54 protein-coding genes, 2 tRNA genes and 1 pseudogene are annotated in these 55,860 nt (G+C 68.6%); 23 read left to right on the plus strand and 34 right to left on the minus strand.

Annotated features, from left to right (window positions below; translation table 11 throughout):
- Positions 1–543: 543 nt before the first annotated feature.
- On the minus strand, positions 544–1,194 hold the full coding sequence (locus EIZ44_RS32995; RefSeq protein WP_037816361.1) for a hypothetical protein: 651 nt from the start codon (positions 1,192–1,194) through the stop codon (positions 544–546).
- Between the two features lie 260 nt (positions 1,195–1,454).
- On the opposite strand from EIZ44_RS32995, the gene EIZ44_RS33000 reads away from it, so the two are divergent.
- Positions 1,455–2,492, plus strand: coding sequence for a polyprenyl synthetase family protein (locus tag EIZ44_RS33000; protein WP_037816359.1), 1,038 nt, complete (start codon positions 1,455–1,457; stop codon positions 2,490–2,492).
- 12 nt (positions 2,493–2,504) lie between these two features.
- Positions 2,505–3,935 (plus strand): sunset domain-containing protein, encoded by a 1,431-nt coding sequence (locus EIZ44_RS33005; RefSeq protein WP_134733055.1) that lies wholly within the window; start codon positions 2,505–2,507, stop codon positions 3,933–3,935.
- A gap of 63 nt (positions 3,936–3,998) precedes the next feature.
- Here EIZ44_RS33005 and EIZ44_RS33010 read toward each other — a convergent pair whose 3' ends face one another.
- The 4 genes from EIZ44_RS33010 to EIZ44_RS33025 form a co-directional block, all read right to left on the minus strand.
- On the minus strand, positions 3,999–5,063 hold the full coding sequence (locus EIZ44_RS33010; protein ID WP_037816355.1) for a 2-oxoacid:ferredoxin oxidoreductase subunit beta: 1,065 nt from the start codon (positions 5,061–5,063) through the stop codon (positions 3,999–4,001).
- Positions 5,060–6,988 (minus strand): 2-oxoacid:acceptor oxidoreductase subunit alpha, encoded by a 1,929-nt coding sequence (locus tag EIZ44_RS33015; protein WP_037816353.1) that lies wholly within the window; start codon positions 6,986–6,988, stop codon positions 5,060–5,062. Before EIZ44_RS33015 ends, EIZ44_RS33010 begins: the two co-directional genes overlap by 4 nt.
- A gap of 286 nt (positions 6,989–7,274) precedes the next feature.
- Positions 7,275–8,036, minus strand: coding sequence for an enoyl-CoA hydratase (locus EIZ44_RS33020; RefSeq protein WP_043827733.1), 762 nt, complete (start codon positions 8,034–8,036; stop codon positions 7,275–7,277).
- A gap of 51 nt (positions 8,037–8,087) precedes the next feature.
- Positions 8,088–8,531, minus strand: coding sequence for an Lrp/AsnC family transcriptional regulator (locus tag EIZ44_RS33025; protein ID WP_037712217.1), 444 nt, complete (start codon positions 8,529–8,531; stop codon positions 8,088–8,090).
- A 74-nt stretch (positions 8,532–8,605) separates the two neighbouring features.
- Here EIZ44_RS33025 and ddaH point away from each other — a divergent pair, with 74 nt between their 5' ends.
- Entirely contained in the window at positions 8,606–9,451 is an 846-nt protein-coding gene (ddaH, locus tag EIZ44_RS33030; protein WP_107051121.1) for a dimethylargininase, read from the plus strand.
- Positions 9,452–9,474: 23 nt separating this feature from the next.
- On the opposite strand, the gene EIZ44_RS33035 is transcribed toward ddaH, so the two are convergent.
- The gene (locus tag EIZ44_RS33035; protein ID WP_205673385.1) at positions 9,475–10,335 is read right to left on the minus strand and encodes an alpha/beta fold hydrolase; all 861 of its coding nucleotides are present in this window, start codon (positions 10,333–10,335) and stop codon (positions 9,475–9,477) included.
- Between the two features lie 96 nt (positions 10,336–10,431).
- Between EIZ44_RS33035 and EIZ44_RS33040 the strand changes: the two genes are divergently transcribed.
- From EIZ44_RS33040 to EIZ44_RS33065, 6 genes are all read left to right on the plus strand, one after another.
- A complete protein-coding gene (locus tag EIZ44_RS33040; protein WP_134733059.1) occupies positions 10,432–10,893 on the plus strand; it encodes a CGNR zinc finger domain-containing protein in 462 nt (153 codons plus the stop codon).
- A 177-nt stretch (positions 10,894–11,070) separates the two neighbouring features.
- A complete protein-coding gene (locus tag EIZ44_RS33045) occupies positions 11,071–11,703 on the plus strand; it encodes a polysaccharide deacetylase family protein (protein ID WP_037816349.1) in 633 nt (210 codons plus the stop codon).
- A gap of 149 nt (positions 11,704–11,852) precedes the next feature.
- Positions 11,853–12,539 carry a glycoside hydrolase family 75 protein gene (locus tag EIZ44_RS33050; protein WP_134733061.1) on the plus strand — a complete coding sequence of 229 codons (687 nt, stop codon included), beginning with the start codon at positions 11,853–11,855 and terminating at the stop codon, positions 12,537–12,539.
- 94 nt (positions 12,540–12,633) lie between these two features.
- Positions 12,634–13,302: a polysaccharide deacetylase family protein gene (locus tag EIZ44_RS33055; protein WP_134733063.1), complete on the plus strand. Its 669-nt coding sequence runs from the start codon at positions 12,634–12,636 to the stop codon at positions 13,300–13,302.
- 69 nt (positions 13,303–13,371) lie between these two features.
- Positions 13,372–14,295 carry a glycosyltransferase family 2 protein gene (locus EIZ44_RS33060; protein WP_134733065.1) on the plus strand — a complete coding sequence of 308 codons (924 nt, stop codon included), beginning with the start codon at positions 13,372–13,374 and terminating at the stop codon, positions 14,293–14,295.
- Between the two features lie 2 nt (positions 14,296–14,297).
- On the plus strand, positions 14,298–15,338 hold the full coding sequence (locus EIZ44_RS33065) for a GNAT family N-acetyltransferase (RefSeq protein WP_240691480.1): 1,041 nt from the start codon (positions 14,298–14,300) through the stop codon (positions 15,336–15,338).
- Positions 15,339–15,341: 3 nt separating this feature from the next.
- On the opposite strand, the gene EIZ44_RS33070 is transcribed toward EIZ44_RS33065, so the two are convergent.
- The 3 genes from EIZ44_RS33070 to EIZ44_RS45760 form a co-directional block, all read right to left on the minus strand.
- On the minus strand, positions 15,342–16,652 hold the full coding sequence (locus tag EIZ44_RS33070) for a UDP-glucose dehydrogenase family protein (protein WP_037816346.1): 1,311 nt from the start codon (positions 16,650–16,652) through the stop codon (positions 15,342–15,344).
- A 1-nt stretch (position 16,653) separates the two neighbouring features.
- Positions 16,654–17,862, minus strand: coding sequence for a glycosyltransferase family 4 protein (locus tag EIZ44_RS33075; RefSeq protein ID WP_240691481.1), 1,209 nt, complete (start codon positions 17,860–17,862; stop codon positions 16,654–16,656).
- A gap of 103 nt (positions 17,863–17,965) precedes the next feature.
- Positions 17,966–18,265: a hypothetical protein gene (locus tag EIZ44_RS45760; RefSeq protein WP_240691482.1), complete on the minus strand. Its 300-nt coding sequence runs from the start codon at positions 18,263–18,265 to the stop codon at positions 17,966–17,968.
- A 21-nt stretch (positions 18,266–18,286) separates the two neighbouring features.
- On the opposite strand from EIZ44_RS45760, the gene EIZ44_RS33080 reads away from it, so the two are divergent.
- Together EIZ44_RS33080 and EIZ44_RS33085 are read left to right on the plus strand one after the other, a co-directional pair.
- Entirely contained in the window at positions 18,287–18,964 is a 678-nt protein-coding gene (locus EIZ44_RS33080; RefSeq protein WP_240691483.1) for a hypothetical protein, read from the plus strand.
- A gap of 152 nt (positions 18,965–19,116) precedes the next feature.
- The gene (locus EIZ44_RS33085; protein WP_134733070.1) at positions 19,117–20,124 is read left to right on the plus strand and encodes a right-handed parallel beta-helix repeat-containing protein; all 1,008 of its coding nucleotides are present in this window, start codon (positions 19,117–19,119) and stop codon (positions 20,122–20,124) included.
- Here EIZ44_RS33085 and EIZ44_RS33090 read toward each other — a convergent pair.
- From EIZ44_RS33090 to EIZ44_RS33130, 9 genes are all read right to left on the minus strand, one after another.
- The gene (locus EIZ44_RS33090) at positions 20,034–20,483 is read right to left on the minus strand and encodes a DUF2784 domain-containing protein (protein ID WP_037816342.1); all 450 of its coding nucleotides are present in this window, start codon (positions 20,481–20,483) and stop codon (positions 20,034–20,036) included. The two genes, EIZ44_RS33085 and EIZ44_RS33090, sit on opposite strands and share 91 nt — an antisense overlap.
- Before the next feature lie 28 nt (positions 20,484–20,511).
- Positions 20,512–21,321 carry a 2OG-Fe(II) oxygenase gene (locus tag EIZ44_RS33095; RefSeq protein WP_051729186.1) on the minus strand — a complete coding sequence of 270 codons (810 nt, stop codon included), beginning with the start codon at positions 21,319–21,321 and terminating at the stop codon, positions 20,512–20,514.
- Positions 21,322–21,325: 4 nt separating this feature from the next.
- Complete coding sequence (locus tag EIZ44_RS33100; protein ID WP_051729183.1) at positions 21,326–22,228, minus strand: glycosyltransferase; 903 nt, start codon at positions 22,226–22,228, stop codon at positions 21,326–21,328.
- Between the two features lie 3 nt (positions 22,229–22,231).
- The gene (locus tag EIZ44_RS33105) at positions 22,232–23,770 is read right to left on the minus strand and encodes a lipopolysaccharide biosynthesis protein (RefSeq protein ID WP_037816341.1); all 1,539 of its coding nucleotides are present in this window, start codon (positions 23,768–23,770) and stop codon (positions 22,232–22,234) included.
- Between the two features lie 72 nt (positions 23,771–23,842).
- Entirely contained in the window at positions 23,843–24,496 is a 654-nt protein-coding gene (locus EIZ44_RS33110; protein ID WP_037816340.1) for a phosphatase PAP2 family protein, read from the minus strand.
- A 14-nt stretch (positions 24,497–24,510) separates the two neighbouring features.
- Positions 24,511–25,410, minus strand: a complete 900-nt coding sequence (locus EIZ44_RS33115; RefSeq protein WP_051729180.1) for a glycosyltransferase family 2 protein — start codon at positions 25,408–25,410, stop codon at positions 24,511–24,513.
- A gap of 44 nt (positions 25,411–25,454) precedes the next feature.
- Positions 25,455–26,300, minus strand: a complete 846-nt coding sequence (locus EIZ44_RS33120; RefSeq protein ID WP_037816338.1) for a right-handed parallel beta-helix repeat-containing protein — start codon at positions 26,298–26,300, stop codon at positions 25,455–25,457.
- Positions 26,297–27,781, minus strand: a complete 1,485-nt coding sequence (locus tag EIZ44_RS33125) for an O-antigen ligase family protein (protein WP_037816337.1) — start codon at positions 27,779–27,781, stop codon at positions 26,297–26,299. The genes EIZ44_RS33120 and EIZ44_RS33125 overlap by 4 nt, the downstream gene beginning before the upstream one ends.
- Complete coding sequence (locus EIZ44_RS33130; RefSeq protein WP_037816336.1) at positions 27,781–28,623, minus strand: YveK family protein; 843 nt, start codon at positions 28,621–28,623, stop codon at positions 27,781–27,783. The genes EIZ44_RS33125 and EIZ44_RS33130 overlap by 1 nt, the downstream gene beginning before the upstream one ends.
- Positions 28,624–28,757: 134 nt before the next feature.
- Here EIZ44_RS33130 and EIZ44_RS33135 point away from each other — a divergent pair, with 134 nt between their 5' ends.
- Positions 28,758–29,879, plus strand: a complete 1,122-nt coding sequence (locus EIZ44_RS33135; RefSeq protein ID WP_037816334.1) for a glycosyltransferase family 4 protein — start codon at positions 28,758–28,760, stop codon at positions 29,877–29,879.
- On the opposite strand, the gene EIZ44_RS33140 is transcribed toward EIZ44_RS33135, so the two are convergent.
- The gene (locus EIZ44_RS33140) at positions 29,876–30,970 is read right to left on the minus strand and encodes a class I SAM-dependent methyltransferase (RefSeq protein ID WP_037816333.1); all 1,095 of its coding nucleotides are present in this window, start codon (positions 30,968–30,970) and stop codon (positions 29,876–29,878) included. The two genes, EIZ44_RS33135 and EIZ44_RS33140, sit on opposite strands and share 4 nt — an antisense overlap.
- 32 nt (positions 30,971–31,002) lie before the next feature.
- On the opposite strand from EIZ44_RS33140, the gene EIZ44_RS33145 reads away from it, so the two are divergent.
- Complete coding sequence (locus EIZ44_RS33145; RefSeq protein ID WP_134733072.1) at positions 31,003–31,551, plus strand: dTDP-4-dehydrorhamnose 3,5-epimerase family protein; 549 nt, start codon at positions 31,003–31,005, stop codon at positions 31,549–31,551.
- A 45-nt stretch (positions 31,552–31,596) separates the two neighbouring features.
- A pseudogene (locus EIZ44_RS33150) lies at positions 31,597–31,794 on the plus strand (dTDP-4-dehydrorhamnose 3,5-epimerase family protein); the annotation flags it as partial.
- 66 nt (positions 31,795–31,860) lie between these two features.
- On the opposite strand, the gene EIZ44_RS33155 reads toward EIZ44_RS33150, so the two are convergent.
- From EIZ44_RS33155 to EIZ44_RS33185, 7 genes are all read right to left on the minus strand, one after another.
- Positions 31,861–32,889, minus strand: a complete 1,029-nt coding sequence (locus EIZ44_RS33155; protein ID WP_134733074.1) for an NAD-dependent epimerase/dehydratase family protein — start codon at positions 32,887–32,889, stop codon at positions 31,861–31,863.
- A 14-nt stretch (positions 32,890–32,903) separates the two neighbouring features.
- On the minus strand, positions 32,904–33,566 hold the full coding sequence (locus EIZ44_RS33160) for a PIG-L deacetylase family protein (RefSeq protein WP_134733076.1): 663 nt from the start codon (positions 33,564–33,566) through the stop codon (positions 32,904–32,906).
- Complete coding sequence (locus EIZ44_RS33165; RefSeq protein WP_037816329.1) at positions 33,566–34,354, minus strand: glycosyltransferase family protein; 789 nt, start codon at positions 34,352–34,354, stop codon at positions 33,566–33,568. Before EIZ44_RS33165 ends, EIZ44_RS33160 begins: the two co-directional genes overlap by 1 nt.
- Positions 34,351–35,589, minus strand: a complete 1,239-nt coding sequence (locus EIZ44_RS33170; protein WP_134733078.1) for a class I SAM-dependent methyltransferase — start codon at positions 35,587–35,589, stop codon at positions 34,351–34,353. The genes EIZ44_RS33165 and EIZ44_RS33170 overlap by 4 nt, the downstream gene beginning before the upstream one ends.
- A gap of 202 nt (positions 35,590–35,791) precedes the next feature.
- Positions 35,792–36,664 (minus strand): LLM class F420-dependent oxidoreductase, encoded by an 873-nt coding sequence (locus EIZ44_RS33175; protein ID WP_037816326.1) that lies wholly within the window; start codon positions 36,662–36,664, stop codon positions 35,792–35,794.
- Positions 36,661–37,530, minus strand: a complete 870-nt coding sequence (locus EIZ44_RS33180; protein ID WP_134733080.1) for an LLM class F420-dependent oxidoreductase — start codon at positions 37,528–37,530, stop codon at positions 36,661–36,663. The genes EIZ44_RS33175 and EIZ44_RS33180 overlap by 4 nt, the downstream gene beginning before the upstream one ends.
- Before the next feature lie 39 nt (positions 37,531–37,569).
- Positions 37,570–38,532, minus strand: coding sequence for a YncE family protein (locus EIZ44_RS33185; RefSeq protein WP_134733082.1), 963 nt, complete (start codon positions 38,530–38,532; stop codon positions 37,570–37,572).
- A gap of 147 nt (positions 38,533–38,679) precedes the next feature.
- Here EIZ44_RS33185 and htpX point away from each other — a divergent pair, with 147 nt between their 5' ends.
- Positions 38,680–39,528, plus strand: a complete 849-nt coding sequence (gene htpX / locus EIZ44_RS33190) for a zinc metalloprotease HtpX (RefSeq protein WP_037816322.1) — start codon at positions 38,680–38,682, stop codon at positions 39,526–39,528.
- Positions 39,529–39,534: 6 nt separating this feature from the next.
- On the opposite strand, the gene EIZ44_RS33195 is transcribed toward htpX, so the two are convergent.
- Positions 39,535–40,329: a MerR family transcriptional regulator gene (locus EIZ44_RS33195; RefSeq protein WP_037816472.1), complete on the minus strand. Its 795-nt coding sequence runs from the start codon at positions 40,327–40,329 to the stop codon at positions 39,535–39,537.
- A gap of 17 nt (positions 40,330–40,346) precedes the next feature.
- Entirely contained in the window at positions 40,347–40,835 is a 489-nt protein-coding gene (locus EIZ44_RS33200; RefSeq protein WP_134733084.1) for a VOC family protein, read from the minus strand.
- A 400-nt stretch (positions 40,836–41,235) separates the two neighbouring features.
- Here EIZ44_RS33200 and EIZ44_RS33205 point away from each other — a divergent pair, with 400 nt between their 5' ends.
- Positions 41,236–42,159: a DNA-processing protein DprA gene (locus EIZ44_RS33205; protein WP_037816320.1), complete on the plus strand. Its 924-nt coding sequence runs from the start codon at positions 41,236–41,238 to the stop codon at positions 42,157–42,159.
- A 302-nt stretch (positions 42,160–42,461) separates the two neighbouring features.
- A complete protein-coding gene (locus tag EIZ44_RS45235) occupies positions 42,462–42,968 on the plus strand; it encodes a ComF family protein (RefSeq protein WP_238608196.1) in 507 nt (168 codons plus the stop codon).
- Positions 42,969–43,152: 184 nt separating this feature from the next.
- On the opposite strand, the gene EIZ44_RS33215 is transcribed toward EIZ44_RS45235, so the two are convergent.
- Positions 43,153–43,234: transfer RNA gene (locus EIZ44_RS33215), tRNA-Tyr, on the minus strand.
- A 118-nt stretch (positions 43,235–43,352) separates the two neighbouring features.
- Between EIZ44_RS33215 and EIZ44_RS33220 the strand changes: the two genes are divergently transcribed.
- The gene (locus EIZ44_RS33220) at positions 43,353–43,844 is read left to right on the plus strand and encodes a YajQ family cyclic di-GMP-binding protein (RefSeq protein ID WP_009072171.1); all 492 of its coding nucleotides are present in this window, start codon (positions 43,353–43,355) and stop codon (positions 43,842–43,844) included.
- Positions 43,845–43,882: 38 nt separating this feature from the next.
- On the opposite strand, the gene EIZ44_RS33225 is transcribed toward EIZ44_RS33220, so the two are convergent.
- Positions 43,883–44,584, minus strand: coding sequence for a hypothetical protein (locus EIZ44_RS33225; protein ID WP_134663722.1), 702 nt, complete (start codon positions 44,582–44,584; stop codon positions 43,883–43,885).
- Positions 44,585–44,781: 197 nt separating this feature from the next.
- On the opposite strand from EIZ44_RS33225, the gene EIZ44_RS33230 reads away from it, so the two are divergent.
- The 3 genes from EIZ44_RS33230 to EIZ44_RS33240 all read left to right on the plus strand — a co-directional run bounded on the left by EIZ44_RS33230 (position 44,782) and on the right by EIZ44_RS33240 (position 47,543).
- Positions 44,782–45,930 carry an exo-alpha-sialidase gene (locus EIZ44_RS33230; protein ID WP_134733086.1) on the plus strand — a complete coding sequence of 383 codons (1,149 nt, stop codon included), beginning with the start codon at positions 44,782–44,784 and terminating at the stop codon, positions 45,928–45,930.
- Positions 45,931–46,003: 73 nt separating this feature from the next.
- Entirely contained in the window at positions 46,004–46,885 is an 882-nt protein-coding gene (gene rfbA, locus EIZ44_RS33235; protein WP_037816316.1) for a glucose-1-phosphate thymidylyltransferase RfbA, read from the plus strand.
- A 16-nt stretch (positions 46,886–46,901) separates the two neighbouring features.
- A complete protein-coding gene (locus tag EIZ44_RS33240) occupies positions 46,902–47,543 on the plus strand; it encodes a hypothetical protein (RefSeq protein ID WP_134733088.1) in 642 nt (213 codons plus the stop codon).
- A gap of 63 nt (positions 47,544–47,606) precedes the next feature.
- Here the strand turns inward: EIZ44_RS33240 and lon are convergent, their stop codons facing one another.
- The 4 genes from lon to EIZ44_RS33260 form a co-directional block, all read right to left on the minus strand.
- Positions 47,607–50,009 carry an endopeptidase La gene (gene lon, locus EIZ44_RS33245; protein WP_134733090.1) on the minus strand — a complete coding sequence of 801 codons (2,403 nt, stop codon included), beginning with the start codon at positions 50,007–50,009 and terminating at the stop codon, positions 47,607–47,609.
- Positions 50,010–50,096: 87 nt separating this feature from the next.
- Positions 50,097–50,921, minus strand: a complete 825-nt coding sequence (locus EIZ44_RS33250; protein ID WP_134733092.1) for an SAM-dependent methyltransferase — start codon at positions 50,919–50,921, stop codon at positions 50,097–50,099.
- Entirely contained in the window at positions 50,918–51,766 is an 849-nt protein-coding gene (locus EIZ44_RS33255) for an SAM-dependent methyltransferase (RefSeq protein ID WP_037816312.1), read from the minus strand. The genes EIZ44_RS33250 and EIZ44_RS33255 overlap by 4 nt, the downstream gene beginning before the upstream one ends.
- Before the next feature lie 35 nt (positions 51,767–51,801).
- Positions 51,802–52,743 (minus strand): GNAT family N-acetyltransferase, encoded by a 942-nt coding sequence (locus tag EIZ44_RS33260; RefSeq protein ID WP_037816311.1) that lies wholly within the window; start codon positions 52,741–52,743, stop codon positions 51,802–51,804.
- Positions 52,744–52,992: 249 nt separating this feature from the next.
- Here EIZ44_RS33260 and EIZ44_RS33265 point away from each other — a divergent pair, with 249 nt between their 5' ends.
- Together EIZ44_RS33265 and EIZ44_RS33270 are read left to right on the plus strand one after the other, a co-directional pair.
- On the plus strand, positions 52,993–55,614 hold the full coding sequence (locus EIZ44_RS33265; RefSeq protein ID WP_037816310.1) for a putative bifunctional diguanylate cyclase/phosphodiesterase: 2,622 nt from the start codon (positions 52,993–52,995) through the stop codon (positions 55,612–55,614).
- A 79-nt stretch (positions 55,615–55,693) separates the two neighbouring features.
- Positions 55,694–55,766, plus strand: a tRNA-Thr gene (locus EIZ44_RS33270).
- The last annotated feature ends 94 nt before the right edge of the window (positions 55,767–55,860 follow it).

A 55,860-nucleotide genomic window follows, 5' to 3' on the forward strand; every position in this document is an offset into this window, starting at 1 on the left:
GAAAGATGCCTTGACAAGCACCCCCGCGCCGTGTTTTTGGCGTCGTATCGGGGGTGGGGGAGGTGTGGGTGCCTTGCTTTGGGTGCATCTGCTGCGGTTTGTGGTGCGGCGGCTTGCGTCCCGGTGTGGGGTTGGGTGCGTTGGCTGCGGTTTGGGGTGGGGTGGCTTGCGTCCCGATGTGGCGTTGGCTGAGGTTTGGGGTGGGGCGGCTTGCGTCCCAATGCGGGGCTGGGTGCGTTGGCTGCGGTTTGTGGTGGCGCGCGGGGGTTCGCACGCGGAGCGTGCGTGGGTGCGGCGGCGGAGCCTCTTTCGCTCGCTGCGCCGTGGTGGGGTTAGCGCCCCAATGTGGCATTGGGTGCGTGTGACGCAACGAATGCCGCATTGGGTGCGTGGGATGCACCCAATGCCGCATTGGGTGCATCGCAGTGCGGGCCGTGCGGTGCGGGCCGTGCGGTGCGGGCCGTGCGGTGCGGGGGTCCGGGTTGTGGGGCGTGAGGGGAACCCTGGGGGAATCTGGTTCCGTGAGGGTTCCCCTCATTCGCTTCAGGGAGTGGGAGCGCAGGCGGTGTGGCCGACGGTGACCGATCCCGAGGCGCCCGAGGCGGGGGCGAAGTCGATGCGCAGCATGGTCAGGGTCATGCTTCCGTCGCCGGGCAGCGTTTGGATGTTGAAGACTGCGTTCGCCAGCAGCGTGCCGTCCGATTTCGTCAGCGGCTTCGTGTAGTTCGCGGGGAGTGGCGAGGGCAGGCCGCTGATTCCGGTCAGGCCGCTCAGGGTCCAGTTCGCGTTCGTGCCGCTTTGGGTTGCCTTGCAGGTCACCGTGTACGACGAGATGCGGATTCGTTTGCCGCCGGAGCTCACCAGGGCGGACAGTTCGAAGTTGTTTCCGGTCGCCGTCGACGTGGTGGTGGTGACGTCGTTCGCCGGGTCGGTGACCTCCGTTGTGCAGGAGGACGTGCCGCCGCCGAAGCGGACGCCTGGTTGCGACACCGCTGCTGCGGAGGCGCTTGTCGGGCCTTCTACAGCGCACGGGGCTTGCGTCGGGATGGAGATGGTGGTTCCGGACTTCGTGAAGTTCGCGTTGCCGATGTCGGCGATTCCGGCCGGGCTGTCCGCGACGGCGGTGCCGGCGGTGGCGAGCAAGCCGGCGGTGGCCAGGGCTGCTCCGGCCAGTGCGGTGCGCTTGATGATCATGTCGGGTCTCCTCGGCTGTGTTGCTCCCTCTCCCGACTATCCGCAGGTCCGAATCGCCCGTTGCGTCCTCGGGCGGCGATCACCCGTCCGGGATCGCGGATCAACCCGTTCGTGGCGTGGCGGGCATCAGGGGCGGCAGTGTCGCGTTCGTCACCGTTTCCGCAGGACAGCGGGTAAAGGCAGGCCGCGGGGCAACCACTACCCTGAAGGGGGTAACCGACTGGCGAAGAGCGCCATGAGAGAGCGGAGCCGACGTGTCTGTGTCTTCACCACCTCCGGGGGCGGCCCGGGATGGCGCTGTAGAGGACCTGCGCGCGACCGTCGGGCTGCAGATCCAGGACGAGCCGTTGCTGCGCGCCATCGCGGGCGGGCTGGCGGACGTCGAGACGATGCTGCGGGACGTCGTGAAGAGTGACGTGCCCGCTGTGCACGACGCGGCGTTGCACCTGGTCGAGGCGGGGGGCAAACGTTTTCGTCCGCTGTTCACGCTGCTGTCGGCGCAGTTCGGGCCGAAGCAGGGCGAGCAGGTGCTGATCGCTGCTGCCGCGGTCGAGTTGGTGCACCTCGCGACGTTGTATCACGACGACGTCATGGACGAGGCGACCATGCGGCGCGGCGCGGAGAGCGTCAACTCGCGCTGGGACAACACGGTCGCGATCCTCACCGGTGACTACCTCTTCGCGCACGCCTCCCGGCTCGTCGCCGACCTCGGCACGGACGCCGCGCGGATCATCGCCGAGACGTTCGGCGAGCTGGTCAGCGGGCAGATGCGGGAGACCGTCGGTCCCGGCCCTGGCGACGATCCGGTCGAGCACTACCTCACCGTCATCGCGCAGAAGACCGGGTCGCTGATCGCGACGTCCGGACGCTTCGGCGGCATGATGTCCGGTGCGGCCGAGGAGCACATCCAGGCGCTGCGCCGCTTCGGCGACATCATCGGCGCGGCCTTCCAGATCTCCGACGACGTCATCGACATCGCGTCGCCCTCGGTCGAGCTGGGCAAGGCGCAAGGCACTGACCTGCGGGAAGGCGTTCGCACGCTGCCGATGCTGTACGCGCTGGCCGATCCGGGCACCGACCCGCGGCTCGTCGAGCTGCTCGCCGGCCCCATCACCGACGACGACCTGGTGGCCGAGGCGCTCGAGCTGCTGCGCCGTTCCAGTGGCCTCGAACGCGCGCGTGAAACCCTTTCCGACTACGCTTCCCGAGCACGTGCCGAGCTCGCCTCGCTGCCCGCTTCCCCTGCGCGCGACGCTTGCGAGTCGGTCGCCGACTACCTGGTCGCGCGAACGTTCTAAAAGGGGCGAGAAATGTCCATTTTCGGGCAGGTGTGGCTCTGGAGCCTGCTGGCCTTCATTGTCGGCGCGGTCATCGCCTGGCTGGTGCTGGCGCGTCCGGCGCGCAAACGGGTGCGCGAACTGGAAACGGAACTGGCGAGCGCACACGCCGACACGGCCCGCGCTGCGGCCAGCACGCCCGCGCGCACCGCGGTGCCGCCGCCCGCGGAGGACTGGACCAGAGACCGCCGCGAGCACGCTCCGACGGAAGTCATCCAGGCGACGAGCGCCTTCGAGCCGGAAGCCGAGTACGACGCGGAATACCGCACGGCGCCGGAACCGGCCGCTGCTTCTGCCGCGGACACCGCGGAAGCGCCGGAGGACGACGTCGACGAGGCGTTCGCGCAGGCTGAGGCTCGCGAACACCAAGCGGCGAACGGGCTTTTCGACAGCGCCCCCGCCGAGAGCGCTCCGGAGGACTCCGGTTCGGCCTACCGCGCCGCCGCCACCGAGTACCTGCAGCCGGTCGACACCGGTTCGCACCGCATCGCGGAACCGGCCGAGGACCACGACAGCGGCTACCACCGTGTCGCAGAACCCGCCGACGAGCACGACAGCGGCTACCACCGCGTCGCGGAGTCGGCGGACGAGCACGACAGCGGTTACCACCGGATGCCGGAACCGGCCGATGTTCCCGCGGCGGATCACTCCGAGAGTCCCGTCGAAGAGGAGCCGAGCCGGCACCTCGCCGAACCGGCGGACGGTCTGTCCTCTTTGGAGCGACGACTCGACCCGACTCCGTTGGACAGCACGGCTTCGGAGTCCGAGCCGGTCTCGCTGTTCCGTCCGGGTCCGGGCCGCGCGCCCGAACCGGAACCGGACTGGTTCAACCAGCCGGAAACGGCGCAGCGGTCGCCGTTCGAGGAACCCGCCGAACCGGTGGAGTCAGCCGTCGGCCACCTCGAAGAGGATTCGTCGACCGATCACCTGATCCCGAGCGCCGAGCCAGTCGCCGCTGAGTCCACAGAGGACACCGCGGAAGGCAGCCAGGGCCTGCCGAAGCGACAGCGCCGCGAATCCCCGCGTGGCGGTTTCGACCCGCCGCGGCCGATCCAGCCGTCGATGCGCCCGGTGGAGCGCCGTGAACCGGATCTCGCCGGTGGGCACAGCGGTTCGCTGTTCGAGCCGTCCGTGCAACCGAATCAGGCCGCGATGGCCGCTCCGGAACCGCCGCCCGCACGGCAGACCGCGGACGACGCGGTGCCGCCGGGACCGTTCGGACCTGGTTCGGCGATGCCGCGTCCGGGCGGCGGTCGTCCGGCGGAGGGTTTCACCGTGAAGGCGAGCGTGACGGCGTTGCGGTATTGCGGGGAGGATTCGCCGCAGTTCCCGAAGATGGTGGCTGAGGTGTGGTTCCGCAGCGCCGCCGATGCTGAGCGGGTCGGGTTCCGTCCGCTGCACTGAGTCCACATAAGACAAAGGCCGCCATTCCCGAGATCGGGAGTGGCGGCCTCTGTCTTATGTGGACTATGCGACGGTCCAGGTGTCCTTGCCTCGCAACAATCCCTGCAGGTCCGGCTTGCGCGCCTCGCGCGCCTGCTCGACCTGGGCCCGTGCGGCGTCGTCGTACGTGGGGCGTTCGACCTGGCGCAGGATGCCCGTCGGGACGTGGTTCAGGTTCTGGTCGCCGAGGCGGGAAAGCGCGAAGGCGTACGACGTGTCCGCGATCGACGGGTCGTGCACCACCAGGTTTTCCTCGCCGATCTCGGCGACCTTGCCGACGTCCAGGCCGCCCCAGTCGCCGCGGCGGACGCCGAATTCGGCTTCCGGGCCGAAGCGGATCGGTTCGCCCGCGCGCAGCGGGATCAGCCGGGACGCGGCCTCGTCCTTGTCCTTCAGCACGTCGAACGCGCCGTCGTTGAAGATCGGGCAGTTCTGGTAGATCTCCACCAGCGCCGAACCGCGGTGTTTCGCCGCCGCTTCAAGGACTTCGGTGAGGCCCTTGCGGTCGGAGTCCATCGCGCGGCCCACGAACGACGCTTCCGCGCCGATCGCCAGCGACAGCGGGTTGAACGGCGTGTCCAGCGAACCCATCGGGGTCGACTTGGTGACCATGCCCTGGCCGGACGTCGGCGAGTACTGGCCCTTGGTCAGCCCGTAGATCCGGTTGTTGAACAGCAGGATCTTGATGTTCACGTTGCGCCGCAACGCGTGGATCAGGTGGTTGCCGCCGATGGACAGCGCGTCGCCGTCGCCGGTGACGACCCACACCGACAGGTCGGGACGCGTGGTGGCGAGCCCGGTCGCGATCGACGGCGCGCGGCCGTGGATCGAGTGCATGCCGTAGGTGTTGAGGTAGTACGGGAACCGCGACGAGCAGCCGATGCCGGAGATGAAGACGATGTTCTCGCGCTTCAGCCCGAGCGTCGGCAGGAACGACTGCACGGCGTTGAGCACCACGTAGTCGCCGCACCCGGGGCACCAGCGCACTTCCTGGTCGGACTTGTAGTCCTTGGCCTTCTGCGGTTCGTCGGTGGTCGGCACCAGGTCGATGCCGCCCAACTGCGGCAGCCCGAGATCGATGGCGGTCACTTGACGCCCTCCGGAACGAGGTTGGCGATGATGTCGGCGAACACGTTCTGCAGTTCCTCGGCCTTGAATGGCAGGCCGGCGACCTTGGTGTAGGAGTGCACGTCCACCAGGTACTTCGCCCGCAGCAGCAGGGCGAGCTGGCCAAGGTTCATCTCCGGGACGACGACCCGGTCGTAGCGGGCCAGCACCTCGCCGAGGTTGTGCGGCAACGGGTTGAGGTGCCGCAGGTGTGCCTGCGCGATGGGCATCCCGAGCTTGCGCACCCGGCGGCAGGCCGCGCCGATCGGGCCGTAGGACGAACCCCAGCCCAGCGCCAGCACGCGCGCCTCGCCGGACGGGTCGTCGACCTCGAGGTCCGGCACGTCGATGCCGTCGACCTTCGCCTGGCGCAGCCGCACCATCTTGTCGTGGTTGTCCGGGTCGTAGGAGATGTGCCCGGTGCCGTCGGCCTTCTCCAGCCCGCCGATGCGGTGCTGCAGCCCGGGAGTGCCCGGGATCGCCCACGCCCGCGCGAGCGTCTCCGGATCGCGCACGTACGGCCAGAACTCGCCGGATCCGTTGTCGGAGTTGGGTTCCGACGCGAATTCCACGCGCAGATCCGGCAGGTCCTCGACATTCGGGACCAGCCACGGTTCGGACCCGTTGGCGATCGCGCCGTCGGACAGCAGCAGCACCGGCGTGCGGTACTTCAGGGCGATCCGGGTGGCCTCGATCGCCGCGTCGAAACAGTCGGCGGGCGAGAGCGGCGCGACGATCGGCACCGGCGATTCGCCGTTGCGGCCGAACATCGCCTGCAGCAGGTCGGCCTGCTCGGTCTTGGTCGGCAGGCCGGTGGACGGCCCGCCGCGCTGCACGTCGATGATCACCAGCGGCAGTTCGGTCATCACGCCGAGGCCGATGGTCTCCGACTTGAGCGCGACGCCGGGGCCGGACGTGGACGTGATGCCCAGCGCCCCGCCGTAGGACGCGCCGAGCGCGGCCCCGATGCCCGCGATCTCGTCCTCGGCCTGGAAGGTGATGATGCCGTAGTTCTTGTGCTTGGACAGTTCGTGCAGCACGTCCGAGGCCGGCGTGATCGGGTACGTGCCGAGCAGGATCTGCAGCCCGGACTGCTGTCCGGCGGCCACGATCCCGTACGCCAGCGCGGTGTTCCCGGTGATCTGCCGGTAGGTTCCCTTGTCCAGCTTCGCGGGCGCGACCTCGAAGGTGGTCGCGAACGATTCGGTGGTCTCGCCGTAGTTCCAGCCCGCCCGGAAGGCGAGGATGTTCGCCTCGGCGATGTCCGGCTTCTTCGCGAACTTCTCGCGCAGGAACCGCTCGGTGCCCTCGGTCGGCCGGTGGTACATCCACGACAGCAGGCCGAGCGCGAACATGTTCTTGCAGCGTTCGGCGTCCTTCTTGCCGAGGCCGGTGTCGGCGAGCGCGCCCTGGGTCAGCGTCGACATGGCGACCCGGTGCACCTGGAACGGCGACAGCGAATCGTCGTCGAGCGGGTCGGTCTCGTAGCCGACCTTCACCAGGTTCCGCTTGGAGAACTCGTCGGTGTTGAGGATGATCGTCCCGCCGTGCGGGACGTCGCGCACGTTCGCCTTGAGCGCGGCGGGGTTCATCGCGACGAGCACGTCCGGCCGGTCGCCCGGCGTGAGGATGTCGTAGTCGGCGAAATGCACCTGGAAGGACGAGACGCCGGGGATGGTGCCCTGCGGCGCCCGGATCTCGGCGGGGAAGTTGGGCATGGTCGACAGGTCGTTCCCGAAGGCAGCCGCCTCCGAGGTGAACCGGTCGCCGGTCAGCTGCATCCCGTCGCCCGAGTCGCCGGCAAACCGGATGACCACCCGGTCCAGCTTGTTCACCTCGGTGGTCCGGGACGCGGCCAGCGCGCCGTGCCCGTTCCCGGCCGCGCTGCCGTTCGCACTGGTGCTCATGGGTCAGGGAATCCCTCTCTCCCGGCGTGCTGCGGGCCAGGGTCGGCTCCCCGGGGAGCCCGCCGAGGCCTGCTTCCGAGGTTACTCGCCACACCTGTGGCCGCGGTCGCAGAGCGGTCAAGTGTGGGGTCGCCAGGCCGAGTGCCCACCGGGGTGTCTTCGATCGTAGGGCGAATCGGCCCGGCGTCCGGAGTGACGCGCGTCTCTCGCCGCCGCTACGGCACTGACCAGCAGTTTGCTCCAGGTTGAGGGTTCTCGGAATGTGAGAATTTGTGCGCGGCGGTGCTCAGCGGCCGCTGATGCGTGCTTTCATCGCCGCCAATCGCTCCGCGAATGCCGGTGCGGCCAGCGATTCCAGCTGCGGAGCGAGTTCGGCGTCGACCGCGGCGGCGTGTTCGGTGAGGCCGCTCGTCTGCCGCATAGTCCGCTTGGTGGACAGCACCACCTCGCGCGGAGCGGCGACCGCCGGGGCGGCGAGGTCGCGGGCGGCCTGGACCAATGCGTCGTGGTCGCCGTCCACCAAGCGCAGGGCGAACCCCACCCTTACCGCGGATTCCGCGGTAAGGGTTTCGCCGAACAACGCCATCGCGGACGCCTGCTGCGGACCGAGGATTCGTTGCGACATCCAGGTCATGCCGCCGCCGGGGTGCAAGCCGAGTTCGAGGAACCGCGGGATGAACTTGGCGTGCGGACCCACGAGCCGGACGTCGGCGGCCAGTGCGAGGTTCAGACCAGCGCCGACAGCGGCCCCGCCGACCGCGGCGATCGTCGGCAGGCTGCATCCCGCGACAGCGAGGAAGCCCGCGTACACCGAACGCAATCCTTCGGCGTCTGCCTTGCCCAGCGCGGTGAGGTCCGCGCCCGCGCAGAACGCCGGCGGGGCGCCCGTGACGATCACGGCGTGCACGCTCTCGTCGGCCTCGGCGCGCGCGACCGCGGCGGCCAGTTCGGCGGAGAGGTCGAGGGTCAGCGCGTTGCGGCTTTTCGGGGCGTCGACGGTGAGCAGCGCGATGCCCTGGTCGTGCTCGCTGTGAATGCGGTCGGTCATGGCGCTCAGCATCGCAGGGTCGTGGGTGCCGCTGCCGGTTAGAACCGTCACTCAGGACGGCGTCGGCGGCCGCTCCAGCAGCCGGGACAGCACGACTGTCGACACTGTCCGGTCGATGATTTCCAACCCGCGCAGCCGTTCCAACGCGGTCTCGAGGTGGTGGATGTCGGCGGCGCGCAGGTGGACGATCGCGTCCGCCGCGCCGGACACCGTGTACGCGGCGACGACCTCGGTCAACGGTTCGAGCCGGGCCCGGATCCGGCCGGGCGTGACGTTGCCCTGGCAGTGCACCTCGACGAACGCCTCGGTGCCCCAGCCGAGCGCCTCCGGGTCGACGACCGCGGTGAAGCCGCGCAGCACGCCCGTTTCCAACAGCCGGTCCACGCGTCGTTTCACCGCCGGGGCGGACAGCCCGACCACCTTGCCGATCTCCGCGTAGCTGGAGCGGGCGTTGGCCACCAGGCAGGAAACGATTCGCTGGTCGATGGTGTTCACACGCAATGTTTAGCACGCAGGTGCGCAGTGAACAGCGATTGATTGCGAGATTAGGTCGACCTTAGCCTTGTTGCATGCAGGGAGAGGTTGTGCCGCCGCGGGTGCCCACGCCCCGCCGTTACCTGATGTGCCCGCCGCGTTATTTCGCCGTCGACTACGCGATCAACCCCTGGATGGACCCCTCGAAGCCGGTCAGCGCGGACGTCGCCGTCGCGCAGTGGACCGAGCTGCGCGACACCTACCGCCGCCTCGGCCACACGGTCGAGGAAATCGACCCGCAACCTGGCCTTCCGGACATGGTGTTCGCGGCCAACTCGGGCACCGTCGTGGACGGGCGCGTGCTCGGCTCGCGGTTCCGCGCCCCGCAGCGCGCCGCCGAGGCGGAGCACTTCCGCCGCTGGTTCCTCGAACACGGCTACCGCGACCTGACCATGCCGGAGAAGATCAACGAGGCCGAGGGCGATTTCGCCTGGACCGGCCGGGTGCTGCTGGCCGGCACCGGCTTCCGCACCGACCCGGCCGCGCACGCCGAGGCGCAGGAGGTCCTCGGCGTCCCGGTCGTGTCGCTGCAGCTGATCGACCCGCGCTACTACCACCTCGACACCGCGCTGTTCGTGCTGGCCGAGGCGACGGACACGACGACCGCGCAGGTCGTCTACTACCCGGACGCGTTCTCGCCGGGCTCGCAGCGGGTGCTGCGCCGGATGTTCCCGGACGCAGTGCTTGCCACCGCAGCCGACGCCGAATGCTTCGGGCTGAACGGGGTGTCCGACGGGCGCAACGTCGTGTTGCCGGTCGAGGCGACCGACCTTGGCGCGCGGCTCGCTGAGCGGGGTTACGAGCCGGTGTATGTGGACATTTCGGAGCTGCGGAAGGCTGGCGGCGGGCCGAAGTGCTGCACGCTGGAGATCCGCAAGTAGGACGCCGGTTTCGCCGAGCCCGGTTACCTGAGGACCCGGCCGAGGAAGCCGTGCAGGTAGCCCGCGACGACGTCGAGATGGCTTTCCAGCAGGAAGTGGCCGCCGTCGATCAGATGCACTTCGGCGTCTCGCGCGTCGCGGGCGAAGGCTTCGGCGCCGGCCGGGCCGAAGATCTCGTCGTTGCGGCCCCACACGGCGAGCACCGGGACGTCGTGCGTGCGCAGGAATTCGTGCAGCAGCGGGTAAAGCGGGCGGTTGTTCTGGTAGTCGCGGAACAGCGCGAGCTGGATTTCGTCGTTGCCGGGGCGGGACACCCGGGCGTGGTCGTGTTCCCAGGTGTCCGGGCTGACCAGGCTCGGGTCGGGGACGCCGTGCAGGTACTGCCAGCGGATGGCGTCGTAGCTCAGCGCGGCGCGGACAGCCGGTTCGGTATCCGGGCCGGGGTTCGCGCCGTAGGCCCAGAGGCCGGTCCAGAACGAGTCGACGAAGCCTTCCTCGTATCCGTTGCCGTTCTGCGTGACGATGGCGGAGATCCGGTCGGGGTGCTTGAGAGCGAGCCGCCAGGCGATCGGGGCACCGTAGTCCTGGACGTACACCGCATAGCGGTCCAGGCCGAGCTGGTCGAGCAGGCCGGACGTGAGGTCGGCGAGTGCGTCGAAGGTGTAGTCGAACTCGTCGGCTGAGGGAGCGGCGGAGTGCCCGAAGCCGAGGTGGTCCGGCGCGATCACGCGGTAGCGGCCGGCCAGCAGCGGGATGAGGTTCCGGAACATGAACGAGCTGGTCGGATACCCGTGCAGCAGGACGATCGCGGGCGCGTCGGCGGGACCGGCCTCGCGGTAAAAGAGCTCGTGGCCGTCGACGGTCGCCGTCCGGTGCTGGATCATGGCTAACCCCTTTGAGGTTTTAATCTGGTTAGGTGCTCGCCATGGAAGCATGGCCGGGCTAACCTGTCAAAGGGTTCAATCTGGTTAGGGGCTGCGATGGACGTGCTCGACCTGCTCAACAGCAGGCCGCTGGTCAACGGCGAGGAACAGGACGCGCTGGGGCAGCAGTGGGCGCGGGAGCACGGCGGAGACGGAAGCGCCGCGGAGCTGGAGCTGCTGCGTCAGGCGCGAGATCTCCTGCGCGACGTCGTGCGCGGGGACAGCTCGCCGACTGTGTTGCGTCCGCTTCTCGACAGGGTGCGGCAGGTTCCGGAGGTCTCCGCGGACGGGCTGCAGTGGTCAGTGGAAACGCCGCCGCATGCTCGGCTGGCCGTCGAAGCGATTCTGGATTGGGCGGCGCTCGAAAAGGATCTTCCTGGGCGGCTGCGGGCCTGCGCGAATGACGAGTGCCAGCTGTTCCTGCTCGATCGCAGCCGCGCCAATCGCGCCCGCTGGTGCTCGATGGCGGCCTGCGGCAACCGGGAGAAGGCGCGGCGGCACTATCAACGCAATCATTGAATCTTCACCCAAACGTGTGAAGATGGGGGCTGTCTACAAGTGTGGACATATTCCGATTTTCCTGCGGGAGTGTTTAGTCTGGGCTGGAAATGCACTGTTGACCATGGGATCGGCGTCGGTAACTACTCCGTTTGCTAATCCGATTAATCGGGTACGGTACGACGGACGGGAGGCGCGATGATCACCTTTGCGGTGCACGGCATCGGGAAGCCCCAGCGGGCCCTCGATCCCGGTGAGGACGAGCGGTGGATCACCGTGCAGCAGTTCGACGCGCTGCTGGACGTCGTCTCGGGGACGGGTGCGCAGCTCACCTTCGACGACGGGAACTCGTCGGATGTCGAGATCGCCTTGCCGCGGCTGGTCGAGCGCGGGCTTTACGCCGAGTTCTTCCCGTTGGCCGGCCGGGTCGGCGAGCGCGGGTACGTCGACCGCGCCGGGCTGCGGCAGCTGGTGGACGCGGGGATGCACGTCGGATCGCACGGCTGGGACCGGCTGGACTGGCGGCGGTTCGACGGTTCGTTCGCGGTGCGCCGGGAACTGGACGACGCGCCGAGGTTGCTGGAGCAGTTGAGCGGTACGCCGGTGCGGCGGTTTTCGCTGCCGGAGGGCCGGTTCGACCGTCGGGTGCTGACGCATCTGCGCGACGCCGGAGCGACGCGCGTGTACGCGAATGTCGGCGGAGTGCGCGGGGCGGCACTGGTGCGGTCGCGGACGGAGATCCGCTCGGACCTGAGCCCGCGGTGGGCCGAGGCAGTGAGCCGCCGTCCGCGCCGATTCACCGGCCGCTGGGCGTCGAGGCCCGGTCGGTAACCGGTCCTCCATTCGAGACGAGTCTTCACGGACTGCTCGCTTCGGCGGGAAAAAACACCCTCTTTTGGCGGGTTGTGACCGCATCCGTTCGGCGGCATCCTGAGCGCGCGCCGCCGTAAGGAAAGTTTCCTAATAAACAGGGAGCGTCGATGCGGAAACTCGTCCTGCTCGCGATTCTGGCGATAGCCGCCGCCGTCCTGCCCACCGCGCTCGCCTCCGCGGCGACCCCCGCTCCGGAAGCGGTCCAGGCGGGCCCGACCGCGGATCAGATCCTCGCCAAGGTGGCGTCCTGCAATCAGATCTCCAACGGCAAATACCAAACCGACGAAGACTCCGGCAGCGCGTCCGTCCCGGTCTGCGACGCGGGCAAAGCGGTCTTCTGGAAAGCCGACATGGACATCGACTGCGACGGCCAGCGCACCACCGAGTGCAACGAGAACACCGACTGCTGCTTCCTGCCCGACACCGCTTTCCCGCAATCCGACGGGAAACCGCTCAACGCCGCCAAGCTGCCGTACATCGTCGTCCCCAGTTCGAGCAGCATCTGGAACTACGAAAACTCCGGCCTCAACGGCGGCGGTTCCTGCGCGGTGATCTACAACGGCAAGGTCGAATACGCGGTCATCGGGGACACCGGGCCGAACAAGATCATCGGCGAAGCGTCGTACGCGACGGCCAAGGACCTCGGCATCAACCCGGACCCGAAGAACGGCGGCGTCGACTCCGGCGTGACGTACGTGTGCTTCAAGGACTCGGCGGTGAACCCGATCGAGGACCACGCCGCGGCGACGAGCACGGGCGAAAAGCTGGCGTCGGAGTTCGTGGGCGGAAACTGAGTTTTTCGCTCGCCCGGCCCGGACACCCGCCCCGGTCGCGTAACTTTCGCCCGGTTTTCCGCGATTGGCCCGTTAGCGCGGAGAAAGGCGGGCGATGACAGGCAGGCTGGTGAACCTCACGGTGCACGGCATCGGCGCACCCGGGCGCGCGCTGGATCCGGGCGAAGACAAAACGTGGGTACGGGTCGACCAGTTCGAACGGGTGCTGGACGCGGTGGCGGGCCGCCCCGAGGTCCGGCTGACGTTCGACGACGGGAACGCCTCGGACGTCGAGATCGCGTTGCCGAGGCTCGTCGAACGCGGACTGCACGCGGAATTCTTCTTGCTGGCGGGGCGAATCGGCCGTCCCGGATCCGTCGGCGAAAACGGAATCAAGCACCTTTTGGACGCCGGTATGGCCATCGGCTCGCACGGCTGGGCGCACCGCGACTGGCGGCGGCTCAGCGGCGGCGAGGTCGATCAGGAACTCGCGGAGGCTCCGGAAGCGCTCGCCCGGCAGACCGGCGCACCGGTCCGCCGGGTCGCGATTCCGTTCGGCTCCTACGACCGGACTGTCCTGCGCCGGCTGCGTGGCGCGGGCGTGACGCGGGTGTACACGAGCGACGGCGGCCCGGCGCGAGAGCAGGACTGGCTGCAAGCGCGGACAAGCCTCGCGCACGACCTCGATTCCGCCTGGATCGAGGATGTGCTCGGCGGGGCGCCCGGGCTTCGCCGCCGGGCTCGGCGGGGCGTCGCGAAGCTCGTTAAGCGGTGCCGCGGCTGACGGGTTTCTTCGTTGCCGCCCAACAAAGTCCGTCGTAACAGGCGGGGTGCCGGGCGCGACATTTCGTTCGTGAGTGAGCAACGGTTCCGAGTGGCGATCGTCATCGTGACGTACAACAGCGCCGACGTGCTGCCGGGATGCCTTGCCTCGCTGCGTGACGCGGCCAAGGACACGTGCCTGGTCGACGTCGTCGTGGCCGACAACAGGTCTTCCGACGACACCGCGGAGATCGCCAAGCGCGGCTGGGACGTTCCAGTGACGCTGGTGCAGACCGGACGCAACGGCGGGTACGCCGCGGCGGTCAACGCGGCGATCGAAGATCTGCGGAATACCGAATTGGACGGCATTTTCGTGCTGAATCCGGACGCTCGCCCCCAGCCGGGAGCGATTGCCGTTCTCGCGAGCGCGCTGGAGTATCCGCGGCGCGGCATCGTCTATCCCCGGTTGCTCAACGCGGACGGCAGTCTCCAGCCCTCGATCCGGCGCGATCCGACCGTGCTCCGGGCCCTCGTCGAATCGGTCTTCGGCGGTAGCCGCGCGGGCAGATGGGGCACGATGGGCGAGCTGATCACGGATCCGATGCAGTACGAGTACGCGCGTCCGGTGGCGTGGGGCACCGGCGCGGCGATGCTGATCGGGGCGGACGCGCTGCGCGAGGTCGGCCTGTGGGACGAGTCGTTCCTGCTTTACGGCGAGGAGACGGAGTACAGCCTGCGCGCGAAGGATTTCGGCTGGCAGCCATGGTATGAGCCGGCCGCGGTGGTCGAGCACATCGGCGGGGAGTCCGGCACCAATCCGGTGCTGTGGGCGCTGCTTACCGTCAACCGGGTCAAGCTCTTCCGGCGGCGCAGCGGACGGCTGCCCTCGGCGGCGTACTTCGCGGCGGTGGTGCTTGGCGAATTTCTCCGTTCGCTCGGCGGACGGCGTACCGCGAGAGCCGCACTCGTCGCGTTGGTGCGGCCTTCGCGCCGCCTGACCGCACTGTCGGCCTGAACGTGGTGCGCGTCGTAGAGTTCGACCGCCTCGCGGCCCGGGAACTGGATGCCTGGCATGCGTTGCGGGCCGGCAATCCCAGCCTGGACAGCCCGTACTTCCACCCGGAGTTCGCAGCGGCAGTGCACGCGGCTGGACCGGCGGTCCGGGTCGCTGTCGCGGAGAACGCCGAGGGTGCCGTCGTCGGGCTCTTTCCTTTGCACGTCAATGGGTCCACAGTGCGTCCGGCGGGCTGGCCCGCGGCGGACTTCCAAGCGCCGATCCAGGCGGAGGGCAGCCGATTCCCCGTCGAAGAGCTTCTTCCGGCTCTGCGGGCCAGGACGTTCGCCTTCGACCATCTGCTGGGCTCGGCCGAGTTCGAACGGTGGATCGAAACTCGGCGCGCGTCGCCCTACCTCGACGTCACCGGTGGGCTTGAGGGCTACCTGGCGCGTGCGTCCCGCAGCGGCAAGGACAACATGGGGCAGGCGCGGCGCCGGTCGGCCAAAGCCACCCGGGAGCACGGTTCGCTGGTGTTCACGGCCAGGTGCGAGGATCCCGCGGTGCTGGACGAGGTGATCCGGCTCAAACGCGAGCAGTACGCCGCGACCGGTGCCAGGGACTACTTCTCGGACCCGGCGCGGATCGCGCTGCTGCACCGGCTTCTGCGTACCCGGGAAGGCTCTTTCCGAGGGGTGCTCTCGACTGTCCACATCGGAGGCGAACTGCTCGCGGCACACTTCGGTATTCAGGACGGCCGCGTGTTGAACTGGTGGTTCCCGGTCTACGACCCGCGATTCGCGCGGCTGGCCCCCGGCTGGATCCTGCTGCGGGAAATCGTTCAGGCCGCGCCGGAAACGGGCGTTCAGCGGATCGACCTCGGCCGGGGAGAGGACGAGTACAAGCGGCGGGCGATGACTGGTGAGGTCATGGTGTGTCAGGGCGAGATCGCGAGCGGGGAGCTGCTCGGTCTGGTCCGTCGCGCGGGCAGGCAGGCGGTGACGGTGGTGAAGGGTTCGCCGATCGCGCCGCAGCTGCGTAGTGTGCTGCGGCGCTTTCGGTGAGCGTCAGGACGCCAAGCCGAGGCCGGTCCAGGCGAAACCGGAGCGGCGCAGCACGTCCGAGTCGAGCAGGTTGCGGGTGTCGACGACGATCGGCCGCCGTACGACCTCGGCCATCCGGGCCCAGTCCAGCGTCCGGAACTCCGGCCATTCGGTGAGCAGGATCAGCGCGTCGACGTCCTTCGCCAGTGCCAGCGGATCTTCCACCAGACTGACGTCGCCGAGTTCCGGCCGCATTGTGTCGGCTCCCAGCGCAGGGTCGTAGCCGACGAGGTCCGCGCCCGCTTGCCGCAGCAGCGCGGCGACCGCGAGGGCGGGGGAATCCCGGACGTCGTCGGTGTTCGCCTTGAAGGTCAGTCCGAGCAAGCCGAACCGGAGGTGCGCGAGGGAACCGCCGCGGCTTCCGGTCACCGCCATCCGGATCTTGTCGACGATGCGCTGTCGTTGCCGTTCGTTGGTGTCGATCGCCGCGCGCAGCAACCGGAACTCGAAGTCCGCGGAATCGGAGATCTGCAGCATCGCCCGGGTGTCCTTCGGCAGGCACGAGCCGCCCCAGCCGGGTCCGGGGCGGAGGAACGCCTGCCCGATCCGGCGGTCGTAGCCCATGCCTTCGGTGATGTCCGAGAGGTTGGCCCCGAGCCGTTCGCACAGTTCGGCCATGGCGTTGACATAGGACAGCTTCATCGCCAGGAAACAGTTGGCCGCGTACTTCATGAGTTCCGCGCTCGCCGCGTCGGTCAGCACGGTGGGCGCGCCCAGCCGCGCGTAGAGGCCGGCTACCCGCTCGGCCGCGTCCTGCGCGTCGCTGCCGACCACGATGCGGTCCGGCCCGAGAAAGTCGCGCACCGCGGTTCCCTCGCGGAGGAACTCGGGATTGCTGACCACCGCGACGTCGTCCCGGCGGAGGAGTTCCTTGGTGCGTTCCGCGGTGCCCACCGGCACGGTCGACTTGTTCACCACCACGGCGCCCGACGGCAGGCGCTCCCGGATCTCGTCGACAACGGCTTCCACGCTCGACAGGTCCGCGACCCCGCCGACGCCCATCGGGGTGGGCACGCACAGGAAAACGACCTCGAGATCGGCGTCGACCGCGGCCGCCGCGCCGTGGACGAACTGGAGCCTGCCCGCGGCCAGCCCCTCGGCCACGAGGTCGGCGAGCTCCGGTTCGAGGATGTCGACTTGTCCGCGGGCGAGCCGGTCGATCTTGTCCGGATCGACGTCAGCGCATACCACCCGGTGCCCGAGCGAAGCGAGACACGCACCGGTGGTGAGCCCGACGTAGCCCGTTCCGACTACCGCGATCCGTCTGGCGAACATGTCAATTCTTCTCCTCGTCGAACAGGTCCTGATAGACCGAGAGATAGGCGCGGGCCTGCGGAGCCCAGTCGAGCTCCCGCTCCGCGCGGACCCGGCCTGCCTTGCCGAGTTCCGCTCGCCGTTCCGGATCGTCGAGCAGCGCCACGAGTTCCGCCGCGAACGTGGCCTCGCGGCCCGGCTCCACGTAAACCGCGCAGTCGCCCGCGGAAACCACGGTTTCGGTCAGCCGGTAGGCGAGCACCGGCAACGCGAACGCGAGGTATTCCATGGTCTTGTTCATCGTCGAAAGATCGTTTAACGGGCTGTAGGGGTCCGCGGAGAGCCCGACGTCCGCGGTGGAGAGAAAGTCGGCGATTTCGTCCGGGCCGACCCGGCCGGTGAAATGCACGTAGTCGTCAAGGCCCATTTCGGTGCATTGCTTGCGAAGATCCTCGAGGCAGTCGCCGAAGCCGAGCAACGCGAACTCGACGTCCGTCCTGCGGTGCTCCCGCACGATCCGCTCGACGATCCGCAGCACCCCGTCCACCCCGTCCTGCGGCCCCATGATTCCCAGCCACGCCACGAGATAGTCCTTGCCCCGGCGGAGTTCGGGATTCGGCGACCTCGGCCGCATGACCGAGGTGTCCGGCCCGGAGCGCACGATCGTGGTGTGACCGAGCGGCACACCACCGCGCTCGACGGCGATTCGCCGATAGGAAGCGTTGGTGGAAACAACCCGGTCCGCGGTACGGAATGTCCTTCGTTCCAACCAATACAGACCCTTGAGCTGCACGCGCGCCGCCAGGTTCGCCGGCTCCCCGAACCGGGAGCGGAACACTTCCGGGTTCAGGTCGTGGTGGTCGAAAACGAACCGCACGCCGCGGCGGCGCCAGAGACGGGCGAGGGCCCAGTAAGTGTCGGGCGGGTTGCATGCCTGGATGACGTCGAAGTGCTTGCGCTTCCACACTTTCCGCGACAACAGCGCGGTACGCAGCCAGCAGTAAGCGAATTCGACCAAATAGCTCACCACGCCTGAGGCATTCGGCGGCGGAGCGTACTTGTAGAGGTGCACTCCGTCGAGCACCTCGTACTCCGGGTCGTCTGTCCCTTGTGGACAAATAACCGAAACCTCGTAGCCCGCGGCGGTCAGCGCACGGCATTCCAGCCACACCCGGCGGTCGAGCGGGACGGGGAGGTTCTGCACGATGATCAGTACATGGCGTCGCGACACCGGCGACCTCATCTCCTGTGACAGGGAGCAGACGCTTCTTATTCGCTGCCGCGCGCCCTTTTATTACGCACATCTCGGTAACGGAAAGGGCAGTCGCCGCGACCTAACCGCTGGCTGTCCCGAGAGAGGCATTCAGATGGCGCATGGCGAGGCCGAACCGAAGCTGCGAGCGGGAGATCGAGTGCGCGTCCGCAGCGCCGAAGAGATCCTCGCTACGCTCGACGAACGGGGTCGGTCGGCCGGTTTGCCCTTCATGCCCGAAATGCTCCGTTTCGCCGGGCAGGAGATGCGGATTTACAAACGGGCTGACAAAACGTGCGACACCGTCACGCCCAGTACCGATCACCGGAAACTGGAACGCACCGTTCATCTGGCCGGTGCGCGCTGTGACGGAAGCGCGCACGGCGGCTGCCAGGCGGCCTGTTTGCTTTTCTTCCGGGAGGAATGGCTCGAGCCGGCGCCCGCGACGCCCGCGGGCGGCGGGGCGACGATCGAGACCCTGAACGCGGACACGACGGCGGAACCTGGCGAGGACGGCACGGAGCGCTACCGTTGCCAGGCAACGGAACTGCTCAACGCGTCCGAGCCGATGAGCGCCTACTCGGCGGGGCAGTACCTGGACGACATCCGCTACGGCAACGAGAAACCGGCAGTGGTCGTCCGAGGACTGCTTGTCGTGCTTTTCAACAAGTACCAACGGCTGAGCGGGCGGCTGCCGGCGCGGCTGCGCATCCGCGGCGGCGAGACGTACCCGTTCCTGCGGGGCAGCGGACCGTCCGGGCCGAAGCCCGAGCCGCTCGGGCTCGCTCCCGGAGACCTGGTCGAAGTCCGCAGCAAAGAAGAGATCCTCCGCACCCTGTCCTCGGCGAACAAGAACCGGGGCATGCTCTTCGACGTGGAAATGCTGCCGTACTGCGGGCAGCGGGCGCGCGTGTTGAGCCGGGTGGAGCGGATCATCGACGAGAAGACCGGCCGGATGCTGCGCTTGCGGGATTGCGTCGTGCTCCAGGACGTCTTCTGCCGTTCGCTCTACCACCGCTTCTGCCCCCGGGCGATCTACCCGTACTGGCGGGAGGCCTGGCTGCGCCGGGTCGAAGGCTGACCGCGCCCGTCCTCGTTTTTTGATCACCGATTTCCGGTGATCTATTTTCGCCTGCCCGCAATGGCTTGTGTTCATGGTGCGAAGCTGATTAGTGTGCCGAGTCGTTACATTTCTTCTTGGCATCGACACGATCACAGTGGAGTAAACGCACCATGCGTAAAATCGTTCTCGCCGCGGCCGCCTCCGGGGCCGCGGCGGTGTTCCTGACCGCCTGCCAGCAGAAACCCGAGGCCGTCGGCGTCAGCGTGCCCGCATCGCCGGCGGCCGTCACCTCGTCGACTCCGGCTCCGACCTCGGCTGCCACCACGACCGCGGCTCCGGTCGAGCAGAGCAAACCCGCGCAGACCCCGGCCGCGTCCGCGACGATGGGAGCTTCCTCGCCGGCGGCCAAGCCGTCAGCGACCAGCGCCCCCGCCGGCACCAGCGGGTACGGCGTGTCCGACGAGTCGCGCCTCACCCCGTCCGGATCGATTACCGCCAAATCCGGCCAGGTGATCGAAAATCTCGACATCACCGGACGCGTGCTCATCGGCGACGGCGTGCACGACGTGGTGATCCGCAACTGCCGGTTCACCGGCGACGGCACGGTTCCGTGGGGGATCGACACCGAGGGCGACGGATCGGTGTCCGCCGACCACGTCACCATTCGCGGCGACTACACCGACGCCGGAATCGGCTACCACAACGTCACCGTTTCGCACGCCGACATCTACGGGATGACGAACGACGGCGCGAAGGTCGGCAACAACTTCTCGATCACCGATTCGTGGATCCACGATTTCACCCCGGCCACCGGCGCGCACGCCGACGGCCTCCAGATCATGGAGCGCGTCGCGAACGTGCTCATCCAGGGCAACGTCATCCAGCCCGGCCTCGGCGGGCAGTGGAGCAAGAACACCGCGGCCGACCGTTCGGTCAACTCGGCGATGATCCTCAACGACAGCATCGACCGCGGCACCGCGGGCCGGATCGTGGTCGACCGCAACCAGCTCGGCGGGGGCGGCTACACGGTCTACTTCGGGGTCCCCGGCGACACGCAGTTCACGAACAACCGGTTCGTGCGCAACAGCTACCTCTGGGGTCCGGTCGAGCCCTCGGCCAAGGCGGACATCTGGTCCGGCAACTCGTTCACCGACAACGGAGCCGAAGTGCTGCCCTGAGCGGCGCGGCGGCGGTTCCGCAGTTTCCGGGCGCTGAAGATCCAGCTGAACAGGATGACCGCCACGAAGACCGCGCGCAGGTAATTGATGTGGTGTTCCGGATAGAGCACCCCCTCGACGTACCGGTACATGAACGGACGGTCGTCGACGACCTGCCCGTCCTTCGCTCTCGCCCAGTTCTCGACCGTCGTCACCGGGCAGCCGACCGCTACGTAGAGGGTCAGCACCGCCCAGCCGACGTAGAGCGCGTGCGGGATCGCCATCCACCACCAGCGCGCCGCGAGCAGCCCGCCGATCAGGAGATAGAAAAGAAGAGCGAAATGCAGCACTACCATTGATGTGGCGAGCAGCGCGTACATGTCGCTCCGCCTTTCCCGTGCGTGTGCGCTACTTGCCGCTGATGCGGCCGGCGAGGTCGACGAGCGCGGGCGGGGCCCAGCGCTTGGCGACCTGGCGGAGGTTGCTCTGCCACGATTCGCCCGGCCGCTGCTTGAACACCGTGGTGTGGTCGTCGTGGACTTCCTCGGCCGGACGGCCGTTGGTGTAGTAGTAGAGCGCCATGGACCGGCGGGCCCGGTCCGGCGGGCAGGTCAGCGGGTCCGGATGGCCGTGGTTGGCGTCGTCGGTCGTCGCGAAGAGCACGAACCGGTTGAACACCGGGAGGATCTTGTGCGCGCACTCGGACATGTCCTGGTTCCACAGCTGCAAATGCCCGCCGTAGGACTCTTCCCAGTCCTTGTTGAGGTACAGCAGGCCGTTGAGCCTGCGGTCGAGGTCGAGCCTGCGGTGCCGGTTGAAGTCGACGTGGACCTTCAGGAAGCCGCCGGGGCGGATCTGGTGCAGGCCGCCGCCGTCGAAATGCGGGTCGGGGACGAGGTGCTCGATGCCGCTGATCCGCTCGAGGAAATCGGTGAACACCTGCCCGTTGAACTCGGCGAGGAGTTCCCGGGTCGCCGGGCCCATCCGCTCCGTGTCCGCGAGCGCGAGCTTCACCTCCTGCGAGGTGTCGAAACTCTGCCACTCCGCGTCCCGCGGCTCCGGGAATTCGGCGAGAACGGGCTCCAGGACCTCGGGCGGCAAGAAGTCGTCGATGACGATGTGCCGGAACGGTTGCGCGGTAACGAACTTCTCGTGCAGCCGGTCGGCCATGGGCAACAGTTCGTCGCGGCGGAAAGTGAATTTCCGGACTTCCTGCATAGTTTTACCGTCCTTTCCTGGCGGACTCGGTTCGCGGTGCTTCGGTGCGGATTTCGTGCGGTTCCGGAAGTCTGCTGGTGTTATCGGTCGACCATTCCGTTTCGTTCCCTCGAATGCGCCGGAACCACGCGATCGTCCGATCGGCGAGCACCACGGCGGCGAAACACGCCGCGTCGGCGACCGGGACGGAGCCGCCCCGAACCAGGTCCGCCAGCGTTCGCAGTCCGGCTTCTGCGCCGGGCGGAGCCGGATGCCCCAGCTGGTCCAGTTGCCGGTGCCCGAGCCGGACGCGCGCCCGGCGGCGCACGAGAGCCCGGACTGTCGCGGCAGGCCAGACCGCGGAACTGGCCCCGGGCACCACAGTTTTTCGCGCGGCCGGGATGACGCGGTGCACCCAGGCGTCGTCGGCGAGGACGTCGGGCATCGGGAACGCCAGCGCGTGCCCGCTTTCGTCCAGTGCGTAGACGCCCGAGCCGACTCCTGATCGACGCACCGTCGGCAGCTGTGCCCAGGTGCGGTGCGCCCGCGAGACGACGGGGCCGAGACCGTCGAGTTCGAGCTTCGGATGCGGCGTCGCCATGGCGATGTCCGGTGCCGCGAGCGCCTCGACGAGCGCGCGCACATCCTTGATCGACAACACCACGTCCGCGTCGACGTACAGCCGCGGGTAGCCGGTCAAGGCTTCGTCGCCGATACGCAGCGCGGCGACCTTGCCCGGGGTGGCCGTTTCGAGCACGGTGACGCCGGCGGCCTCGGCGACGGCAGCGGTCCGGTCGGTGCACGCGCTGGCCACGACCACGATCTCCAGTTCGCCCGGAGCGGCACCGGTGCTCAACGCGCGCAGCAGCCGGGGGAGCGTTTGTTCTTCGTTGTGGGCGGGGATCACCAGGTGGGCGCGCGGATTCATCGCTCAGCCCTCCTTCGCCGACAAGCTGCCGAGCTTGCCTTTCGCGAGCAATTTCGCGACGCGCAGCGATTCCCGGAAAAGCTGCCGGTCGATCAGGCGCAACAGCACGAGATAGCTCACCGCGACGACGACGAGGCTTACGCACAAAGTGGCGGGGACCGCGAAACCGGCGGACGTCTCGAGCACCTCGTGCACCAGCCAGCCGAGCGCGGTGGACGGCACCCCGGCGGCGACCGCGGGCCAGATCGCGCGAAGCCAGTCGCCGAGGCTGAACGCGGCGACCCGGCCGATCGCCGCCACCTGGAACGGGGTGAGCAGGAGCGTCGCGATCGAATACGCCGCGGCCACTCCGGTGACTCCCCACGGGAGTCCGGCGAAGAACGCCGGAACGCAGACCAACAGCGGGATCCAGGACCAGCGCAGGGCGAGGTCGGCCCGCCCGAGCCCCATGAACACCGAGCCGCCCGGGGTCGTCAGCGACTCCAGGATCCCGGTGGTGGCCAGCGCGATGACCACCGGGACCGCGGGCCCCCATTCGGGCCCGAAGACCGTGGTCACCACGTCCGGCGCCAGTACGGCGACGGCGAGCATGCCCGGCACCACGGGCACCGCGATCACCTGGGTCACGCGGAGGAAGAGCCTGCGGATGCGGAGCGGATCGTCTTGAATCCGGGCGAAAATGGGAAACGCGACCCGGTTCGCCACGTTGCCCAGCAGGCTCACCGGGACCAGCATGATCCGGTACGGCACCATGTAATACGACAGCGCGGCGGCGCCGAGAAAGTGGCTGACCACGACGTTGTCGGCATTGCGGCCGACGTAGCCGAGAGCTTGCGAACCCAGCAGCGGCACCCCGAACCGGCGCACGTAGCGCAACGCGGAGCGGTCCAGCACGAAGGCGGGCAGCCCCGCCGCGCCGAGCCAGATCAGCAGGACCAGCGCGTCCGTGCAGACCTGCTGGACCACCAGCGCCCAGTAGTGCATGCCGAGTTCCGCGGCGGCGATGCCGATTCCGCCGCCGAGCAAGGTGGCGATCACCTCGCCGAGGGACAGCGCGCGGAAGCGCAGATCGCGTTGCAGCCGGGCGGCCGACACGATGGTCAGTCCCTTGAGCACCGGCCCGATCGCCAGCACCATCAGCACCGGACGCAACTGCGGGATGTCCAGGAAATCGGCGATCGGGCCGGCGAAGGCCACGGTGAGCAAGCCGACGAGGGTGCCGAGCGCGGTCACGGTCCAGAACGCGGCGCCCTCGTCCTGCCGACGCAGTTTCGCCTTTTGCACGATCCCGGTGGCGAGCCCGGTTTCCAGGAGCACCGCGGTGAGGGAGACGTAAATGGTCGCCGCGCTCGCGACGCCGAAATCGACGGGACCGAGCAATCGCGCGAGCACGAGCGCGAACCCGAGCCGGCCGAATTGCCGCGCGATCATCGCGATGATCGTCCACCGGGCCCCGTGCGCGGCGGTGGCGGCCTCGGTTTCCCCGGGCAGCACCGGCTCGGGTGCGGTGGGCTGCCCGGCGCCCGGGCGGTGAACTGTCACAGTAGTCGTCTTCCGCCCGATTCCGGTGGGACAGCTGGGATACTCCTGAAGTCGCCCGTTCGCCGCGGTGGGTTACGCCCGCGGAGATATCGAATCCGACTCGGTTGTCCGGCGCAGCACCGCGATCGCCGTTCCGGCGACGGCCAGCCCGAGCAGCCAGCCGCCCGCGACGTCGGTGAGCCAATGGTCGTCGACGTAGACCCGGGCGAAGCCGACCAGCAACACCCAGCAGCTCGCCACCGCCCGCCACCTTCGCCGTTCCGGGGCGAACAAAGCCACGAACAGGAGCGCGACGACGACGGCGGTCGCGGCGTGTCCGGAGGGATAGGCGGTGCCGTCGACGTGCAGGGTGCCGGGGGTGCGGTCCGGGCCCGCACGCCCGATCAAGACCTTGGCCGTCACCGTCACCGCGGACAGCAACAGGAGCGGGATGCCGCAGGCGAGCACCGGCGCCCATGACGAACGACGGATCGCCAGGATCGCCGCGCTGGCGAACAAGATCGGCGCGGACACCGGAAACTGGGCGACCGCGCTCACCGCGGTCATCGCCGCGTCCAGCGCCGCGCTGTGCTGGCGGGTCACCAGGTCGTGCACCGGCAGATCGGCCTGGGTCAGCGGGCCACGGCTCAGCACCTGCTGGGTGAGCAGGACGAATCCGCCGAGGGCGAGTGCCGGAAACAGCCAGAGTCCGGCCCGGGGAGCGCCTCGGAGGTCTGCGGAATTCACGATGTCGGGCGGGCCTACGTCCGGGCCAGCGGTGCGACGGCCGTTTCGGCGACTCCCCTGGCGAGGCTCCGGGCGAACTTGGTCCGGTTGGCCATCGCCCACTTGGCGAGGGCGGCGTACGCCCGTTGCCGTTGCGGTGGCGTCAAGTCGGCTCGTTTGATCGCCCGGAAAAGTTCCGCGCCGTGGTGCCAGGTGAGGAACCGCGAGCCGTAACCGGTCTTCCGGTTGAACGCGCTCACTTGCCGTTTCGCGACCTGGGTGGTCAATTTCGCGCTGTGCTCCCGTTCCTGGAACAGCGGTTCGCCGAGCATCACGATCGGCCCGGCCAGTGCGAGTTCGGCGAGGAAAACCCGGTCGCTGCCCCAGAATGGCAGCAACAGCCGCGTACGCGCGGCGAGTGCGCGTCGTTGCACACCGAAGGCGACCGCGCACGAGTAGTCGTAGCGGATGAGGTCCGCGAACCGGTCTGCTGGCTCCGGCGCCTCCGAGGTGCGGAGATCCTGCGTGATGCCGAGCGAGGTGCCGTCCTCGTCGATGTGTTCGATGGCTGAGCAGGCTGCGGCGGCTGCGGGAGCGTCGTGCAAAGCCGTCACGCAACGCTGCACAAACGTTTCGTGCTGGAGGTCGTCCGCGGCCGCCCATTTGAACAGCGCGCCTGACGTGGCTTGGAAAACGTAGTTGAAGTTCGCGGCCGCGCCGATGTCGTGCGGGTGCCGGTGGTAGCGCACTCGCGGGTCGCGCCGGGCGTAGTCGTGGACGATTTCCGCGGTTTCGTCGGCGGAGTCGTTGTCGGCGACCAGCAGCTCGAAATCGCCGAAAGTCTGGGACAGCAGGCTTTCCAGCGCTCCGGCGAGGAAGCCGGCGCCGTTCTTGACGGGCAACCCGATCGACAGTGGCGCTGGAGAGTTCGGCACACCTTGACGGTCGTCGCGGGCGGCGCTGCCGTTACGAACGCCGGTCAGGAATCGGGAGGAGGCCACGAAACCGCGGTCCCGTCCGGAAAACGGTTGCCGGAGAACACCTTCGGTGGCGGGCCCGGGTAGATCGGCTGGTACCGGTAGTCGCGCCGGAACGTGTTCCCAGTGATCTCGACGTCCGGGTAGTCCGGATTGTGGTAGAGCGTGTTCGCCCCGCCGCCGAGCACGTTGTCGCGAATCGTCACCGGGCCCGCCACCGCGGGGGTCGGGTCCGGAGACGAGGACAGGATAATCGCCGAGGTGACCTCCTCGGCCGTGCCGGGATCGATCACGTTGTCTTCCACCAGAATTGAGCCCGCGAGGTGGTCCGACTGCGCCCCGTCGGAGTGCGCGCCCGGTGCCGGGGCGAAGTCGTGGATCCACGAGTCCGCGAGGCGGACGTTGTTGCCCAGCTTCACGCCGTCGTGCGTCATGCCTGAGATGTCGACCCGTTCCGCGGTCCAGTTGTGGAAAGCGATCGCCGCGCTGCGGTAGTCCCCGGTGATAGTGACGTTGCGGATCGTCACCGATCCCGCGCCGGTCGTGGTGATCGCGAAGTAGTCGGCACCGGTGCCGGTGAAGCGGCTGCGCTGAATCACCACACCCGGTGCGGACACCGTCACCGCGCCGCGCACGTCGAGCCCGTCGAGGACTTGCCCCGGCTGGTCGGCGTTGAGCGAGCCGGTCGGGCGCAACGACTCGGACGGCGGTGCCCCGATCGTCGTCGGCGCCGGACTGGCGGACGGTGTCGTCGCGGCAGGCGGCGCGGCGGGCTGGGCGGTGGCCACGCACGCCGCGGCCGCCAGCAGGACGGCTCCGGCGCAGGCGGCTGCCGCCAGCCGGTTCATCGGACGCTCTCGAGCGGCCGGACCGAGCGGTCCCGGACGGCGATCCGCCACAGCGCGGCGGCCGCGCCGAGCAGGCTGAACGTCATCACGAACATGATCTTGTAGCCGAACGCGTCGAAGGTGAACGCGCCGACCGCGGCGGCGGCGATCGAGGCGGCGAGGGCCTGGGCGAGGCTGCGCACGGCCGGGTCGGCGACAGTGCGGTGCACCCGCCGGGCGAGCGAGTAACCGGTGGCGAGGATCGCGAGTTCGGCGGCCACTCCGAGCGCGCCCATCGTGGCGAGCGTGAACAGGTACTCGTTGTCCAAGATCCGGTACAGCTTGGGAATGTAGGTGCCGACGCCGAGGCCGAGCAGCGGATGGTCGTGCCAGACCGTGAACACCGCGGTGTAGTCGTCGGTGCGGCCCTGGATGCTCGGGTCGGTCGCCAGGGTGCTGGGCAGCAAGATGCTGCGGAGACTGCCGAGCAGCCCCGGCACCACCGCGCTCATGCCGACCAGCCCGGCGATCGCGAACGGAATCAGGTTGAACACCATCCGCAACCGGACGCTGAGCAGGTACACCGCCATCGCGACCCCTGCGGTCAGCACCCCGGACCGGGACACCGACAGCGGCATGCACCCGGCGATGAGCACGAACATCGCCCACCACCGCACTCGGCACTCCTTCGGCGCGGTCAGCGCGAGGTGCAACGCGATCGGGGTCGCCATGCCGAGCACCACGGCGTACTCGATCGGATGGCCGGCCAGCCCTTGCACCCGGTGGAAACCGGACCGGGCGAGCGCGTCGACGTCCTCGGTGAAATGGAAGGTCAACCCGGGCAGCCGGAGCTGCTGGTAGAGGTCGACGACTCCGAAGAACTGGAGCAGCGCGCTGACCGCGAGCAGCCCGCAGGCGATCACGATCAGCCGCAGGAAGCGGGTGACGCCGCCGATGTCGCGCAGGGTGTCGGTGACGAAGAGCAACAGGCCCATCGCGCATGCCTCGCCGAACAGCGAGGCGTCGGAGGCCGACGCCTCCAGCGGCGAAAGGCCGCGCAGCTGACCGGCGATGTAGCTGGCGAGGACGACCCCGACGAAAATGAGGCAGACGATCCGCATCGGCTGCCGTCCCCGGTCGGTGCCGAGCGAACTGTCGACCCGCCCGTAGCACCAGAGCACCAGCAGCAGTGCCGCCACGATCAACCCGGGCACCCCGATCTGCCCGAGCGGATTGATGATCAGCGACGCCGGGACGAGAAAGGTCAGCGCGAACAGGATGGCGAGCGCGGTTTGCTCGTCGCGGCGGGCGTTCAGCCAGAGCGCGGACACGATGATGACCACGACGACGAAGGGCGTCATCGTCGGCGCGATGATCGGGACGGCCAGCAGCGCGAGCGCGGCGGCCGCGCAGATCGCCCGCAGGATCGGCCGCCCGGCGAGGTCGGCGCTGAAGCGCGCGATGCCGCGGCCGGTGAGCGAGTCGAGGGGACGCTGGCTCATCAGCCGCGCCGGCCGAGCGGACTCCGGGTGCCGGTCTTGCCTCCGTCGCTCTCCTCAGCGTTCGCCGGCGCGGTCACCGGCAGCAAACGGGCGGTTTCCTCGCCGTGCCGGACGGGTTCCGCGACGCCGGGCCCGCGGACGGGCGTGGCCACTCGGTCCGCCCGCTCGGGTCGCGGGTCCACCGGCAGTTCGCCGCGGTGGCTCTCCGGCGGGTGACCGGACTGGGCTTCCGGGACGGCCGGGCGGGCCGGGCGTTTGCGCGAACGCAGTTCCACGACCACGCACGCGGTCAGGGACAGGATGACCCCGAGCGCACCGGCGGCCAAGGCGGTCTTGAGCTGGTTGCTGTGCGAGACCGCGGCGTCCTGCGGTTGCACGACGTCATCGACCGTCACCCGGAACGGGCCCGGGATCTGTTTCTGCGCCTGCAAATCGTCGAGCCGTTTCGCGAGCTGTGCCGCGATCGCGCGGTAGGTGGTGAGCGTGTTCTGCCGGCCGGGGTCGGTCACGGTGACCGTGAGCACCGCCTTGCCGCTGTCGTCGATCTGGTACTTGGCGGTGCCTCCGGCCGCGGTGATCGCGGCGGCGACGTCCGGCGACTTCGCCAGCTGGCCGAGCACGAGCGCGGTCGCGGCGGTGTCGTAGTACGGGTTGCTCTGGAGCCGGGCCGACTGGTCGGCGGTGGCGGCGAAGGGATAGCTGACCTTGAGCGCCCCGTCCACCTCGTAGGTGGGGGACACGCTGCTGGCCAGGATCCAGCACACGACTGCGGAGACGACGAGCGCGGGGACGAGGATGAGCCAGCGACGGAGAGCGACCTGGAAGATTGCGAGCAAGTCCATCGGAGTTCCCCTCACCTCCTGCGTTTCTTATGCTGTCGGCGGTGCCGAATCGCAGTCCGGCGTCATTTGGTTGTCGCACCCGGCTGCCCGGATGTGACATCGGAACCTTCCGTCTTCCGGAAAGGCATCGAATCGTGACCACGCCGAAGATCGGGTTCGCGTGCGCCTGGGACCGCCCTCCGCAGGGGACGTGGTCGCACACGCCGTGGAACCTTCGCGCGGCGCTGCGCGAGCGGGCTGCCGTCGTCGACCTCGGGCTGGAGTGGTCGCTCCCGGTCCGGTCGGCGCTGCGGGGCCTCGGCGCGCACCGCCACGAAGGCCGCTGGGGCAGCCACTGGAAGCACCTGCCGCTGACCATGGCGCTCGCCGGGACGAAACTCCGGGCAGCCGAACGCAAGCTCCGTCCCGACGTCGTGCTGCAGATCGGCGACCTCGCCCGCACCGACACGCCGTTCCTGCTCTACCAGGACTCCAGCTTCGACATCCTTCTCGAACGCCTCGACACCGAAAGCGGCCGTGCCCTGCACTTTCCCGGTCTCGACCGGGCCGCGCTCGGCCGGCTGCGCGACCGGCAGCACCGGATCTACCGCGAAGCCGCCGGATTGCTGACGATGAGTCAATGGCTGGCGGACCATCTGGTGCGCGTGTCGGGGGTGCCGCGGGACAAGGTGCACGTGGTCCCGCCCGCGGCCAACGGACTGCCGGACGGCCCCGTAGCCCGGCATCGGGAGGGGCCGCGGCGCCGGCTGTTGTTCGTGGGAAAAGACTTTTCCACCAAGGCGGGCGATGTGGTCGTCAAGGCGCTCGCGGTATTGCGCGCGGAATCGGACCCGGAACTGACGCTCACCGTGGTGGGCCCCAAGGAATGGCCATTGCCCGGCCCGGTGCCCGCGGGCGTCGAATTCCTCGGCCGGATTCCGGTCGAGCAGGTGCGAATGCTTTACCGGACACACGATTTGTTCGTGATGCCCAGCCGGTTCGAGGGGTACGGCATCGCATTGGTGGAAGCGCTCGCGCACGGGCTGCCATGCGTGGCGAGGCGGGATTGCGCGATGCCGGAGATCGTCCGCGCGGGGGAGAACGGCGACCTGATCGGTTCGGACGATCCCCGCGAACTGGCGGGCGTGATCGCCGGTCTGCTGGCGGACGACGGCGTTTACGAACGCGTGCTGGCCACTGCTCCTGAGGTGATCGCGCGGCATTCGTGGGGGAGGGTCGCCGACGACGTGCTCCGCGTGGCCACGACGGTGCGTTAACCGTTTTCGAGCGCGTCGGCGGGCACCCATCGCCCGCCCGCCGCCTCGACCTGGGGGAACTGCCTCCGGACCTCGGTCAGCAAGTCGGGGAGGAAGAGCAGGACCGCGTCGGGACGAGCCTCGACCAGTTCCGCGGGCGGGATGATCGGGATTTCGCTCGACGGCATCCGCCGGCCCTGTTTGGCTGCCGAGGCGTCGGCGATGGCCGGGAGCAGGTCGCGGGTGACGCCTGCCCGGCACAGCTGTGCGACCGCACGGGAAGCGGCGCCGTACCCGAGCACGCGTTGACCGGCGGCCAATTGCTCTTCGAGCCAGGCAGCGACGGAACCCGCGTTGCGGACCGCCGCTTGCTGCAGGCCGGCAACGATTTTCGGCTCAGTCACGCCGGAATCGGCTTCTTCGGCGACGAGCGTCCGCACCGAGCTGTCCGGTTCTCCGCCGCGGCCGGCGGCCAAGAGAATCGTTCCGCCGTAAAGATCGAACCGGAACGCGGAGCGGGCGACGAGCCCGGCCGCACGCAGCATTTCGACGAGGACCGGCGTCGAGTAGTACGCGTAGTGACCGTGCCGCAACGCGTTCCACTGTCCTTCGCGCAGAATCGAGGCCAGCGAATGGAATTGCAGCAGCAGCACGCCGTCGTCGGCCAGTCCGGCCACGCGGGCCTGCAAAGCGGCCTGCTGGTCGGGTTCGTGCATGAGACCGAAACAGTCGACGATCACGTCAGCGTTCCCGTCGGACACCGGGGTGAGCCCGCGCGCGCCGAGCAAGGAAAGCCACGAACCACCGTGCGGGCTGCCGTATTCGCGGACAGTGCCGCTGGCGGGCAGCATTCCCGCGGCGCGGCTGACCGCGTCCGCCGCCTGCTCGACCAGCGCGGCCGGTTCGACTCCGCGCGGTTCGTCCGGTTTGGTCTCGTCCTCGGCGAGCTGCGCGAGCCCGCATCCGGCGCACAACCACATCCGGAGCGGGAAGACGACGTCCGGGCCCGGCTCGGAGAGCGCCGGGAAATGATCGGCTGGCGGTTGTGGGCCGAGGTCGAGCACCACGGCGCCGTCCGCCGATCGGCACCAGCGGCAGCGTGGCGAGGTCACCGCGAGAGTCCTTCCAGGGGGAAAATGGGCGAATGAGAGTCGAATCTTGTGCGCTTGCCGGAGTACTGGTGTTCGTGCCGGAACCGCATCACGACGACCGCGGCCTCTTCACCCGGACGTTCGACACGAAGATCGCCGCCGAACACGGCCTGGCCGCCGAAACGTTCCAGCAGGACTCCCAGTCGCGCTCGCGATCGGGAGTCCTGCGAGGCATGCACGGCCGGTCCGGCCGCGGCGAGGCGAAACTGGTGCGATGCGCGCGCGGCGCGGTGCACGACGTGCTCGTGGACATCCGCCCCGGGTCCGCGACGTTCGGCAGGCAACAGGCGTTCCGGCTCGACGACGTGGAGTTCGCGCACCTGTACGTTCCGCCGGGCTTCCTGCACGGGTTCCAGGTGCTCACGGAGTACGCCGATGTCTGCTATCGGATCGACCGCCCGCACGATCCGGCCGAGGATCTGGCGGTGCGGTATGACGACCCGGAGTTGGCGATCGAGTGGCCGCTTGCGGTCACGCTGCTCAGCGCGCGCGACGCGGCTGCCGGGACGTGGGCTGACCTGGTCGCGAGCGTCCGGGGATGACGTCACTGGATTCGCGGCCGCAGGTCCGGGCGCCTGTATGTTCCATCGGGGTTCCAGGTGCTCACGGAGTACGCCGATGTCTGCTACCGGATCGACCGCCCGCACGATCCGGCCGAGGACCTGGCGGTGCGCTACGACGACCCGGACTTGGCGATCGAGTGGCCGCTGCCGGTCACGCTGCTCAGCGCGCGCGACGCGGCTGCCGGGACGTGGGCTGATCTGGTCGCGAGCGTCCGGGGGTGACGTCATTGGGCTCGCGGCCGCAGGTCCGGGCCCAGCGTNTCTGGTCGCGAGCGTCCGGGGGTGACGTCATTGGGCTCGCGGCCGCAGGTCCGGGCCCAGCGTGCCGTCCGCCCGGCGGACCGAGAGGTGGGCGAGCCGGGTGAGCCGCTGGTCGAAGGCGGCCTGGGTGAGGTGATGCCGCCGGTAGGCGTCCGCGAGTTCGCGGGCCCCGGCGGGCACCGTCCAGGCGCACGTGAACTCCGGCAGTGCGGCGCGGATCCGGCTGAAGTCGACCCGGTAGGACCGTGGGTCCGCACCGGCCTCGCCGGCGATCTGCAGGTCGGCTCCCGGAACCGCTTCCACGACGGCTTCGGCGATCTCGGAAACCCGCAGGTTGTTGGCCTCGGTGCCGACGTTGAACGCCTTCGCGTGCACTGCGTCGCGGGGAGCGGTCAGCGCCGCGGCGAAAGCGGTGGCGATGTCCTGGGCGTGCACCAGCGGACGCCAGGGCGTGCCGTCCGACAGCACCTTCACCGTGTTGGTCAGGATCGCGTGGCCGACCAGGTTGTTCAGCACGATGTCCGCACGGAGCCGCGGGGAGAAGCCGAAAGCGGTGGCGTTGCGCAGGAAAACCGGGCTGAAGTCGTCGTCGGCGAGGCCGAGCAGATCGTCTTCGACCCGCACCTTCGATTCGGCGTACGGCGTCACCGGCCGCAGCGGCGCTTCCTCGTCCACCAGACCGTCGTTTCCGCTGGCCCCGTAGACCGAACACGTTGACGCGTAAAGGAAACGCCGCACACCGGCGTCCTTGGCCAACTGCGCCAGCCGGGTCGAGGCGCGGTGGTTGATCGCGTAGGTGATTTCCGGGTCCAGCGCGCCGAGCGGGTCGTTGGACAGCGCGGCGAGGTGGATCACCGCGTCGAAGCCCGCGACGTGCTCGGGGCGAACATCGCGCAGGTCGACGCTCACCGCCTTGGGGTCGTTGACCGCTGGACCGAGCACACAGGTCGAGTACAGGCCCGAATCAAGGCCGACGATGTCGTGGCCCGCGGCGGCGAGGACGGGCGCCATGACCGTGCCGAGGTAGCCGAGGTGTCCGGTCAGAAGTACGCGCACGGGTCTTCCTCATCTCATTCCGTAGCGGAGCCGCGGGCTGCCGCGATCGTCAGTTTCGGTGCGTGGAAGGCCTCGGCGTACCGCTGCTGGCACTGCACGCCGCGCACCCGGGCGAGCCCGGCGAACGCCTCGTGGTCGAACCAGCCCCTCCCGTGCTGCGACGGGTAGTGCGCGGCGAGCAACTCGCTTTTCTCCTGGACGGTTTCCTCGCTCAGCGGGAAGAAGACCGTCGGCTGCGCGAGGTCGGACTCCCACTTCAGGATTTCGTAGCCGAGGATCAGGTGGTCGCGGAACGCGGTCGGCACGAGTTTCGCCAGCCCGCGGTGGTCCTGGTGCGCGTCGTGGGCGGCCGGGGCGAACACCAGGTCCGGTTCGCAGTTCCGGCGCACCGCCTCGAGCGCGTCCTTGGCCAGGTCCCATTGCGCCGGAAGCCGTCCGTCGCGGAGGTCCAGGACGGTCACCGCCACCTCCGCTTTCGGACAGAACGCCTCCAGCGCGGCACGTTCTTCGGCTTCCCGCGGCGTGCCTGCCCCGGACAGCACGAGCGCGGTCACGCGTACGCCCGGGTTGGCCCGGCACAGTTCGAGGAGGCTCCCGCCGGCGCCGATCGCGATGTCGTCGCAGTGCGCGCCCAGCACCGCGATCTCCGAACAGACTTCGGGAAGCAGCGCCCGCATCAGCGTCCTGCCCGTGCGGTTTCCCAGAGCATCCAGGGCCGGTCCCCGTGCGCGTAGGCGGCGTTGAGCGAGAGCCGTTCCTTGACCGTGTCGGTAGGTTTCCAGAACCCGCGGTACGGATAGCCGAGCAGCTTGCCCTCCTTCGCCAGCCCGACGCACCCGTCGGCCACGAGGTCGCCGTTCTCCGGGATGTGGTCGAAAACCTCCTGCCGGAGAACGAAATAACCGCCGTTGGACCACAGCGGCATCTCGCTCACCGGGGTGATCCCGCCGACGCGTCCGTCCGGGGCGAGTTCGACGCAGTGGAAGGTCGACTCGGGCGGGACGACCATCATCGAGGCGCCCGCGTCGGTGGCCGCGAATCGCGTGATCATCTCGTCGAGCGGCGCGTCGGTCAGGACGTCGGCGTAGTTGGCGAGGAACATCTCCTCGCCCTCGAGATAGGGGCGCACGCGCCGCAGCCGCTCCCCGATGGGAGATTCGATTCCGGTCTGCACGAAGGAAATCGACCAGTCGCTGATGTCTGTCGACAGCAGTTCGACCCGGCCGTCGCGGAGCACGAAGTCGTTGGACTCGGTCTCGCGGTAGTCGAGGAAGAAATTCTTGATGTGGTGCGCCCCGTACCCGAGGCACAGGACGAACTCGGTGTGCCCGAAGTGGGCGTAGTAGCGCATGACGTGCCAGATCAGCGGCCGGGGGCCGACCGCGGCCATCGGTTTCGGCAGATCGTCGTCGGTGCCGTTGCGCATGCGCATGCCGTAACCGCCGCAGAACAGAACGACCTTCACTTCACTGCCACCTCGACGATTTCCAGGCGCGGAATCGGGAAGACGAGCTTGCCGCCCCACGCGCCGACGTAGGAAAGCTGCTCGGTCAGTTCGTCCCGCAGGTTCCAGGGCAGGACGAGCACGTAGTCCGGCCGGTCGGCGGCGATCCGGTCCGGTTCCACGACCGGGATCCGGGTGCCCGGCGTGAACCGGCCGTGCTTGTACGGATTGCGGTCCACCGTGTAGGCCAGCAGGTCCGGGCGGATGCCGCAGTGGTTGAGCAGGGTGTTGCCCTTGCCGGGCGCGCCGTACCCGACGACCGTTTTCCCGGATTTCCGGGCGGCGAGGAGAAATTCGAGCAATTCGAGCCGGACGCGGGTGACCCGGTCGGCGAATTCGGTGTACCCGGACAGCTCGTGCAGCCCGGCGGCCTTCTCCCGTGCCAGGACGTCGACCATCCGTGCGCTCGGCTCCCCGGCGGCTTCCTCAGGCCGTGCCCAGAGCCGGATCGACCCGCCGTGCGTGGGAAGGAGTTCGACGTCGACGACGGTCAGCCCGCCCGCCGCCAGCGCCCGCCGCGCGGATTCGACGGTGTAGTACTGGAAATGCTCGTGGTAGATCGTGTCGTACTGGTTCTTTTCGATCAGTGTGAGCAGATGCTGCACCTCGATCGACACCCAGCCGTCGTTCGCGACGAGCGCCCGCAGCCCGTGGGTGAACCCGCGGATGTCCGGGATGTGGGCGTAGACGTTGTTCGCTACGACCAGGTCGGCCGGACCGTGTTCGGCGCGCACCTCGCGGCCGGTCTCCTCGGAGAGGAACGCGGTGTGCGTCGGTACCCCGGCCTCGCGGGCGGCCTGCCCGACGTTCACCGAAGGTTCCACGCCGAGACAACGGATTCCGCGTTCCACGACGTGCTTCAGGAGGTAACCGTCGTTGCTCGCGACCTCGACGACGAAAGACCGGTCGGTCAGCCCGAGCCGCTCGACCGCGGTATCGGTGAACCGTTTCGCGTGCTCGACCCACGAGGTGGAAAAAGACGAGAAATACGCGTAATCGGTGAAAGTGTCGGCCGGATCGAGCAACGGCGGGAGCTGCGCGAGCCAGCATTCGGTGCACACTTCGAGATGCAGCGGAAAAGTCGGTTCGGGTTCGGCCAGCTGCGCGGCGGTCAGGAACCGTTCGCACGGCGGGGTCGCGCCGAGGTCGACCACGCTGGCGGTTCTTTCCGAACCGCAGAGTCGACATGTGGTCATGTGCCAGGCTCCTCCGACTCGGATGCGCGATCTGCGTAGGGCAGGTCGATCCGCGCCCGGCCGTCGTTACAGCGTGCCGGGAACGTCGCCGGAGTCGATTCGGAACCGAGACCATGACAGCGGCGGAATGCCGCGAGGTGCTGGGACGAACGGGTGGGCGGCCGGAGCCGGACGGCGCAGCCGCCACCCGTTCGTCAGTGGATCACAGTTTTTCCGCCGCCGGGATCACTTCGGTGGCGAACCGTTCGAGCACCGCCGGGTCCGGCACGCCGTGTGCCCAGCCGGTCGCGACGGTGAACCCGAGCTCCGACAGCCGGCCGAGTTCGTCCAGCAGTTCCCCGGTTTTCTCGCCGTTTTCGCCGGTGTCGAGCCGCAGCGAAGCGGTTTTCGTGATCTCGGAGTAGTCGCGGCCGACGTCCTCGCAGTGCTGCTTCAGGACTTCCAGTTTGCGCGGAAGGTCCGCGTTGGGCAGCAAATTGCAGATGTCGCCGTATTGCGCGACGAACCGCAGGGTCTTCTTCTCGCCGCTGCCCCCGATCATGATCGGCGGATGCGGACGCTGGATCGGCTGCGGGCTGTTGAGCAGCCGCTCGCCGCTGAAATGCGTTCCGGTGAACGGTTCGTCGCTGTCCGACCACATCTGGTGGACGTACCGGAGCGCGTCCTCGAGCTGTTCGAACCGCTCCTTCATCGGCGGGAATCGGAACCCGAGCGCGCGGGATTCCTCCTCGTTCCAGCCTGCCCCGATGCCGAGGATCGCCCGCCCGCCGGACAGCACGTCGAGCGTCGTCGCCGCCTTCGCGAGCAGCCCGGGGTGGCGGTAGATGACGCCGGTGACGAGCGTGAGCAGCTTGACGCGCTCGGTGTGCGCGGCCAGGAAGCCGAGCGTGGTCCAGGCTTCCAGCATTTCGTGCTCGGGCGGGCCGTAGCTCGAAATCTGGAAGAAATGGTCCATCACCGACAGGTATTCGAACCCGGCCTCGTCCGCGGTCCGCGCCACCCGCGCCAGGTCCGCGCCGAGCGCCGCCGGGCCGTTCGGCCAGGTCTGCTGAGCCAGGTGCAACCCGAGTTTCATGCCAACTCCTTAACCGCCGGAATGATGTCTTGCGCGAAAATCTCGATCCGGTCCCGATCCAGGCCGCCGGGCAGCGGGCCGATCACGGCGTGCACGCCGAGCCGGTGCAGCCGCCGCGCCTCGGCGAGAAATTCGCCGGTTTTCTCCCCGGACGGACCGATGTCCAGGTAGTGGTAAACGGTCGTGGCGATCTCGGCGTAGTCGCGGCCCTCGGTTTCGCAGTGCCGCTTGAGCACGTCGAGCTTCCGTTCGAGATCCGGGCCGTTGCCGATGTTGCAGAAGTCGCCGTACTTTGCGACGAGCCGCAGCGTCTTCTTCTCGCCCCCGCCGCCGACCATGATCGGCGGCCGGTGCGGCGGCTGTGGACTGTTGAGCAGTCTTTCGGCGGTGAAATGCTTGCTGGAGAACGGTTTTTCGTCCTCGTCCCACATTTGCCGGACATACCGCAGGTTCTCTTCGAGCAGCTCGAACCGTTCCGAGGTGGAGGGAAACGGGAAGCCGAGACCGCGGGCTTCTTCCTCGTTCCACCCGGCTCCGATGCCGAGCATGGCCCGCCCGCCGGAGAGCACGTCGAGCGTGGTGACCGCTTTCGCGAGCAGGCCGGGATGCCGGTAAATCGCGCCAGTGACGTAGGTGAACAGTTTCGCGCGCCGGGTGTGCGCGGCGAAGTAGCCGAGCGTCGTGTACGCCTCAAGCATGGGGTGATCGCTCGGACCGACGCTGGGAATCTGGAAGAAGTGGTCCATCACCGCGAGATACGCGAACCCGGCGTCGTCCGCCGCCCGCACCGCCTCGGCGAGTTCGCCGCCGAGCGCGGCAGTCCCTCCCGGCAGCGTGAAGTCGGGCACCTGGAGGCCAAGTTCCATACCCGACACCGTATACCTGGAGTAACTTCATGTGCGCAGTCAGAAATCGCGCACCACGTTGACCGTGCCGTGCAGCGGATCGGTCACGTACACCGTGCGCGTGCGCTGATCCACCGCCACGGCGCCCGGATTCACCCCGAGACTCAGTTCGCCGTTCAGGGTCCCGGTTTGTCCGTCCACGCGGGACAGTCCATTTTGCCCGCCGTTGGTGTACACGACATCGCTGCCCTGATGCACCGCGAGCGACGAAGCTTCGCTGCGTAGCAGCACCGTCTTCACCTGCGCCCGCGCCGAGCCGTCCACAATGGACATATGGTGGATCGCCGAGTTCGCCACGAACACCGATCCGCTCAGTTCGTGGACGTCGATCCCGGTAGGAGACGCACCCACCGGAACGCTCGCGGTGAACGCGCCCGCGTCAAGGTCGCAGATCTCGACCGAGTTCGTGTTCGGGCTGGTGCAGTAGGCGCGCCGTCGGCCGCGGTCGAGCGCGATTCCGGCGAGGCCCGGCTTCGGCGCGGGCAGCAGGTCCTGCTGAGTGAGACTGATGCTGTCCAGCACCGCGAACGTGCCGGTCTTGCCGCTCACCGCGTATACGAGGTTGGCCTGCGGATCGATCGCGAGCGCCGACGCCCCCGCCCCCGCGCTGACGGCGCTCAGGAACCGGTGCGTCTGGCTGTCGAAGGCGAGCACTGTGCCGCCGGCCGGATTGGCGACGTAGATCCGCTCGGCGTCCACCGCCACATCGCTCGGTTCCCCGCCCACCGCGAGCGCGGCCACGACCCTCGCCGCGTCCGGATCGAGCACGACGACCATGCCGGACGCCTGGTCGGCGGCGTACACGAGCCCGGTGACCGGACTCACCGCGAGCGCCGCAAGCGTCCCGCCGACCTGCACGCTGGTGACCCGCCCGGACGCCCCCGCGGTACCGCCGAGCAGTGCCGCCGCACCCGCGCTGACCAGGCCGAACAGCCCTCTCCGGGACCACTGGGAACCGCGCATCGCTCACCTGCCCCGGTCGGTTGGGTTGCCCGCCGACCCTAACCCGGACGAGGATCGGCTGAAGGAACTTCGCGTCCCCCGATCGCGTTGTTTCCAGTGAGTAACCCACCTTGCGGCACCTGCCAGAGCGGACGGAGGCAAGCGCGCGTGCACAAGCACCACAACGGGCTGAAGACGGCGATGCTGCTCGGTCTGCTCTCCGCGATCATCGTCGGGATCAGCGGATTGTTCGGCCGCGGCGCCCTGGTGATCGGCCTGATCGTGGCGCTGGGGATGAACGCCTATGCCTACTTCAACTCCGAGAAAATGGCCCTGCGCGCGATGCACGCGCGGCCGGTGTCGGAGGTCGAGCAGCCCGCGATGTACCGGATCGTGCGGGAGCTGGCGACGTCCGCGCGGCAGCCGATGCCCTCGCTGTACGTGAGCCCCACCGCGGCGCCCAACGCCTTCGCGACCGGGCGCAACCCGCAGCACGCGGCTGTGTGCTGCACCACTGGGATCCTGGAGCTGCTCGACGAGCGCGAGTTGCGTGCGGTGCTCGGGCACGAGCTGTCGCATGTGTACAACCGGGACATCCTGATCTCGTGCGTCGCCGGGGCGCTGGCGAGTGTGGTCAGCGTGCTGGCGAACATCGCGTTCTTCTTCGGCGGGAACGACCGCGAGGGCAACCCGTTCATGTCGCTGCTGCTGGTCTTGATCGGCCCGATCGCGGCCGGGGTGGTGAAGATGGCGGTGAGCCGGTCGCGGGAGTACCAGGCGGATGCTTCCGGGGCTGAGCTGACCGGTGATCCGCTGGCGCTGGCCTCGGCGTTGCGGAAGCTGGAGCGGGGGACCCGGGCCGCGCCGCTCGCCCCCGAACCGGCGGTGGTTTCGCAGTCGCATCTGATGATCGCGAACCCGTTCCGGCCCGGGGCCGGGCTGAGCAAGATGTTCTCGACGCACCCGCCGATCGAGGACCGGATCCGGCGGCTCGAGGAGATGGCCCGCGGCCGCTGACCCGCGTTACTCCCATTCCGCGGTAGCCGGATCCACCCCGTGCACGATCGCGTTGGCGAAGATCACGTCGCGCAGCCAGCCCGCGAGACCAGGCGCCAACGCGTCGTAGTACTCCGTGTATCCGGCTTCCTCCACGAACTTCCGCCCGAGACACACCTGCATCGAATGCGTGCAGTCGAAGTACCGCGACAAGGTCGCCCGATGCCGCTCCGCGAGCGTGTTCGCCTCCGCCGACCCAGGCTCGACCCCCGCCCGCCGCGCCGCCGCCAGGTCCGCGTGGAGCGTCTCGTGCTCGGCCGCGGCCTCCTGCCAGTCCTGCGGGGTCAGTTCGGTGGTCCGCTCGCGGTACTCCGCCCACTGCCGCGTGTCGCCCCAGCGCTCCGCGGCCTCGTCGACCCACTCCGGATCCCACTCGGACCCGAAGATCTCGACCTGCTGCTCCGCCGTCAACTGCATCCCGCCCCGGGTCGCCGCCGCCATCCGGTCCACCGCGGACGCCATGTGCTCCAGCCGCGCGATCCGGTCGCGCAGCTCGCGCCGCTGCCGAGTCAGATGCGCGTGCGCGTCGGCGGTCGGGTCGTCCAGCAGCCGCCCGATCTCGGACAGCGGAAAGCCGAGCTCGCGGTACACGAGCACCCGATGCAACCGCGCGATGTCCTCGGCGGAGTACACCCGGTAGCCGGCCCTGGTGCGCCCGCTCGGACGCACCAGGGCGACGGCGTCCCAGTGATGCAGGGTTTTGACACTCACGCCGACCAGCGTCGCCGTGCGTCCGACAGTAAGGCCGTCTTGCTCGGTCACGACCTCAGTGTCGCAGCTCACGACCGCGGGACGTCGATCCCCACAGCACGCATCCCCTCCGCGACGGGCCCGTCGGGATCGATCGGCTCCGCCGCGGTCATCACGACCCTCGTGCCCTCCGGCGTGACGACCGTCAACTCCCGCGAGTTCCACGGCATCAACTCCGGCCCGCTAGTGCACCCCGGCGTAATTTCCTCACACCGCTTGGCGATTTCGTCGAGTTCGCTGAGCACGCAGGAGAAACTGATGCTGACTTCACTCGGGGTCGCTGGGGTCCCGGGCTTGAGCAGGACGTCCTGAAACGCCCAGCGCCGCAGATGCACGATCTGGCCGGGCAAGGTGAACAGGTTGTCGAAGCCGAGCCCGCGAAGCCAGAAGTCCGTGGAGGCATCGAGGTCGGAGGTGGGCACGTTGGGGAACATCGGCATCCCGTAGAAGCCGAGATAGTTGCCCGGAGACACCGCGTCGTAGGCGGGGGTGGGAACCGGGCCGCGAAATTCGTTCATGGGGAGAGGGTGGAGCCTCCTGTCGCAGGAGGGTCAAGTCCGGGCTTGTGGCAGGGTCGTAAATTGACGAGCAGTCGAGAACAGCCGCGTGACTCGGCACCGGGGCCGTTCTGGCGGTGTGGCAGTGCGGGATCCGAACCCGGGACGGCTGAGTTGTCTGCTCTGTTGGCCAGCGGAAAGCTTGCTTTGACCTGTGGGGTTGTTGAGTGTGCGGCCGCGGAGCGATGGGGCGGTTACTTTGTCAGGATCAGGCGGACTTGGCCCCCGACCGTGTAATTGCCGCTCTCCCGATACTCTCTTCGCTCATATGTTCGATAGAATCGAGATTTCAGTCTCAGGGTGACGCATCAGGGGAGCGAGGGGCGAGGTGAACGGAGCGCATGGCTTTAAGCTGGCCGCCATGGACGAGTGGGACGACGAGGAGCGGAGCGCCCTGGTTGCGTTGCTTCGCGCGCGCCCGGATGGTCTGAGCTGGTCGCATATCACGGCGCGAGTTGCTGAGTGCGGGAGTGCCATGCGGCTCTGGGACGAGTTCTACCCCGCCGGTCTGTTTAGCATGGCCGGACGGGGGTCAAGTCCCGAGGAGCTGTTGGATGCCGCTCGCGCGGACGTCCGGCGATGGCGGAACGCCGACTTCGAGTTCATGACCTTCAAGGATGAGCGGTACCCCGCCCAGCTTCGAGAGGTTCACCAGCTTCCGCCGGTCCTGTTCGCGCAGGGTGCGCTCCGAGCCTACGACCGTGGCATATCGGTCGTAGGCTCGCGAAACGCGTCTGTTCGGGGGCTTGCGTTTGCGCGGAACGTTGCCGCCGAGCTGTCGCGGCGAGGAGTATCGGTCCTGAGCGGCCTGGCCAGGGGCATCGACTCTGCCGCGCACGAATCGACCCTGGAAGCTGGCGGGCGCACGGTCGCGGTCGTGGGCACCGGGATCCGGAAAGTCTATCCGGCGGAGAACGCTGAGCTTCGGCAGAGAATTATTGACAGCGACGGCCTGATTCTATCGCAGTTTTGGCCGGATGCTCCGCCCAGTAAGCAAACATTCCCCATGCGTAACGCAACAATGAGCGCGTATGGAATGGCCACTATCGTCGTCGAAGCTGGAGAGCACAGTGGGGCGCGCATTCAAGCTCGGGTTGCGGTGGCTCACGGTCGTCCGGTTATCCTGACTAGTTCTGTGCTCGATGCGACTAAGTGGGGAATCGCCTTGCTTGACCAGCCTGGTGTATTTCATGCGACAAGTGAGCATGAAGCGGTCAGTATGGCGATGGATGCCGCATCTGCGGGCGATGAGCTTAGTCAGTTTAGGGAGCTCATCGTTCGATGAGTCCGGCTGATCCTGTTGCGGAGAGGCTTCGCGCGGCCCTCACGCGTCGCGTGGGCGGCTTCTTTCATAACGTTCGCAAGGATCCGGGCGTCGCATGTCAGGTCTGTGCCGGACCGGCCACGGAGGTAGTCTGCGGTAAATGTGCGGGGCATCGAGATGAGTTCGGCGACAGGCTCGCCAATCAGGTGGCGATCCTTGCGTACGCGCGAGGCTATGCGCCTGGATTACATCAATCGGCTCACCATGTGCGAGAGTACAAATCGATTCCGCCAGCGGAAAAATGTGCCGAAGACCTCGCGATGATGATTCTTGCCGCGACTTACATACATTGGCGGTGTATTGCGGGGCAGGGTTCCGGGGAGGCCTGGGATTCGGTCACTTTCGTCCCGTCGAAAAGTCGGCCGGGTCCGGAGCATCCGGTCGCGGAACTTGCTCGCAACGTCGCCTTGTGCAATGGATCCAAGAACAGGTTCAGGCTGCATCTAGGCGTGGGTATTGATGCGCCTAAGCGCACGATCGTGCCAGACAGGTTTTCAGTTCCTGAATCTGCCCTTGACAGGGTTGCGGGCAAGAGAATCCTCCTGGTCGACGATACCTGGACGACCGGAGGAACCGTCCAATCGGCTGCGGTTGCGCTGCATGATGCAGGTGCGAGCCAGGTGACCGCGCTGTGCGTCGCGCGATGGTGTCGCCATGACTGGTCCGATCATCGGCAGTTGCTTGACTCATGCACCGCGCCCTACGACGCGTTCGTGTGCCCGGTACAGAGCCCGTCCTGCACCGTCGCGGCGTCGGGCACTGGGATTTGATGCACACGGCCCAGCGGGGCCATTGAGCGGAAGCCGTACGCGTCGCGAAGGCTCGCGGTGACTTCCGCGCCGCCGTGCGCCGCGGCCAATGCACGCCCAACCGGAATCAGATGCGCTCGACCATGCAGCACGAAATCACCCCCGTGACCGGTTCGTGCTGGTCACGGGGGTGATGTGGCAGGTGTGGCAGGTGAGGGATTCGAACCCCCGAAGGCTGAGCCGTCTGATTTACAGTCAGATCCCTTTGGCCGCTTGGGTAACCTGCCATGGCCGGGCGAACCGGCCGGGAAGAAGGATACCCAACGGTCCGGACGGCCGGTCAACCGGGATCCCCCGGCGCTACGCTGGGGGTCCCTGACGAGCTGAGACAAGGTGTGAGGACACGTGGCGGATCCCTCTTTCGACGTGGTGAGCAAGGTCGACCGCCAGGAGGTGGACAACGCGCTCAACCAGGCCAGCAAGGAACTGGGCACGCGGTTCGACTTCCGCGGCACCGGAACCGGCATCAGCTGGTCCGGCGAGGAAGCCATCGCGATCGAGTCGGAGACCGAAGAGCGCGCCCTCGCGGCGGTGGAGGTCTTCAAGGAGAAGCTGATCAAGCGGAACATCTCGCTGAAGGCCTTCGAGGCAGGCGAGCCCGCGATCTCCGGCAAGATTTACAAGATCAGCGGCAAGATCCTGCAGGGCATCGCGTCGGACAAGGCGAAGCAGATCGCGAAGTTCATCCGCGACGAGGGCCCGAAGGGCGTCCAGGCCCAGATCCAGGGCGACCAGCTGCGGGTGTCGGGCAAGAAGAAGGACCAGCTGCAGGAGGTGATCTCGTTGCTGAAGGGCAAGGACTTCGAGATCGCGCTGCAGTTCACCAACTACCGGTGACCTACAGGTGCTGCGGACGCCAACACGTCCGCAGCACCTCACCAGGCGGTGAAGGTCCAATCCGCCTCGAACGTCTCCACTGCCACATACGTGGGTCCTTCGAGAGGGAACTCCTCGGTGGTCTGGCCGATGTGGTTCACCGCCAGGTGCGGGTAGCCGTCCGCCAGCACCCAGACTCCGTTCGAGCCCTTCGAGCCCGTGAAGAACTTCCCCGTCACCATCCCTGGCGGCACCGCGAGGACCGCGTCTCCGTGGCCGTTGTACGGCTTGCCCGGTTCGACAGGCGGCACTCCGCGGTAATCGGTGATCGTCGCGGTCCACGCGCCCTTCGCCTCGACCGTCAGCGTGTGCACCGATTTGCCGCCGGGGGAGACGTTGAACCAGGCCGTCCCGTGGTAGGCGTCGCCGTCGTTGACCAGCAGGCTTTCGGTGCCGTCGGTCGTCACCGCGATGTGCCCGGTGCACTTCGGACAGTCGAAGGTGAGGAATCCCGCCACCCCGGACGGCCAGGTCAGCGGCACGGTCGCGTTGTTCTTGCCCTGATGGGTCTCCGTCGGGTTCTCGGCGAGGCGTGGCTTCTCCGGACGCGGCGGCGGAGGCAGCACCGGCGCGGGGGAGTCGCCGGGTTCGTCTTCCATCGGGTACGCGATCGCCCCGATGCCGCTCGGCTGCAGTGAGCACGACGCGGTGAGCGCTACCGCCGCGCAGACGGCGGCCAGACGCACTGCGGTGCGGCGCATGATTCCCCCTCGCTTGCCCCGACGGGCCTCCGGATGATCTTTCGTCACGCTCCGCCCAGTCGTTACGAAACGGGCGCCCTGAACAGCCCAGTGATCTCCTCGAAGGGGTGGACTCACGCGGGTGACCAGGCGAAATCGATGGTGGCGACGCGACCACGTGGTGTAATCGCCCGGCTGGTCGTGAGAGGAGTTTCTGGATGCGCCGTTGGACTCCCGTGCTTGCTTTCCTCACCTCGCTGGCGGTCCTCGTGACCGCGATCGCGCCGGTCGCGGAAGCCGCCGACCGGAAGCTGCTCGTCCCCGGCTTCGGCTCGTACCCGCGGCTGATCCGGCTGGAGCACTCGCCGTTCGGGCGCGGGAACATCATCGCGTCGCTGACCAGCGAGGACGGCAACGGCCGGTTCGCGCCGATCCTCGAGAGCACCGACGAAGGCGCGAGCTTCCACCAGATCGGCGAGATCCGCGACTCCGACGCCCGGTCCGGCCAATGCTGCGGAACCCTCTACGAACTGCCGCAGCGGGTCGGTCGCCTGCGGGCGGGCACGCTGCTGTGGGCGGCGACCTACCGGCAGGACGCGGGGCCGCAGCGCCGGATGGGGATCAAGGTGTGGGCCAGCCGCGACGGCGGGCACAACTGGCGGTACCTGTCCGAGGCCGCGCTCTCGCACAACCACGACGGCGTCTGGGAACCGGAGTTCACTGTGGACGCCGGCGGCACGCTCTGGCTGCACTACGCCGACGAGACGCAGGCCCCGAAGTACGGCCAGGTGCTCAACCGCGTCGCCTCGACCGACGGGATCAACTGGGGCACCAAGCAGCTCACCATGGCCATCGGACCGTCCCGGGTGCGTCCGGGCATGCCGATCATCCGCAGGCTGCCCGACGGCCGGTACTGGTTCGGCTACGAGATCTGCAACTACCGCGACCGCTACTGCGATCCGTATTACAAAATCTCCGCGGACGGCGCGAACTGGGGCGATCCGGCCGATCCCGGCACCAGGGTGAACACCGCGAGCGGCAACTACTTCCAGCACGCCCAGACCACCACGCTGTTCCCCGGCGGCCCGAACGGCGTGCGGCTGGTGATGGTCGGCCAGATCTACACGACCGCCGACGGCGCCCCGGTGGCCGGAAACGGGCAGACGCTGCTGGCCAACGACAACTTCGGCGCCGGCAACTGGTACGAACTGCCCGCGCCGGTCCACATCAGCGGCATCTACAACAACTACTGCCCCAACTATTCGTCCACCGTGCTGCCGGTCGACGGCGGGAAGAACGTGCTGGAGATCGCCACCGAGTACGCGCACGGCTGCCAGGCGTTCTTCGGGAAAGGTCCGGCTTTCTGAGTTGTGCGAAGCCCCGGACGGCCTCCATGCTCACTCGGTACGGTGAACACCACCACCGCATTGAGGAGGGGCTGTGAAGGGCATCGTGCTCGCCGGGGGCAGCGGAACCCGTCTGCATCCGATCACGCAGGCCGTGTCGAAGCAGCTGCTGCCGGTCTACGACAAACCGATGATCTACTACCCGATCTCAGTGCTCATGCTGGCCGGGATCCGGGAGATCCTGATCATCTCGACCCCGGCCGACCTGCCGAACTTCCGCCGCCTGCTCGGCGACGGCAGCCAGTTCGGGCTCTCCTTCTCGTTCGCGGAACAGCCGAGCCCGAACGGTCTCGCCGAGGCGTTCGTGATCGGCGCGGACTTCGTCGGCGACGATTCCGTCGCGCTGGTGCTCGGCGACAACATCTTCTACGGCCAAGGCTTCTCCACGACCCTGCGCACCGCCGCGACCGACCTGGACGGCTGCGTCCTGTTCGGCTACCAGGTGAAGGACCCCGAGCGCTACGGCGTCGGCGAGGTCGACGAGAACGGCACCCTGCTGTCCATTGAGGAAAAGCCCGAGAAGCCGCGGTCGAACAACGCGATCACCGGGCTGTACTTCTACGACAACGAGGTCGTCGACATCTCCCGCAACCTGAAGCCCTCCGCGCGCGGCGAGCTGGAGATCACCGACGTCAACCTCTCCTACCTGCGCCGCGACCGCGCGAAACTGATCGAGCTGAGCCGCGGTTTCGCCTGGCTCGACACCGGCACGCACGATTCGCTGCTGGAAGCCGGCCAGTTCGTGCAGGTGCTGGAACACCGGACCGGGGTGCGGATCGCGTGCCTGGAAGAGGTCGCGTTGAAGATGGGCTTCATCAGCGCGGACGAATGCCACGCGCTGGGCACCAAATTGGCGAAGTCCGGATATGGCGAGTACGTGATGAACGTGGCCTTGCTCGCGGGGGCGCAGGGCTGACCCGGAGGGGAAATTTGTGAGTTACGACCTGGGGGTATGGGCTGGGGATGCCGAGGATCCGCAAGCCCGCTACGCCAGCCTTTGCGACAGCTCTGGTTCGGCTGCTCCGGAGCTGGACGGGTTCTACCGCGACCTGACCGCGAAATACCCGGAACTGCACGAGGATCCCGAAGCGTCTCCGTGGAACGCGGCGATCGAGGTCTCCGGCGATGGCGCGGTATTGGCGATCCAGCACGCGCGCGCGGTTGCGGTGACGCGTGTTGTCCTTGACCTGGCTCGAAAACACGGCTTGACGGTGTTCAATCCGCAGACCGGCGAGGTGCACCGGCCGAGCGTGCTGGACCTGACCATGTGCGACGGTTCCCGCGTCGAAAACCCTGACGCAGCAGGGATCAAGGCGGCGCTGGGCCGGTTGTCGGCGAAGAATTGGTATGCCGTCTTGGAACGCGGTGACCACTATGTCCAAATAGGACAGGGCAAGTTCGCGGCGGCTCCGCGGGGGAAGTTCGCGCTGGAGCGCCGGGACGGGTCGCCGGAGCGGCATTACCGCACGGAGGTCGGGAGCCTGGCGGAGGTGGTGACGGCGTTCACCGGCTTTGCCGCGCAGGAATCGTCTTGGGTGGAAGGCTTCGAATGGGAGAAGGTCGACTTCTCCTGACGTGCCGTGAAGGGCTCCTCGAGGGAATCAGATTCCTTCAAGGAGCCCTTCACGGACTTACGGTCAAGCCGCCTGCCGAACCTCCGAAGACGCTGGCGTCAAAGCCAACTCCAGCACCTCCCGCACATTCGCCACCGGATGCACCTCCAACTGCGACAGCACCTCCGCCGGCACGTCATCCAGATCCGGCTCGTTCCGCTGCGGGATGATCACCGTCTTCATGCCCGCCCGGTGCGCGGCCAGCAGTTTCTGCTTGACCCCGCCGATCGGCAGCACTCGCCCGGTCAGCGAAACCTCTCCGGTCATCGCCACATCGGCCCGGACCACCCGGCCCGACAGCAGTGACGCCAGCGCGGTCGTCATTGTGATGCCCGCCGAAGGTCCGTCCTTCGGTACCGCGCCCGCCGGGACGTGTACGTGGATTCCCCGCTCTCGCAGGTCTCCCACCGGCAGTTCCAGCTCCGCACCGTGCGAGCGCAGGTACGACAGCGCGATCTGCACCGACTCCTTCATCACGTCACCCAGCTGCCCGGTCAGCTGCAGTCCCGACGCCCCGCTCTCCGGATCGGCCAGCGACGCCTCGATGTACAGCACGTCTCCGCCCGCGCCGGTGACGGCCAAACCCGTTGCCACGCCTGGCAAAGACGTCCGCTGGGTCGCCGTCGGCAGCGACGATTCCGGTACGTGCCGCGGGCGGCCGAGGTAGGTCTCCAGGTCTTCCGCCGAAATCGACAGTGGCAGCGAGACCGAACCCAAAGCCACCTTCGTCGCGATCTTCCGCAGCACCTTCGCGATCGTCCGGTTCGCGTCGCGCACTCCGGCCTCGCGGGTGTACTCCGCGGCGATCCGGCTGAACGCGTCGTCGGTCAGCACCACGTCACCGGACGCCAGACCGGCTCGCTCGAGTTCGCGGGGGAGCAGGTGATCCCGTGCGATGGTGACCTTCTCGTGCTCGGTGTAACCGTCCAGCGTCACCAGTTCCATCCGGTCCAGCAGCGGGCCGGGGATGGTTTCCAGCGCGTTGGCCGTCGCCAGGAAGACCACATCGGACAGATCCAGCTCCACCTCGAGGTAGTGGTCGCGGAACGTGTGGTTCTGTTCCGGGTCCAGCACTTCGAGCAGCGCGGCCGTCGGGTCGCCGCGGTAATCGGCGCCGACCTTGTCGATCTCGTCGAGCAGCACGACCGGGTTCATCGAGCCGGCTTCCTTGATGGCTCGCACGATCCGGCCGGGCAAAGCGCCGACGTACGTGCGCCGGTGGCCGCGGATCTCCGCCTCGTCCCGGATGCCGCCCAGAGCGACGCGCACGAACTTGCGCCCCATCGCCTTCGCGACCGATTCGCCCAGCGACGTCTTGCCGACCCCGGGAGGGCCAGCGAGCGCCAGCACCGCGCCGGAACGCCGTCCGCCGACCGGGCCGAGGCCCGATTCCGCGCGGCGCTTGCGCACGGCCAAGTACTCGATGATCCGTTCCTTGACGTCGTCCAGACCCGCGTGGTCCGCGTCGAGCACGGCGCGCGCGGCGGCGATGTCGTAGACGTCCTCCGTCCGCTCGTTCCACGGCAGCTCCAGCACCGTGTCGAGCCAGGTCCGGATCCAGCCGCCCTCGGGCGACTGCTCGGACGTCCGTTCCAGCTTGTCGACCTCGGCCAGCGCGGCCTTGCGCACCTCGTCCGGCAGGTCGGCGGCTTCCACCCGGGCGCGGTAGTCGTCGTCGGCGGCGGTGCCGTCGAGTTCGCCCAGTTCCTTGCGGATCGCTTCGAGCTGGCGGCGCAGCAGGAATTCCTTCTGCTGCTTCTCCATCCCGTCCGCGACGTCCTTGCGGATGGTCTCGGTGACCTCCAGCTCGGCCAGGTACTCCCGGCTCCACTCGAGGGCCTTCTCCAGCCGGACGCTGACGTCGAGCGCGCTCAGCAGCTCCAGCTTCTGGTCGGTGGACAGGTACGGCGCGTTGCCTGCCAGGTCGGCGATCGCGGACGGATCCTCGACCTGCTGGACGGCGTCGATCATCTGCCAGCCGCCGCGTTGCTGCAGCACCGAGATGACCACGGCCTTGTACTCAGCGGCGAGCTGCGCGGTGCGGTCGTCGGAGGTTTCGTCCGCGGCGTCGGCGTGCACCCAGCGGGCCGCGCCGGGGCCGTCGGCGATCCGGCCGACGGAAGCGCGCGAGGTGCCGCGGAGCAGCACGGCGGTCTTGCCGCCGGGAACGCGGCCGATCCGTTCGACGGTCGCGACGGTGCCCAGTTCGGCGTACTCGCCGTGCACGCGCGGGACGATCAGGACTTCGGCCTTGCTCGCCGCGCCCGAGCGGATCCCGGGGAACGACGCGGTCGCGGGGGTCTTGGCTTGAGCGGACTCCACTGCGGCCCGGGTCTCTGCGTCGCCGAGGTCGAGCGGGACCACCATGCCCGGCAGCACGACGTCGTCATCGAGCGGGAGGACGGGCAGGAGGCGGGGGTCGGACATGTGCACTCCTCGAATAAGTTGAGTCTGCAGTGCTCAACTCTCCGAAGGGCGGGTTTGTTTCCCCGGGAGTGTTCGCTGGGAGAGAAGTCAGGGCTTGACCGCGACGGCGCCCCACGCGAACGGCCGGACCTCCGCGGCGAACTCCGACACCGGCTCGTCCGGCCGCCAGTCCGGCAGCGCGCTCATCCCCGGCTCCAGCAGCGGCCAGCCGCCGAAGAACGGCAGGATCTCCTCGTCCGAGCGCAGGTACGCCGGGTTCGACGTGTCCCGATAGGCGTCGACGAACGCGCGGACCTCGGCGGCCCGTTCCGGCGGCGCGTCGTCCCGGCAGGTGCCGTGCGTGACGGCCAGCCACGACCCGGGCGCGAGCTGGTCGCGATAGGCGGCGACCAGCTCTTCCGGGTGGTCGCCGGGGCCGAGGAAGTGCAGCACGGTGATCATCAGCAGGCAGACCGGCTGAGACCAGTCGATCAGCTCCTCGGTGATCTCGTCGGCGAAGATCGCTTCCGGATCGCGGATGTCGCGTTCGACGATCCCGGCCCAGTCGGTCGCGTCCTCGCCCTCGAGGATCACCCGCGAATGCGCCGCCGCGACCGGTTCGTAGTCGACGTACACGACCCTCGCCGGCAGCCGGTCGCGGACGATCTCGTGCACGTTGCGCGCAGTCGGCACGCCCGAGCCGAGGTCCACGAACTGCCGGATCCCCGCGTCGAGCGCGGCTCGCACGACCCGGTTCATGAACGCCCGGTTCTCCCGCGACATCGGCCGGATCAGCGGCCACACTTTCTCGACGCGGCGGCCGAATTCCCGGTCGACCGCCCAGTTCTGGGTGCCGCCGAGGTACCAGTCGTAGATCCGGGCGGCGGACGGTTTGTCGACGTCCACGCCCCGCGGTGCGTCCGGCGCGGTCATGGCTTGCGCGCCACCGCGCACCAGGCGAACGGGCGGGCCTCCGCCTCGACCGCGTTCAGCTCGCGCTCCGGCCGCCAGTCCGGCAGATGCGTGATCCCCGGCTCCAGCAGCGGCCAGCCGCCGAAGAACGGCTCGATCTCTTCGCGGTCGCGCAGCCACATCGGGTTGCTCGTCTTGCGGTACTGCTCCACGAACCAGCGCAGCCCCTCCAGCGCGGGACCGCTGCCGTCGCCCTCGCTCATCTGCGAGATCGCCAGCCAGCTGCCGGACACGAGCTTGTCCCGGTAGGCGCGCACGACGGCGTCCGGATCGTCGTCCGGGCCGACGAAGTGCAGCACCGCCATCAGCATCACGCACACCGGCTTGTCGAAGTCGATCAGCTCGCGGGTGCGCGGGTGGTTCAGCACCGCCCGGGGATCGCGCATGTCCGCCTGCACGATGCCGGCCCAGTCGGTGGCCGCCTCGTCCTCGAGGATCAGCGTCGCGTGCGCCACGGCCACCGGCTCGTAGTCGACGTAGACCACAGTGGCCTCGTCGTCGTCGCCCAGCGCGGCCTCGACCACCTCGTGCACGTTGCCCGCGGTCGGCACGCCGGAGCCGAGGTCGAGGAACTGCCGGATGCCCGCGTCCAGCGCGGCGCGCACCACGCGGTTCATGAACTCGCGGTTCTGCTTCGCGCCGGGCCGGGCGAGCGACCACATCTTCTCGACCTTGCGGCCGAATTCCCGGTCCACCGCCCAGTTCTGCTTGCCGCCCAGGTACCAGTCGTAGACCCGCGCGGCCGAAGGTTTCTCGACATCGACGCCTTCCGGCGCTTTCGGTGCAGCGTCGGGCTTTTCGGTCACTGGGACTCCCCTCGAACAGGCCGTACCGCGCCAGACTAGCGAGAACGCACGGCGGGCCGGCGTTGCCAGCCGGTCCACAGCGGCCGGTAGCCCTGCGCGTACCAGAACGGCGTCGACCGCGGGTTCGCCACGGCGTGGTGCAGCAGCACGACATCCGCGCCCGCCTCGTCGAAGACCTGGTGCGCGTGCGCGGCCAGCGCGGTGCCGACACCGGAGGACCGAGCGGCCTCGGAAACCGCCAGCGACGACAGGTAACCCACGCGGGAAGCGGCCACCCGGTGCCGGATCCAGCCGGTCTCGTCGGGCATCTGCAGCACGACCATGCCGAGCGGCTGGCCGTACAGCTCCGCGATCCAGACCTGCGGTTCAGGCCGTTCGAGGTGGTGCAGCAGTTCCTTGGCGATCAGCTCCTCGACGCCGGGACGGAGCGTGATCCGGCCGAACTGCGCGTCGTACCGCTGCAGTTCGAGCTGCAGCGCGACCGCGGTGGAGAGGTCGTCCGGCGTCGCGTGCCGGATGCAGACGCCCGGCGTCGCGTCGGGTCCGGCGGCCATCCGCTGCGCCGGGCGCACCGCCAGCACGCCGACCGGGGCGAAGCCGTGCCGGAGGAGTTCGGTGGCCCCGGCGGTGTCGCGGCTGGGCCGGGAGAGCACCGCGGCGCACTCCGTATCCCCCACTCGGGCGAGGGACCGCAGGTGTTCATCCCATCGAGTGAGCAACGCGTCGAGTCCGGCGGCCGGATCGGGACCGGCGAGCTGGACCTCCAGCCGGTGCTCGACGAGCGCCCGCCACATCGACCGCGGGCTGTCCGGGCCGAGCCCGGTGCAGGTGGTCAGACCGGCCGCGGTGGTGTCGCCGACCTCGGCGGAAAGCAGGACGGAATCCCCTCCGACCTCGAAGGGGAGTGGCGCGGGAAGCAGCGCGTCCACCGTGGCGATGCGCGCCGCATGCCCGGTGGCTGTCACGTCGTTGTGCATGCCGCCATTGTCCGCCGACCGGGCCGGAAAAGACCCCCAGAACACTCCCCGGCCCGGGGGTTCCGGGGCGAACCGGGAGTTTCACTCCTTGGTCCACGCAGGTCAGAGAAGAACGCCCATTGTTAACCCTGGGGTGATCTCCTACTGTCTCGAAAGGGACGCCGGTACGCCCTACGGGGTAAGGTGGCGCCCTCGCCCACACCTGACGTCACGGACGAGCGCGACCGGGCAGCCGGGAAGGAAGGTCGGATGCCGGACAGCAACGCCCATCCCGGTACCGCGCCGGAGGCGATGGGCTCGGGAGGTGCTGGCTCCGCACCGGCCGAAGGCCGCACGGACGAGAGCCGCTTCCGCGTTTACACCTTCTTCGTGCTGGGTCTCGGCCTGCTCGCGGCCTTCGCCGTCGGCGCCTGGCTGCCGTTCCACGGTTCGGCGAAGCTCTGGTGGATCGGCCCGGTGCTCGCGGTCGCGTTCCTGCTCGCCGAACAGCTCGGCATCAACGTCGACGTCCGCAGCGGCATTTCGTGGACCATCTCGTTCACCGAGATTCCGCTGGTAATCGGTTTCTTCGTCGCCCCGTTCGAAGTGGTGCTCGCCGCGCATCTCGTGGCGGGCATCGGCACGCTGCTGGCCCGCAAGGTCGCCGGCCGCGTCCTCTACAACGCGGGCGCGTTCCTGCTCGAAATCACCGGCGCGTTCGCCGTCGCCGGGCTCGTGCACCTGGCCATGGGCGGCGGGCCGACCATGCCGTGGGTCGCCGCGCTCGCCGGAACGCTCACCGCGCCGCTGGTCAGCACGCTGCTCGCGCTGGCCGCCGTGCGCGTGCTGCGCCGCCGGATGCGCGTGAGCACCGCGATCCGGCTGACCGGCCGCATCCTCGTGGTCGGCTTCGTCAACGCTTCGGTCGGCCTCACCGGCTACCTCGTCATCGCGAGCACCCCGCAGGCCTGGCCGCTGGTGCTGGCGGTGTTCCTCGGCCTGACCGCGCTGTACTGGGCTTACTCCGATCTGCTTCGCGAACAGCGGGACATGGAAGCGCTGTCCGACGTCAGCCTGATGGTCGCGCGGTCCGGACAGCAGGCCGCCGCCCGTCCGGCGAGCCGTGGCGAGGAACTGGTGGGCGGCGTCGACGTGCGCGAATGGGCCACGATCGCCGAGCGGATCAAGGACCAGCTCGCCGCCGGACGCGTCGTGCTCCGGCTGCGGCTCGAGCCCGAAGACCCGATGCGCGTCGTGGTCGCGGGCAACGAACTCCCGGCTTCGGACCCGGCCAGCGACGACCCGCTGCTGCGCCTGCCCGGCGCGCACGTGCGGCACTTCCGGATCACCGAGGCCAACCCGGACGTCCGCGCGGCGCTGCTGGAACGCAGTGCGCAGGAAGCGCTCGTGGTGCCGCTGCGCAGCGCGAACCGGCTGCTCGGCGTCGTCGAAGCGCACGACCGGCTCTCGCGCTGGCGCGGTTTCGGCAAGTACGACGTCCAGTTGCTCGGCACGATGGCCAGCCACCTCGCGACGTCGCTCGACAACCGGCGGCTGCTCGCCACGCTCCGCCACGACGCCTACCACGACCCGCTCACCGGGCACCTGAACCGGCCGGGATTCCAGCAGGTCTCGCGGGATCCGCTGCGCGAATCGGCGGAGGTCGTGGTGCTGCGGATCGACCTCGACGTCTTCTCCACGGTCAGCGACGCGCTTGGCTACTCGTGGGCGGACCGGATGGTCGTCGCCGCGGGCACTCGCATCCGCGGTGCCCTCGGCCCGGACGTCCCGCTCGCCCGGCTCGAAGGCGCGTCCTTCGCCGCACTGCTCGTGGACTGCACGATCGAAGACGCACACCGCGCCGCGGAACGGCTTCGCGTGCAGCTGTCCGAGCCGTACCCGGTGGACCGGCTTTCGGTCGAGGCCAACGCGATGATCGGCTACGCCAGCTCAGTGGACGACGCCGGCGAAGTCGACGTCGACGGCTTGCTGCAGCGCGCCGATGTCGCCGTCCGCGCCACTCGCGGCGGCGAGGAAGTACGCGGCTACGTGCCGAGCATGGGACAGATCTTCCTGCGCCGGTTCCAGATGGTCACGCAGTTCCGGCAGTCGCTCGAAGACGGCCACGTCTCCGTGCATTACCAGCCGAAGGTGACGCTGCCGAACCGGCAGGTGCAAGGCGTCGAGGCGCTCGTGCGCTGGGTGCACCCGGAGTTCGGCAGGCTCGGCCCGGACGAGTTCGTGCCCGCGATCGAGGCGGCCGGCCTGATCGGCGTGCTGACGTCGTTCGTGCTGGAGCAATCGCTGAAGCGAGTGCGCAAGTGGCTCGACGAGGGCCTGCGGATCTCCGCGGCGGTGAACCTGTCGGTGCGGAACCTGTCCGACGACGACTTCCCGGCGAAGGTCCAGCGCGAACTGGAACGCTTCGACGTGCCGCCGGAACTGCTGACGTTCGAGCTGACCGAGTCCGGCGTGATGTCCGACCCGCAGAAGGCGCTGCCGATCCTGCGCGAGCTGCATTCGCTGGGCATCGTGCTGGCGGTGGACGACTTCGGCACCGGCTACTCGTCGCTCGCGTACCTGCGCCAGCTGCCGGTGGACCAGGTCAAGATCGACAAGAGCTTCGTGCTCGGCATGGGCACGGATCTCGGCGACCTCGCGGTGGTGCGGTCGATTGTCGAGCTCGGGCACTCGCTGGGCCTGACGGTCGTGGCGGAAGGCGTCGAGGAGGACGTGGCGCGCGATCAGCTCGAGGCGATGGGATGTGACGTCGCCCAGGGCTATCTGATCTCGCGGCCGCTGCCGGAGGACCGCCTCGAGGCGTGGCTGCAGGCCCGCACGGCACGCTCGCCGGGACGGCACTCGGAGACCGTGCTGACCCTGCTGACCTGAGGTTTTGCGGTTAACCGACCCCGGTTGCACAGCCGGGTGAACCCCCTTGCTAATCTTTCCAAGTCCTCGCGAGAGGCAGGCCCCTTTAGCTCAGTCGGCAGAGCGTCTCCATGGTAAGGAGAAGGTCTACGGTTCGATTCCGTAAAGGGGCTCGCGAGTAGGCGAGCTATGTCTGCGGAAAACGCAGACGTGGCTCGCTTCGCGGCGTCCATCTGGGGGTCGAACCCCCAGACCCCCGCCAGGAGG

This window comes from Amycolatopsis nivea (assembly GCF_004522235.1).
GTDB classification, from domain to species: Bacteria; Actinomycetota; Actinomycetes; order Mycobacteriales; family Pseudonocardiaceae; genus Amycolatopsis; species Amycolatopsis nivea.

Bases quoted from the DNA above. Each gene is read 5' to 3' on its own strand.
- EIZ44_RS32995 (WP_037816361.1), bottom strand. From the start codon at position 1,194: ATGATCATCAAGCGCACCGCACTGGCCGGAGCAGCCCTGGCCACCGCC.
- EIZ44_RS33005 (WP_134733055.1), top strand. From the start codon at position 2,505: ATGTCCATTTTCGGGCAGGTGTGGCTCTGGAGCCTGCTGGCCTTCATT.
- EIZ44_RS33015 (WP_037816353.1), bottom strand. From the start codon at position 6,988: ATGAGCACCAGTGCGAACGGCAGCGCGGCCGGGAACGGGCACGGCGCG.
- EIZ44_RS33020 (WP_043827733.1), bottom strand. From the start codon at position 8,036: ATGACCGACCGCATTCACAGCGAGCACGACCAGGGCATCGCGCTGCTC.
- ddaH (WP_107051121.1), top strand. From the start codon at position 8,606: ATGCAGGGAGAGGTTGTGCCGCCGCGGGTGCCCACGCCCCGCCGTTAC.
- EIZ44_RS33035 (WP_205673385.1), bottom strand. From the start codon at position 10,335: ATGATCCAGCACCGGACGGCGACCGTCGACGGCCACGAGCTCTTTTAC.
- EIZ44_RS33040 (WP_134733059.1), top strand. From the start codon at position 10,432: ATGGACGTGCTCGACCTGCTCAACAGCAGGCCGCTGGTCAACGGCGAG.
- EIZ44_RS33045 (WP_037816349.1), top strand. From the start codon at position 11,071: ATGATCACCTTTGCGGTGCACGGCATCGGGAAGCCCCAGCGGGCCCTC.
- EIZ44_RS33050 (WP_134733061.1), top strand. From the start codon at position 11,853: ATGCGGAAACTCGTCCTGCTCGCGATTCTGGCGATAGCCGCCGCCGTC.
- EIZ44_RS33055 (WP_134733063.1), top strand. From the start codon at position 12,634: ATGACAGGCAGGCTGGTGAACCTCACGGTGCACGGCATCGGCGCACCC.
- EIZ44_RS33070 (WP_037816346.1), bottom strand. From the start codon at position 16,652: ATGTTCGCCAGACGGATCGCGGTAGTCGGAACGGGCTACGTCGGGCTC.
- EIZ44_RS33085 (WP_134733070.1), top strand. From the start codon at position 19,117: ATGCGTAAAATCGTTCTCGCCGCGGCCGCCTCCGGGGCCGCGGCGGTG.
- EIZ44_RS33090 (WP_037816342.1), bottom strand. From the start codon at position 20,483: ATGTACGCGCTGCTCGCCACATCAATGGTAGTGCTGCATTTCGCTCTT.
- EIZ44_RS33095 (WP_051729186.1), bottom strand. From the start codon at position 21,321: ATGCAGGAAGTCCGGAAATTCACTTTCCGCCGCGACGAACTGTTGCCC.
- EIZ44_RS33100 (WP_051729183.1), bottom strand. From the start codon at position 22,228: ATGAATCCGCGCGCCCACCTGGTGATCCCCGCCCACAACGAAGAACAA.
- EIZ44_RS33120 (WP_037816338.1), bottom strand. From the start codon at position 26,300: ATGAACCGGCTGGCGGCAGCCGCCTGCGCCGGAGCCGTCCTGCTGGCG.
- EIZ44_RS33125 (WP_037816337.1), bottom strand. From the start codon at position 27,781: ATGAGCCAGCGTCCCCTCGACTCGCTCACCGGCCGCGGCATCGCGCGC.
- EIZ44_RS33130 (WP_037816336.1), bottom strand. From the start codon at position 28,623: ATGGACTTGCTCGCAATCTTCCAGGTCGCTCTCCGTCGCTGGCTCATC.
- EIZ44_RS33145 (WP_134733072.1), top strand. From the start codon at position 31,003: ATGAGAGTCGAATCTTGTGCGCTTGCCGGAGTACTGGTGTTCGTGCCG.
- EIZ44_RS33160 (WP_134733076.1), bottom strand. From the start codon at position 33,566: ATGCGGGCGCTGCTTCCCGAAGTCTGTTCGGAGATCGCGGTGCTGGGC.
- EIZ44_RS33170 (WP_134733078.1), bottom strand. From the start codon at position 35,589: ATGACCACATGTCGACTCTGCGGTTCGGAAAGAACCGCCAGCGTGGTC.
- EIZ44_RS33175 (WP_037816326.1), bottom strand. From the start codon at position 36,664: ATGAAACTCGGGTTGCACCTGGCTCAGCAGACCTGGCCGAACGGCCCG.
- EIZ44_RS33180 (WP_134733080.1), bottom strand. From the start codon at position 37,530: ATGGAACTTGGCCTCCAGGTGCCCGACTTCACGCTGCCGGGAGGGACT.
- EIZ44_RS33185 (WP_134733082.1), bottom strand. From the start codon at position 38,532: ATGCGCGGTTCCCAGTGGTCCCGGAGAGGGCTGTTCGGCCTGGTCAGC.
- EIZ44_RS33200 (WP_134733084.1), bottom strand. From the start codon at position 40,835: ATGAACGAATTTCGCGGCCCGGTTCCCACCCCCGCCTACGACGCGGTG.
- EIZ44_RS33205 (WP_037816320.1), top strand. From the start codon at position 41,236: ATGGACGAGTGGGACGACGAGGAGCGGAGCGCCCTGGTTGCGTTGCTT.
- EIZ44_RS45235 (WP_238608196.1), top strand. From the start codon at position 42,462: ATGATTCTTGCCGCGACTTACATACATTGGCGGTGTATTGCGGGGCAG.
- EIZ44_RS33225 (WP_134663722.1), bottom strand. From the start codon at position 44,584: ATGCGCCGCACCGCAGTGCGTCTGGCCGCCGTCTGCGCGGCGGTAGCG.
- EIZ44_RS33230 (WP_134733086.1), top strand. From the start codon at position 44,782: ATGCGCCGTTGGACTCCCGTGCTTGCTTTCCTCACCTCGCTGGCGGTC.
- lon (WP_134733090.1), bottom strand. From the start codon at position 50,009: ATGTCCGACCCCCGCCTCCTGCCCGTCCTCCCGCTCGATGACGACGTC.
- EIZ44_RS33250 (WP_134733092.1), bottom strand. From the start codon at position 50,921: ATGACCGCGCCGGACGCACCGCGGGGCGTGGACGTCGACAAACCGTCC.
- EIZ44_RS33260 (WP_037816311.1), bottom strand. From the start codon at position 52,743: ATGCACAACGACGTGACAGCCACCGGGCATGCGGCGCGCATCGCCACG.
- EIZ44_RS33265 (WP_037816310.1), top strand. From the start codon at position 52,993: ATGCCGGACAGCAACGCCCATCCCGGTACCGCGCCGGAGGCGATGGGC.